The following is a 44,723-nucleotide window of genomic DNA, read 5'->3' on the forward strand; positions in this document are numbered from 1 at the left end:
CTTTCATTTATTCTATTTTACCCCAATCAGAATAGTGTTTCCAATTTTCATAAGGCAACATATGATGTAAATGATCCATCACTTTCGATTGAGAAGAATACGATTGAATGATTTCTAATTTCTCATCATAATCTTTCTTTGATAAACTCTTTTCATTCTTTAGATCCGCCTTGTTTTTCCTTGAAGTATACTTACCAAAATACATAAGCTGATCAGTCTTGTCTTCTTTTTCTAAAATCATAGTAACATACTTAGATACCTTTTTATGGTGAATATGCCCATATTCTCCATCTGGATTATGCGTAACAATTTTGTTCCAATCCTTAGAATCGATTTCTTTTTTGATTTCTCTTTGAATATCCTTTTTACAAGACTTCCAGTTATCACGCTTCCCCTTCGTCTTATCTGGAAACGATAAAATGATTCCTTTGGAATGTGTCTTTTCCATGACGTTCATAAACTCTTTTTTTCTTTTTTTATTGTTTCCATTGGTAATACATAAAACGGTATAATTCCCATTCATTAAATGCGAACCACCCCAAATCGTCTCATCATCCGGATGGGCAACAATCATTAAAGATTCAGGCTCTTCGGCATGAATGATGGATATATTTAGACAAAGCATCAAACTTAGGATGCATAATAATAACTTCTTCATTTTCATCACCAAAAAAATTCTATCAAACAATTCTTAACACTCTTCTTATACATTTCTTAAATCTTCTTAATATATTTAGGAAAGTTTAATATTTCCTTTTGTCGATACTTAAGATTTATTTTGTATAGTAAAACCATGAAAAAAAGAGATAAGTTTTATATTACAATACTATTATTATTACCCATCCTATTTGTACTTTGTGTATCCACATATTCCATGTATGGATCGAAGTTAGACTGGTTATCCCAACACGTATCTTTGGCAGATTATTTTAGACAGACAAAACAATTACTTCCAGACAGTTTTGAAAATCTTCAAGGACAAACCAATGCCTTTAGCTTTTCCTATTATGGATTATTAAGGCCAGACGTGTTGATATCATGTCTATTCCCGAATGTTCCAACAAGTTTCTTTATTATAAGTTATGCAACACTACTATGGTCATCTACAGGAGGACTTTGTTATTACTGGCTAAGAAATAAAGGATATAAAGACACAATATGTTTCTTTTCTAGCATTTGTTGTATATGTGCCAATTGCTTCTTTCAGTCTCACCAACAAATTATGTTTGTAGAAATTATTCCTTTTTTATTTCTTTCACTCATTCTAATTGATAAAAATAAAAGGCAATGGATCAGTCTATGCATATGTATGGCCCTTTTCCATAACTATTTCTATACACCAGGCATGATATTGATTCTTCTTTTATATGATTATGACCAACATAAGACAATAAAAAATATGATTGTTCCAATTGTTTTAGGCGTGGGATTCGGTGCTGTACTATGGCTACCAACTGGATATTTGATTATAAATAATCATAAATCTGTTGTACAAACCAACCTATTTAATTTGTTTGTTCCAAACTTAACTTTAAAAGGACTTGTCTATGATAGCTATGGATGTGGATTGACTGTGATTAGTTGGATGGCTCTATTTCAAGGCATCCAATTTGAAAAGACAAAGAAGCTATCGATTCTGTTGATTTTAATGTTTATTTTTCCAATCTTTTCTTATATATTGAACGGAACTTTATATGCACGCACAAAAATATTGGTGCTATGCTTACCGCTCGTGCTTATGATTCTTGCTCATTGGCTACAGGAAAGGAAATTGAATAAAGGTTTACTTGTTTTAGCTGGTTTATTTCTTTGCACAAAAACCATGTTTCTAGGTTTATTAGTTGCTCTTGTGTTTATTGGCTATTACTTTATGGATAAAAAAGAATGTTTAATGATGTATGCCCTTGTACCTATGATTGTTTTTACAGGATTAAACTACAATCAGTGCTTAGATTTAAAACTCTATAATTCAATGTATTCCAAGGATAAACAAACACTAATTCAAAGAAACGATTTGAATCAAAGAACAGCTGATTTAGATCAGGTAGGTTATAGTGTCAATCACATATATGATCTAAAAGAAGTGAAAGCGTCAAGTTATACATCAACAAGTAATTCTTTATATAACACGTTTGTGTATGACATTATAAAGAGTCCGATTCCACAATCCAATCGAACAATCATAACAGATAGTGAGAATTATTTATATTTGAGTATGATGTCTGTTCAAAATGTACTCAGTAAAGACTCTAATTTATATGGATATAAAGAAGTAGACATAAAGGGGAATTATAAATTATTAAAGAATAAAAATGTATTTCCTATGGTCTATGTGACAAATGATACGTTGAGTGAATCTAAGTTTGATAAACTCTTTTATCCATATAACTTAGATACTGTCTATAATCGTACGATTGTGAATGGTGAAACAAGTGATGATTATGTCTCAAAGATGAAACTTGTAAAGAATTTAGATCAATCGATTTTGATTCATAATAAAAAGAAAACAAAGAAGACAATACCTATTGATTTTGATGCAACCCAGAAAATGGTATGTATTGATTTTGATGTAAAGAATTATACGAATAAAAAAGTTTCGATTTCTATAAATGGAATGAAGAATACATTGTCAAAAAAATATTCTGTGTATCCAAATGGAAATAAACATTTTACGTATATACTTTCTAAAAAAGAATTAAAACAATTTGATGTTATTTTATCTAAAGGAAAATATAAGATATCCAATATTCGTGTGTATACATGTGATATGGATGCGTTTGATCGTAAAGTAACAAAGATTAAATCTTTGAAAACAGATTCTATATTTAAAGGGAAAGTGACAACATCTAAAGATGGCTATTTAGTAACATCCTATCCTTATGAAAAGGGATATGAAATTTATATCGATGGAAAGAAGCAGAATGTTGAAATTGTGAATAAGGCTTTTGTGGGATGCAAAATCAAAAAGGGAAGCCATATAATTACAATTCAATTTCATGCGCCATTTAAAAATATAGGACTATGTATAAGTATGCTTTCAATTATGATAGGAGGATTCTGGATATGGAAAAAGTCAAAGAATTTATAAGCTATGGAATCGTGGGAGTTATGACAACTCTTGTGAATTACATTGTGTATTTTATTTGTTTAAAAATAGGAATCAGTTGGCTAATCAGTAATAGTTTAGCTTGGTTAGTAGCTGTTATTTTTGCGTATTTTTCAAATCGTAAAGTTGTATTTCATTCAAGTAACGATGTGAAAAAAGAGTGTATCGAGTTCTTTGGACTTCGATTTATGACGCTGATTGTGGAAAATGTATTGCTCGCTGCCTGCATTGATGGCTTACATATTTCAAATTTATTATCCAAGATTTTAGTCAGTATTATTACTGTTTTCGCAAATTATTTTTTGTGTAAATCACATATATTTTCAAAGAAGGAGAAATTGTTGTATGAACAAAATTAGTGTTGTCGTTCCTTGTTTTAATGAAGAAGAAGTTCTTTCTATGTTTTATAAAAAGACAAGTGAAGTATTAAATGAAATAGAAGGCATTACCTATGAATTGTTGTTTGTGGATGATGGATCAAAGGATCACACAAAAGATATATTAAGAGCATTGAGTTTAAAGGACGATCGTTGTGAATTTATTTCTTTTTCAAGAAACTTTGGTAAAGAGGCAGCTATGTTTGCAGGATTAAAAAAATCAAGTGGTGATTATGTTGTGATCATGGATGCCGATTTGCAGCATCCTCCTGTACTGTTAAAAGAAATGTATAAAGCTGTTAGTGAAGAGGGCTATGATTGTTGTGCAGGAAAAAGAGTGGATCGACAAGGTGAAGGCAAAATTCGTAACTTTTTATCGCATGCTTTCTATAAGGTAATGCAGAAAATGTGCAAAATGGATATGAGTGATGGTTGTGGTGATTTTCGTATGATGTCAAGACAAATGGTGGATGCGATTTTGGAACTTAAAGAATATAATCGCTATATGAAAGGATTGTTTTCATTTGTGGGATTTGATACAAAATGGATTGAATTTCATAATGTACAACGAGCAGCAGGCAATTCTAAATGGAATTTTTCTAAACTATTCGCATATGCCATGGAAGGAATGTTTTCCTTTTCTACAGCGCCAATTGTATGGATTGGTAATATTGGATCCGTTATTATGCTTTCATCTATTCTAATGGCTTTGTTTGGCTTGTTGATGCATGTAACATCGATGTTTCATTTAGTCTGTTTGATTCTATTTTTGAGTGGCCTTCAAATGTTGTTTGTGGCCATATTGGGGCAATATACGACAAAAGACTATATGGAAAGTAAACAAAGACCAATATATATAGTAAAAGAGACCAGCAAAAACTTGAGCTAGTCTCTTAATGTGATTTCAACCACTGTGTCAATTGGATCTGGACACTGGTGTGAATTGGAATCAATATTGATAAATGTATAGTCTGGAAAACTTTCTGCATTCCAAGGCGTTTGAATTTTGATTTCTGAATGATCAGACAATCTTCTTATGCTTTGGATTTTTTCTTTTTTGATTTTAACAGGTATATCAAAAATGCTCTCATCTAAAATATGCGCATATATTTTATTTCCGTTTTGTGTATATCTTCCCCATTCTGGTTTTTCAAGATCACATTTTGTACAGCCATAAATAGAATCTTGATTCAGTTTCATCCATTCACTAATTTCATTCAATACATTGATAGATTCTTTAGGAAACTGACCTCTGGCATTTGGTCCCACATTTAAAATCATATTTCCACCCTTGGATACACATTCAACTAGAGTACGGATGATTAGTTTAGCCGATTTATAGTTGGTATCCTTTGCACAATATCCCCAATGTTCATTCATGGTGATACAAGCTTCCCAAGGAACAGGTAAACCTTGTGGTGGAATCATTTGTTCAGGCGAAGTGAAATCACCAGCTGTAAAACTAGGATGTGCATCCATAATAGTTCCTGGATGTACACCATCTCCTTCTAGACGATTGTCGATGATCATATCTGGTTGGTAAGTTCGTGCCATCGCTACGATTTTGTTGGCGTTCCAAACATCTTTTGTCATGTTGTCATAAGAAAAGTCAAACCACATGATATCCAACTTTCCATAGTTTGTAAGTAATTCTTTGATTTGAGTATGCATATAATTCAAATAGTTTGAAAAACAAATTGGTTTATCATATTCTTTATTATTTCTTTCAGGATGATGTCTATCTTTGTAGTGAGGATAGTCTGGATGATGCCAATCAAGTAGGGAATAGTAAAGCCCTACCTTTAATCCTTCTTCTCGAAAGGCGTCTAGAAATTCTCTTACATAATCTCTATTTGCCTTCCAATTCGTAGTTTGTGTATCAAACATACAATATCCATCATGGTGCTTGGCAGTCATTACGGCATATTTCATGCCGGCTGATTTGGCAAGTTTAGCCCATTGATGCGGATCAAATAAATCAGGATCAAATTCATTCGCAAAAGGAATATAATCCTCTTCTTTCATTTCTTCATTGCTTCTTACCCATTCGCCTCGTGCACAAATGGCATAGATTCCCCAATGAATGAAAAGTCCAAATCTAGATTGTTGAAACTGTGTAATATTCATACTATCTCCTTTAGAAAAGTGGTTCTTGTAGCTGCTTTCTTTGAAGTGCAATGCCTGGCTTCGACAAGATTTCCTTAGTTTTAGAAATATCCTTTAACCAAGGATCAATATCTTCTTTTTCAAGTATCACCGGCATTCTAGAATGCACAGGCTTTACATATGTATTCGCATTTGTAGTAATAATGACAAGATGTTCATCAATAAGAATACCCGCAAAATAGAGAATATGGTCGCAAAAAAATTCCACTTTATTTTTGCCAACGTCCCATTCATAGAAACTTCCTGCAGGCACAATACAATGCATGGAATTTTTGAACAAAGGCTTTTCTAAAAGTGTTTCTTGTCTGGCATTCAAAATTAAATTGTTGGTTTTATACCCAAATGGCACCATTTTCTTTTGGCTTCGTGTTAGTACAAGACATTTGTCACTTGGATGAATGTCTTTTTCTTCTAAACCAAAGGCTTTGGCTACTTTAGGTGTATATCGAAAGCTTGTACACATACTAGAAGTATAACATAAGAAATTAAGCATGGTGAAACAGATATAGGTTTGATAGCAAGATACCTATAATGTCATCAAGAATTGCGATTCAATGATATTAAAGTCATATCCCTAATATGCAACTTTTAATATGGGTCAGGTATTCTATGATACGGTGAATTGTTCTTTTTTTTGACAGTAAATCTAGATTTATGCTTTATATAAAGTGAATTAGAGAAATTCAATGTTGTATGTGTATATTTTTGAAGAAAATCATGTGATTTAGCTTCTTATTGTATGAATCAATAAACAAAATAAAAACTACCTACGCCAACTCTCACAAAGTTTGTAGGTAGTTTTTACTACAAAATTCCCCAGAACTTACATATTTGTATGTTCCTTTTTGTACCCTTATCTTACTATGAAAGAAAAGATTAAACAACTTTATAATCGCTATTGACGAAGTTTATTCTTGAGGAACAACTTGGGTTAGAGTATACTAACTGTATAGTTAGATGTAGCTAACGGGAGAACGATTATGAAGACATGTATTGAATTTAATGGGGTATCAAAAAAGTATGAAGTAGGAGAAAAGGCATTTTATGCACTAAATGATGTTTCTTTTTCAATTGATCAACATGAAATGGTTGTCATTTTAGGTCCGAGTGGTGCTGGTAAATCAACACTTTTAAATATCATGGGTGGTATGGATCATGTGACAGATGGAAGAGTATATATGGATGGTCTAGATATTAGTAATTATAGTGAAAAAGAACTAACGGATTATCGTGCTGAAAATATCGGTTTTATCTTTCAGTTCTACAATATCTTGCCGACGCTTACAGTGAAGGAAAATGTCGATTTGATTCGTGATGTAGTTAAAAACGCAAAGGATTCGACTGAAATATTGAATAAAGTAGGTTTAAATGGTCAGGAAAATAAGTTTCCAAATCAATTAAGTGGAGGGGAACAACAGCGTGTATCGATTGCGCGTGCGATTGCGAAAAATCCAAAGTTGTTACTTTGCGATGAGCCTACAGGGGCTTTGGATTCGAATACGGGAGTAGAGATTTTAAAGTTATTACGCGAATGTACAAGAGAAAATACGGTTGTGATCGTAACGCATAATGCGTTGATTGCGGATGTGGCAGATCGTGTGATTCGCTTAAAGAATGGAAAAATCATTGAAAATGTTGTGAATGCACAACCTAAAAATATAGATGAGGTGAATTGGTAATGTTGAGGAAGAAACTATTTCGGGATCTTTGGCATTATAAGGGTCAATTCTTTACCATCTTTTTAATGGTGTTTATTGGATTGTTGGCATTTAGTGGTATTCATGGCTATATGGATGGTATGGATGAAAGTGCTAGGGAGTATTATCAATCGTACAATTTACAGGATTTATGGATCACAAATACGAATGTTTCAGATTCAGATTTAGAAACATTAAAGTCTATGGATCATATAAGCGATGTAAATCGTGCATTGGTTTTGAATGCGAAATTAAAGGGATATAAAGATGTAACTTTAGAAACCAATGTCTTAGAAGAAAATACAATTTCTAAAATGTACGTTATCAAAGGGGAAAAATATGCATCGAATAAAAAAGGGGTGTGGTTCGATAGTTATTTGGCAGAGCATTTAAATATTCATGTGGGAGATACTTTAAAACTGGATATTTCTGGTCAAACTTTGAAATTAAAAGTAAAAGGTTTAGTGAATACACCGGATCATGTATATTTTGTGAAGGATTCAACAGAAATTTTTCCTACACATCAAAACTATGGCTTTATATATATGTCGGCTGATACTTTTCAAGATGCAATGCATGTGGATGTTACATATAATAAGGCTTATGTAGATGTAGATAATCAAAGTCATGTTTCATCAGTAAAAAAAGCGATTCAAAAGGATTTTAATTTTATTTCTGTAACAGATCGAGACACTTCATTTTCATATGCAGGTTACCAAGCGGAAGTAGAAGAAGGTCAAACTTATGCACCGGTATTTACGGGATTATTCTTGATGATTGCGATTTTAAGTGTAATGAGCACAATGAATCGTTTTGTTCGCCAACAAAGAGTGCAGATTGGTACTTTAAAAGCATTAGGATTTAAGAATCGAAAAATTTATATGCATTATATTGGTTTTGGCTTTATGACCAGCTTGATTGCGGCTGTTTTAGGTGTTGTGGTTGGATATCTAACAATTGGGCAATTCTTTATCGATATGGAAGCGAGTTATTTTGAAATGCCAAATATACATACGGCTTTGTTGCCAGTTGTGATTTTAACGGCAATTTTGGTTGTGCTTATGATTTCTTTAGTCACATATCTTTCTTCTAGAAAGATTCTTAAGGAAACGGCAAGTGAGGCTTTGCGTCTAGAAGTGCCAAGGGTAAAGAAGAATAGTTTGGATTGGTCCGTAAAATTTAATAAATGTAAATTATCGACGAGATGGAATCTTCGCGATATAGCTCGAAATAAAGGAAGAAGTATTGCAGCATGTGTTGGAATTATTGGATGTACAATGTTATTAGTATGTTCTTTTGGATTGTGGGATACGATTGAATCTTATATGGATTGGGAATATAAAGTAATCAACACATATAAGTATAAGATTTCTTTAAATAATGAATATACAGATGAGCAATATAATCATTTAACGGATTTGTATGGAGATGCCACAAGTAAAAGTGTTGCGATTGAATTTAAAAACCAAGGTAAAACAGAAACAAGATCGATGCTAGTGTTGGATGGAAAAGATAAATTAAATATCACAGATCATAATGAGAAGGTTATGTCTGTTCAATCAAATGGAATCTATTTAACAGAAAAACTAGCAGAGAAGTATGAGGTTCAAGTGGGAGATACAATTAAATGGCATTTGACTGGAGACTCTTCTTGGCATACAAGTAGGGTAGTAGGATTGAATCGGGATCCACAAACGCAGCAATTCACAATGTCAAAGAAATATTTTGAAAAGTTAGGATATACATATCGTCCAGATTCTATTTATACAAATGAAAAGGCAAAAAAAATAGATGGTGTTTCTAAAATCAGTAGTATTGAATCGATTCAAGAAGGTGTAGAAAGTATGCTTGAAGCGATGAAATCGATGATGGTCTTATTGATTGTATTTGCGGTTTTATTAGGTTGTGTCATCTTATATAATTTGGGTGTGTTATCTTTTACTGAAAAACAATACCAATTTGCGACATTAAAAGTACTAGGCTTTAAGGATAAACAAATCAAGGAAATCTTTATCAAACAAAACACATGGATCATGTTGGTAGGAATGATTATTGGTTTGCCACTCGGTTATCAGATGTTGTCGTACATTTATACGAATGCCTTAAATGATACATATGATTTTCCAGCTGTAGTAGAATGGATTTCTTATGTATACGCAATCATAGGAACTGTTCTAGTTTCGTATGTGATGAATAAGTTGTTGGCAAGAAAAATCAAAACAATTGATATGGTTTCAAGTTTAAAGGCGAATGAATAATTCGACAGTTATTTATGATTATACCTTTAAATAAAGCATAAATCGAAAATAAAATGTTGTATGTAAAAAGAGGTTTCAAGCTAGAAATCTCTTTTTTTGATTGAATTTTTAATCTAAATATTATCTGTAATTTATAGTTGAGGTTGGAAAAAGTGTTGACTTTGACTAGTTTTAGGTCGGAAAAAATGTATGATTTTACTAAATTGAGACCAGAAAAAATGTAAAAGATCTTTATATAAAGTAAAAAAGCCTATATCTTCATAAAAGGTATAAGCTTTTTCTAGTAGTTACTATTAATTAATGTGTTTATCTTTAAATTGTAGACGAGCTAAGGCTCTTGCCATGCTGGCTTGTGACATATAATATTCACGAATGGATTGTTTTTGACGCATTCTTTCTTTGGCACGTTCTAATGATTCTTTGGCTCTTCTTGCATCTAATTCTTCTTGTGTTTCACATGTATCGACTAAGACTTCAGCTTGGTTGTTTGAAAAGATCATGGATCCTAATCCACTAACAACTTCAATTTCAGAATGATCTTCTTTTCGGATTTTTAAAAGTCCAGGCGTAATCGCATAGATAGTTTTAGCATGGTGCGCAAGAAATTGTTTACTTCCATTGGGCGTATGTATCGTTAATACTTGTGCTTTACCGTTATAAAATACGTGATCACTGGCCATGATTTTTAGATCAAAAAGTTCCATAATTATACTTCTTTCGCTTTTTCTTTGACTTCTTCAATAGTTCCTACATTGAAGAATGCACTTTCAGGATATGCATCCATTTCTCCATCTAAGATTGCCTTAAATCCTTTAATTGTGTCTTGTAGAGGAACATACTTTCCTGGAATCGAAGTGAATTGCTCAGCTACATGGAATGGTTGAGCCATAAAGTTACGTAAACGACGGGCTCTAGCTACAACGGTTTTATCTTCATCGCTTAGTTCATCCATTCCTAGAATGGCAATAATATCTTGTAGTTCTTTGTATTTTTGAAGATATTGTAAAACACGTTGAGCTGTTTCATAGTGTTCTTCTCCTACAATATCGGGTTGAAGAATTCTTGAACTTGATTCAAGTGGATCTACAGCAGGATAAATACCTTGTTCAACAACTTTACGTGATAAGACGGTTGTCGCATCCAAATGTTCAAATGTTGTTGCGGGAGCAGGGTCAGTCAAATCATCCGCAGGAACGTATACAGCTTGTACACTTGTAACAGATCCATTTTTTGTGGAAGAAATTCGTTCTTGAAGTTGTCCCATTTCATTAGCTAGTGTAGGTTGATATCCAACAGCGGATGGCATACGTCCAAGTAAAGAAGAAACTTCAGATCCGGCTTGCACAAAACGGAAGATGTTGTCGATAAATAATAATACATCTTTATGTTCAACATCACGGAAATATTCAGCCATTGTTAGTCCAGTTTCGGCAACGCGCATTCTGGCTCCGGGACTTTCGTTCATTTGTCCAAAAACTAGGGCTGTGTTCTTGATTACACCAGATTCACTCATTTCTGTATATAAATCGTTTCCTTCACGGCTTCTTTCTCCAACACCTGTAAAGATGGAATATCCACCATGTTCACTGGCAATATTTCGAATCAATTCTTGAATTAGTACGGTTTTTCCAACACCGGCACCACCAAATAATCCGATCTTTCCACCCTTGGCATAGGGAGCTAATAAGTCGATAACTTTAATTCCTGTTTCAAGGACTTCTGTAACAGGAGATTGATCTTCAAATTTTGGTGGTTTTCTATGAATAGGCCAATATGTATCGGTATCAATAGCTTCTTTTCCATCAATGGTATCTCCTAAAACATTAAATAAACGACCTAAATTTTGTGTTCCAACGGGAATTTCAATGCCCATTCCTGTAGATAAGACGGGCATATCTTTTTGTAGTCCTTCGCTAGGCGACAACATGATACAACGAACGGTATCGATTCCTATGTGTTGCATAACTTCCATTACAACTTTTTTGCCGTGATTATCAACCTGCAAAGCGGTCTGAATGTATGGAAGTGGCATTTCATCAAAATGTACGTCTACAACAGGGCCCATAACTTGTGTGATTTTTCCTATTTGCATGTAGATTGACTCCTTTTCTTTTTTTGTAGTTGTTGCCTTCTAGCTTTGGCACCAGCTGCAACTTCTGTTATTTCTTGTGTGATTTTTGCTTGTCTTTGACGATTGTATTGTAAAGATAAACTATTTAATAATTCTTCACCATTTTTATTGGCTGAATCCATTGCTTGCATACGCGCAAAGTTTTCGGATGCATAAGATTCAACAAGGGCACTATAAATAAATCCGGATAAATAATCAGGGATGACAATATTTAATAGTTCGGCTGGACTTGGTTCTAGCTGAATGGAATGAATGGTTTGTCCTCCAACTTCAACTTCATGATTCAAACGATACAAAGGAAGTAACTGCTCAACATCGACCGTAAATTGATTATGCTGATCCATACGTGTATAGATAATTAATACTTCATCAATCTTTTTTTCAGCATAAAGTTCAAGCATCTTACTCGAAATGGATCTTGCACGACTCAAAGTTGGATTTTGCGCTGTATATAGAAAACTTTCTTCAACCGGAATATGTCGTCTTAAAAAGTATTGTCTTCCAACCTCTCCAATCATATAGAGCTTGTAATTTGGATGTGCCTTAATGATTTGCTCAGTTAGTTTTAAGACATTCAAATTGTAGGCACCAGCTAACCCCTTATCTCCAGTAACACATATAATAGCCTTATTTTGATGATCTTCATCAATGTATTCACGATTATCTAAATAAGGATGTTCAAAGTGATCTGGAAGATTTTGAAGAATTGTCAAAATTTGCTTCCTTAATGAGTAGAAATAAGGATCGGTATTCGCTGCCTTTTGTTTGGCCGTATTCATTTTTGTGGAAGAAATCATATACATGGCTTTTGTGATCTTCATAGTCGATTGAATACCATTCATTCGATCTTTAATTTCTCGAATTTGTGACATTATTCTTGTCCTCTGTATTGTTTGGCTAATGTAATGATTCTTGTCTTTAAATTGTCATCCAGTTTTTTAGTTGTGTTGATTTCTCGGCTGATTTCACTATGATTTTCATTAAACCAATCGAGTAATTTTGTTTCTTCTTTTTTGACTTGTTTTGAATCCAAATCATCTAGAATTCCTGCATCTGCAACGACAAGTACAATAACCATGTCTGCATGTGACATAGGATGGTTTAATGGTTGCTTCAAAAGCTCCATAAGCACTTGTCCATGTTGAAGTTGTCGTTTTGTTGCATCGTCTAAATCTGAGGCAAATTGTGTAAACTCCTTCATTTCACGGTATTGTGCTAAGTTGATACGTAATGAACCAGACGCTTTTTTCATGGCTTTGGTTTGAGCGGCTCCACCAACACGGCTAACAGACAATCCAACATTAACGGCAGGTCTTTGCCCTTCAAAGAATAAATCACTTTCCAAGAAGATTTGACCATCTGTAATTGAAATGACATTGGTTGGAATATATGCACTTACATCTCCGTCTTGGGTTTCGATGATTGGAAGAGCTGTAATGGATCCTCCTGAATTTAATCTAGAAGAACGTTCTAGTAGTCTAGAATGTAAATAGAATACATCGCCTGGATAGGCTTCACGTCCTGGAGATCTTCCTAGTAGTAAAGAAATTGTACGGTAGGCGACGGCATGCTTGCTTAAATCATCATAGACAATCAGTACGTCCTTGCCTTGATGCATAAAATATTCAGCTAGAGAAGTCGCAGAATAAGGGGCGATATATTGTAGACTGGCAGAATCTGCAGCTGTAGAGTTTACAATTACTGTATAGTCCATCGCATCATTCTTCTTTAATGTATTAACTAGGTTGGCAACAGTACTTGCTTTTTGGGCAATAGACACATAAATACAAATGCAATCTTTTCCTTTTTGATTTAGTATAGTATCTAATGCGATTGAAGTTTTACCTGTTTGACGATCACCAATGATCAATTCACGCTGTCCTCTTCCAATTGGAAACATAGAGTCAATGGATAGAATGCCTGTTTCCATAGGGGTTGTGACAGGTTTACGGTCAATAATGCTTGGAGCTGGTTCTTCTACAGGACGCATTTCAGTGGCTTCAATAGGGCCAAGACCATCAATTGGGTTTCCAAGTGGGTCTACGACACGTCCTAAAAAATCTGCACTTACTGGCATACCAGCTTGTTTTTTTGTTCGAGATACTTTTGTACCTTGACCAATAGTACCTTCTGTATCAAATAAAATAACACCAATGTTTTCTGTTGTGATATCAAGGACCATTCCTTTTGTACCATTTTCAAATACAACAACTTCTCCATACATCGCATGATCCAGTCCAGAAATGGTTGCGATACCATCTCCAATTGTTTCGACATAGCCAACTTCATTTTCTTGGGAAGTGGCTTCAAATTGTTCGATTGCCTCTTTTAAGATGGACATAAGTGTTCCATCCTTTTTCATTTGAATGGCTTTATCCCTGGCAGCTTGAATTTGTTCTTGAAGCTGTTGTTGACGAGAACGCGTAGACCAATCGTATTCATCGTTGTTTGCACTTAGAATAAAGCCGCCACGTACACTTGGATCAATTGAGATATTTAGTGTTATGTTTTTGGCTTGGTATTTATTTTTAAGGAATGTCTTTATTTTTTCTTCTTGCGCTGCACTAGGTCTTGTTACACAGCGTAAGTTTGCATTTAAATTTTCGTTGTTCATTTATTTCATTTCCTTTAAAAAATCATCATATAGCTTTTCATCGCTCTTTGTGTTTGTGATTTTATCAGCCGCCTTATTGATTAAATCGGCAATTTCAGATTTAGCTTTTGCCTTTTCTTCATTTGCGGCTTCAATCGTTTTGATACGTGCTTGTTCAATCATTTCATCGGATTTTTTTGTTGCATTCGCAATAATTTGTTCGTATTCAAGACTTGCTTTTTCTTTCGCATCCGCTAGCATGCCATCACAAATTGTCTGCATATTTTCAAGTTGTTGATTAGCTTTGTTTTTGGATTCAAGAGCTTCTTGCTTCTGTTGATTTGCCAAGGCAAAATCCGATTCTATTTCTTGTTTTCTTTTTTCAAGAATGTCATGTACTGGCTGAAATAGAAAATGCTTCATCAGTGCATATAAAATAAGTAGATTGATGATTGTCCAAAGAATATTGGAATCAATTCTTAACATAGATTATCCCACCTATTTCACCATTAAGATGATTAAGATACCTAATACAAATCCGTAGATGGCTGTTGCTTCGGCTAGTGCGGCACCAATTAATAAGGTACTACGAATTTTTCCATCAGCTTCTGGTTGTTGGGCAATAGCTTTTACGGCACTGCTTGTCGCAAAACCAATACCTAATCCTCCACCAATAACGGCAAGTGCTGCCATTCCAACTCCGATTGCTGTTAAACTCATTTTTATTTCCTCCTAATTTATTCTGTTTCTGTCGCTTCTGCGATAAATAATGATGTTAAAAATACAAATACATAAGCTTGAATGAATCCATCAAAGAAATCAAAGTACAAGCTAAATACAGTAGGTATAAAGACGGGAACAATCATCTTGATCATTTCCATAATAACGAAGGCACCAATGACATTACCAAATAGACGCATGCATAAAGATAAAGGGCGTGTAAACACTTCAAGAATGTTGATTGGTGTAACCACGGCAACCGGTTGTGTAAAACTTTTTATCCAACCCCTCATTCCTTTTGCGCGTATTCCACTGACTTCAATTAATATAATGCTCATAAGTGCTAATGCGATTGTGACATTCATATCTTTAGTTGGTGGCTTCATACCGAATATACCAATAATATTCGCAAGTCCTATATATAATAGGATGGTTGAAATATATGTGCTGTATTCTTTGGCGTTTTCTCCAAGCATGGAAATTGTGAATTTGTCTAACCACAATACAATGCTTTCGGCTACAATTTGTTTTTTTCCTGGATCATGAACTTTTAATCCATGTGTAAGCCATGCAGAAAGTAAGACAAGTATAGCCATAACAACCCATGTAATGACAACCGATTCACTAATCGCAAAGGGACCAATAGTAAATGCCGTATTGACATTTAACTGATCGAGTAGTTCTTTCGTGAACTCTTCCATAGCTCCTCCTTTCAAACAACAAAAAAACGATTGGAAATAATTCATGAATTAAGACACAATTCGCTTTTTTATAAGAATGTATTTTAGTTCTCGAGTTTTCAGATTTCAAGTGTTTTTATCAATGTAAACGTTATCTGTTTTGTATGACAATATTTTTATATGTTGTGTACATATGGTACATATGTCTGAATTACATAAGGTATTCAAATTTGTAAGAAAAGAAGTGGTATGGATAACTTTTTGGATATTTGATTTCATTGAACAAAATGGTCCAAACCGGAAAAAATATGCAATGAAAAAAAGGAAGAGTCGAATCTTCCTTTTAATGTTCTTTCGTATGATCAAAGGCCATGCCTAGAATGGTTTCAATATGTTCGTCATCTAATGAATAGTAAACTGTCTTTCCTTCTTTTCTAGATTTTATCAATTTAGAAAGGCGTAAAGCCTTTAATTGATGGGATACGGCAGATTTAGTCATATCGAGTACATTGGCTAAATCGGATACGCACATTTCACTTTGTTGAAGGGATAATAAGAGTTGAAGACGTGTACTATCTCCCATCACTTTAAAGAAATCAGATAGGTTCATAATCTCATCAAAGGCAGGCATGTTTTCTTTTACTTCTTGTACTAATTCTGTATTTTTAGGCTTACAGTCACAATGTGTACCAATCATATGTTCTCCTTTTTTCTTTATTATAGTTGAATGATTGAACAATTGTCAAAAATGTTATTGACATCATATATGAATCCTATATAATGAAAGTGTAAAAAGTTGAATATATGTTCAACTATTCAAACGTGGAGGACATTAAAATGAAAAAGAGTTATAAGATTGATGTAGATTGCGCAAACTGTGCAAACAAAATGGAAGTAGCTGCTAATAATACGGAAGGTGTAAAGAGTGCAGTTGTTAACTTCATGATGTTAAAGATGAATGTTGAATTCGAAGAAGGCGTTCAACCTAAAGAAGTTATGGCTCGTGTTTTAGAGAACTGCAAAAAAGTTGAAGATGATTGCGAAATTTTCTTTTAATGAAAAGTAAGATGCGAAAGCATCTCTATTTTTCGATTGTTATAGTTGAATGATTGAACAATTAATATTTTGGAAAGGGTGAAGTAGGTATGAATAAGAAACAGAAGAAGATGTTAAAGCGAATTATTATTGCGAGTATCTTGTTTATTGTTATTAAAGTTGTAAAACTCCCTGAATATATTGAGATTCCTTTGTTTCTAGTGGCCTATTTAGAAATTGGGTATGATATTCTTCTTAAGGCTTTTAAAGGAATCAAAAATCGTCAGGTGTTTGATGAAAATTTCTTGATGGCAGTCGCAACTGTGGGAGCTATTGGCTTGAAATCTTTTGATGAAGCAACAGCCGTTATGTTGTTCTATCAGATTGGGGAATGGTTCCAAAGTTATGCGGTAGGTAAGAGTCGTAAAAATATTACGGAATTAATGGATATTCGTCCGGATTATGCCAATATTGAAGATGAAGATGGAAATTTAGAACAAGTAGATCCTGATGAAGTAGAGATTGGTACGATCATTGTGGTTAAGCCTGGTGAAAAAGTAGCTATTGATGGAATTGTTGTTGAAGGAAGTTCTACTCTAAATACAGCGGCATTAACTGGAGAAAGTTTGCCTAGAGAAGTAAGTGAAAATGATGAAGTGATTAGTGGCTGCATCAATATGACTGGCTTATTAAAAATTAAGACGACAAAAGAATTTGGGGAGTCTACTGTATCAAAAATCTTGGATCTAGTAGAAAATGCTTCTAGTAAGAAGTCTCGTTCCGAAGCGTTTATTTCGCGCTTTGCGAGAATTTATACGCCAGCCGTATGTTACAGTGCTTTGGCCTTGTTCTTGCTTCCACCTGTATTTAATTTGGTTATGGGAAATCCAGCTGATTTTGGTACATGGCTATATCGTGCCTTAACATTCTTAGTTATTTCTTGTCCATGTGCATTGGTAATAAGTATTCCTTTGAGTTTCTTTGCCGGAATTGGTGGCGCCAGCAACCAGGGTGTCTTAGTTAAAGGCTCTAACTATTTAGAAGCTTTGGCTTCATGTAAATATGTTGTATTTGATAAAACAGGTACAATGACACAAGGTGTGTTTGAGGTAGCTGGAATTCATCATGCGAATATTCCAGAAGAGAAATTATTAGAATATGCAGCTATGGCCGAAAGCTATTCTACGCATCCTATTTCTAAGAGTTTGTTAAAGGCGTATGGAAATACAATTGATAAATCTCGTATTGAAAATATTGAAGAAATCAGTGGTCATGGTGTGAAAGCTATAATTGATGGGGTCCAAGTGCTTGCGGGTAATGATAAATTAATGAAGATGTATAATATTTCTTATCAAGAATGCCATTCTGTAGGTACCATTGTACATATGGCTATTGATGGCAAATATGCAGGTCACATTGTGATTTCAGATATGTTGAAGCCTCATGCCAAAGGGGCAATTAATGCATTAAAGAAGGCTGGCATCAAACAAACAGTCATGTTGACTGGGGATGTAAAAAGTGTTGCCGATAAGGTGGCTTCTGAATTAAATATTGATAAAGTGTATTCTGAACTATTGCCTCAAGATAAGGTAAATAAGGTAGAAGAGTTATTATCTTTAAAACAATCGAAAGAAAATCTTGCCTTTGTCGGAGATGGAATTAACGATGCTCCTGTACTCTCAAGAGCTGATATTGGTATTGCGATGGGGGCTTTAGGAAGTGATGCGGCTATTGAAGCAGCCGATATTGTATTAATGGATGATGATCCATTGAAGATTTCTAAAGCTATTAAGATTGCGAAGAAGTGTGTTCGTATTGTATATGAGAATATTTATTTTGCGATTGGCATTAAACTAATCTGTTTAGTCTTAGGTGCTATTGGTATTGCGAATATGTGGGTTGCGATTTTTGCGGATGTTGGAGTTATGATTATTGCCGTATTAAATGCGATTCGAGCATTGAATGTTAAAAATTTGTAAGGAAATCTTAGGATTTCCTTATTTTCATATTGTGTTAAATTTGTTTTAGTTGTATCTTTGTCTTGTACGCAGAAAAGGAGATTCGAGATGCAGGAATTAAAACCAATTAAAGAAGGAAAAGTACGTGAGATTTACGACAATAAAGACAACCTTATTATGGTTGCGACAGATCGTATCAGTTGTTTTGATGTAATTCTAAACAATGAGGTTACAAAAAAAGGAACTGTTTTAACACAGATGTCAAAATTCTGGTTTGACTACACAAGTGATATTTTACCTAACCATATGATTAGTGTAGATACAAAGGATATGCCAGAATATTTCCAACAAGAAAAATTTGAAGGAAAATCAATGTTATGTCGTAAATTGAACATGCTTCCAATCGAATGTATTGTTCGTGGTTACATCACAGGTAGTGGATGGGCTAGCTACAAAGAAACAGGAAAGGTTTGTGGTATTGAACTTCCAGAAGGATTACAAGAATCACAACAACTTCCAGAACCAATTTATACACCTAGTACAAAGGCTGAAATTGGTGATCACGATGAAAATATTTCTTTTGAACAAAGTATTGCACACTTAGAAAAATACTTCCCAGGACATGGTGAAGAATATGCGACTAAGATCAAAGACTGTACAATCGCTTTATATAAAAAATGTGCTGAGTATGCTTTAAGCAAAGGAATTATTATTGCGGATACAAAATTTGAATTTGGTTTAGACGAAAATGGTAATATCGTTATTGGCGATGAAATGTTAACTCCTGATAGTTCTCGTTTCTGGCCTGCAGATGGATATGAAGCTGGTCATTCACAACCATCATTTGACAAACAATTTGCGCGTGACTGGCTAAAGGCAAATCCAGGTAATGACTGGACACTTCCTCAAGAGATTGTGGATAAGACAATTGAAAAATATCTTCAAGCTTACACAATGTTGACAGGAAAAACATTATAATTGAAAGATACCCATAAGTTAAATGCTTATGGGTATTTTTTTGAAAACTGTAATTTTTGGAACTTAAATATATTTGAAAACCGTAAAATATGATGCCAAAATTTACTTGAAAACCGTAGAAAGACATATTTAAAAGAATAAATGAAATTTCTTCGGAAAACTTTTATTCCTAGTAAAAGTCATGTATGATTCATTTAGTGAGGATACATATATGAATGATTTAGAAGATAATAGATTAGATGTACTTTTTGAAATGTTGGCGGAAAGCTTAAAACAAGAACAGAATGAAAAATCATATGATGTGATGCTTCCAAAAGTATTTAAAAAGTATTTTGATATTCACAATGATGAAATAAATTATGATTATTATTATAATTTGATGACGTCAATCATTGATGAAATAAGAAGTCGAAGAAAAAATGGGAAAATTAGTTTTAGAGATTACGCTAAATGTTTATTGATTAGCGATATTATGTGGTTAGCCAAAAGAGATGGGCAGCCAGTTGATTATTTAGAATCGATATTTGCGTTAGATTTTATGTATATCTTGTCTTATGGATTATATCATGATGACAAATATGAAGATAAAATTATACAGGGCTTTAAAGAAATATTAGATACAAGTAAAATTTGTCAAGAAAGCTATTTATCTTTTTGTCACCAACAAACACAAGATTTCTTTCCCAAGTCATTTACATCCGACTCCTACTATAATATTCCTATTGTTATGTCTGTAGTAGACCATTTAGATGATACGATCATTTCAAAACGAGTAAAGAAACTATTATTAGATAATACAGATATAAATTATTCGGATTTACCAAGCATTAATAAGAAACAAATTGAATGGTATATAGATGATGTGTATTCAGACTCCTATGTATTTTCGAATATACATGAATTTGCGGTAGTCTTTATATTAGATTATATTAAGGATAAAGAGTTTATTGCACCATTCTCAGGATTTGTACAAGTGTTTAGTTGCTGGACGAATGATTTATTTCTGATAAACAATAATGAACTTAGAACAGAAATGGATACACTGCGTTTTCTAGATATGTCTAAGGAAGAAAAACAAGAGATCATACGCAAAAACAATGAATGTATAGATGAAGCTATGGATATTGACAATCATGGCGATTATATTCCAGGAAGTCGTTACTTTTTGTTTGAACAGGCAAAAATTTTTGATGCTCTTTACTTTGGATTTAAAGAAACGGAAGAATTAATTAAAAAACATAGAGATAAGATTTCGATATATATAAACTCAATAACGAATGAAAAGATTCAATTTTATGAATATCCAATTGATTTAAGAAGAGCAATTGTTTACAGTGCTGCCTGGATTTATGAAATGGTGGATAAAGAAAGAAATATGGTAAATCATGTTTATCATATTGAATATAATGATAAGGAAAATGAAATAAAGAATTTAAAGTGTGAGATTGAAAGCTTAAAAGAAAAAAATGAGACGCTACGTATTGAAAATAAAGAACTAGAGAATAGAATTCAAATTGTTGAATCAAAGAGTAAAGAGATATTGAATAAAGAGTTGTATAAGAATACGAAAGCCTATAAACAGGAGATTTCAAAAATCAACAAAGAATTAGAGAAACAAAAAGAACATATTATTTCTTTGCAGAATGAAAAAGCTGAATTAAACAAATTGCGTGAACTATTATTTTCACTACAAGAAAATGAAGAAGAATGCATTGTTGAGGATACAGATGTTTCTTTAAATCAGCTAATTATGAATAAGACGATTTTATTTGTTGGGGGACATATAAATCTAGTAAATAAACTTAAAAAGAAGTTTCCTCAAATACGATATATTTCTACAGATGATTCTATTAAGGACAATAAAATCAAAGGTGCAGATTATGTTTTCTTTTATTTTGAATATTTGAATCATGGATTATACTACCAAGTCATGAATGCATGTATACGATATAATATTCCTTGGGATTATATAAAAGGAACAAATATCGATTATTTGGAAAACTTCATGATTTCTAAATTAAAATAGGTTCTCTTCGGAGAACTTTTTTCTAGTGTTTCATTGAAAAGTGAAGCCTGCTATGTTTAAATGAGGAATAGATATTAGAAAAGTAATAATTATTAAATATATATGGTGAGGAAAATATGAAACAAGGTGTATTTATAACGTTTGAAGGAAATGATGGATCTGGAAAGACAACCGTGTGTAAAGCGGTACAAGAAGAATTAATCAAAATGGGATATGATTGTATCTATACAAGAGAACCTGGAGGAAGCAAGATTGCTGAATCTATTCGTAATATATTATTAGATGTAAATAATACGGAGATGGATGATCGTACAGAAGCCTTATTATATGCGGCAAGTCGTAGACAACATTTAAAAGAAGTTGTTCTTCCGGCATTGGAAAATAAGAAAATCGTATTGTGTGATCGTTTCATTGATTCAAGCTTAGCTTATCAAGGAATAGCTCGAGGTATTGGGTTAAAAGAAGTATGGGATATCAATCAGTTTGCGATTGATGGATGTATGCCTGAAAAGACTCTATTTTTATCTGTTAGTGTAGAAACGGGCAAAAAACGTATGAATCTTCGTGGCGATTTAAATCGTTTGGATCAAGAAGAAAGTTCATTCCATAAAGCTGTACGTCAAGGCTATGAAACATTGGTATCTATGTATCCAGAACGTATTGAAGTCATTGATGCCGAACCTTGCAAGGAAGAAGTATTAAAGAGTGCTATGGAATGTGTTTTAAAGGTAATCAAAGAACATGAATAAAGAGTATTTAAAAAAGGCACAGCCAATCGTTTATCAGACATTGTCAAATGCTTTAAAGAATCAAAGAGTGGCGAACGCCTATTTATTTCATGGACCTAAAGGTTCGAGTAAATTAGAGACTGCCGTCTTATTTGCCCAAAGCATTGTATGCGAACATACAGATGTGGATGGATTTGCGTGCCAAGAATGTGAAAGCTGTAAGCGAATTGAGAATGAAGACTCTTTAGACTATATGATTGTTTCAAATGATCGTATTAAAAAGAAAGATATTGTAGATTTACAGGCATTCTTTGAATCGACAAGTGCTGGAAAACAGAATGCCAGAATTTATATTCTAGATCATTATGATAAGGCAACACCAGATGCTTCAAATAGTTTGTTGAAGTTTTTAGAGGAGCCAAGTGAAGGGATTTATGGTATATTAATTGCGGATGAAAAATCCAATGTATTACCTACTATTCAATCTAGGTGTCAGGCCATTCATTTTAAGCCCGAAAGTTGTGAGCATGCATTGCTTGAAAATACAAGTGAAGAAAATGCGAAGATGTTGGCAGAATCTGGATATACATATGATAAGGCCATTGAATTATTGGCTTTACCTGATTTTGAAGAATTGAAACAAATTGCATTTGATTATATTGAACATGCATCTTCTTTTGCACAAATTGAAAAGATGCAGACAAATGTGTTTGTGAATAAATCAGATCGTATGAATAAGGATTGGATACAGTTGTGGATTCAGTGGGTTTTATTCTATGTAAAAAATGACAGGGTAAATGTACCTTTAGAAAAAAAAGTAAAATTATATTCGATTTTGGTTGAGAGTATGGATATGTTATATCGACCAGTCGATTTAGGTTTATTTATGGATAAGCTTTATTATGATATTAGGAAGGCTGTGATTTAGTGAATACAGAAGGAAAAGCAACATATAAATATATTGTTTATATTCAGTTTGAAGAATCAAAAAAAGCCTACACTTTCGGTTCAAATGTAAAATACTATACAAATGATATCGTTGTTGTAGAAACAGTACGTGGACAAGAATTAGGAAAGGTTTGTGTTCCTACCGTTGATTTTGATGCTTCCAAAGTAAAAGGAGATATTAAGCCGGTATTGCGTAAGGCAACACCAGAAGATATTAAGTGTAAAGAAGAAAATGTAGAAAGAGCTAAAGAAGCTATGAAGATTTGTCACGAGTGTGTCGCAAATTTGAAGTTGGATATGCATTTAATTAGTTCTGAATATACATTGGATCGTACGAAAGTCATCTTTACATATGTGTCGGATGATCGTGTGGATTTTAGACAACTATTGAAAGATTTAGCACAACACTTGCATTGTCGTATCGAGTTAAGACAAGTGGGTCCAAGAAACAAGGCTAAAATTGTCGGTGGAATTGGAAACTGTGGTATGGAGTGCTGCTGCTCAAGATTTATGTCAGATTTTGATACCGTATCTATCAATATGGCAAAAAACCAATTGTTGGCATTGAATATTCAAAAGTTGAGTGGACAATGTGGAAAACTAATGTGTTGTTTGCGTTTTGAAAATGAAGAATATACACGAATGCGTAAGGATTTGCCAAAAATCAATTCAACTGTGACATATAAAGATAAAAAGTATCGTATTTCAAGTATGAATGTTCTTCAAAAACAGGCTAAGTTAGAGAACAAAGAAGAAGTCTTATTTGTGGATTTCAAAGAATTGTGGCCAGACAAGGAATTAAATAATGATTAGACAGAAGAGTTTTGAATCGAATACTTCCACCTTGTATTTGGTTCCTACACCTATTGGAAACTTACAGGAAATGACACCAAGAGCTTTGGACATTCTAAAAGAAGTGAGTGTCATTGCAGCTGAGGATACGCGTAACACAAAAAAACTTTTAATGGCTTACGGCATTGATACGATGTTGATGTCTCATCATGAGCATAACCAACAAACAAGTATTCCTAAAATTATTGAACGTTTAGAGAATGGAGAAGATGTTGCGGTAGTATCGGATGCAGGTTATCCTTTGGTTTCGGATCCAGGACAGAAACTAGTTCAAGAAACAATTTCACATGGATTTAATGTAGTTTCAGTTTCAGGTGCGAATGCAGCTATGAATGCATTGGTTGCGAGTGGATTGAGTTGTTATCACTATTTGTTTTATGGCTTTTTAGACAATAAGAGTTCGAAAAGAAAGAAACAGCTAGAAGAAATCAAAACAATTCCTTATACAACGATTTTCTATGAAGCGCCACATCGTATTGAAGATACTTTACAAGATATGTTAGAGGTATTAGGAAATCGTCAAATGTGCTTGGCTAGAGAACTAACAAAAGTACATGAAGAATATATTCGTGGAACCATTGAGGAAGTGTTGGAAGTAGCGGCTACTTGTAAAGGTGAAATGGTTATTGTCATGGATGGCTTTAAACAAGATGAAGTTGTGTTTGATATGTATACAGCCATTACGAAAGTGGATGAATATATAGAATCTGGAATGCGCACAAAAGAGGCTATTGGTTTGGTTGCCAAAGAAATGGCTTGTAAAAAGAATGAATTATATGAAGCTTATCATAAAAGATAGGCTTTTTTCTTTATAATGCAATCTAAGAACACTCGTGACTTTAGTCATGAGATGAATTAGATATACAGATGTTAAATAAATAATTTAAAAATAAATGATAAATATAATGATTTAATCATATACATATGTTATAATGTAGATGAGGAAAAAACATATGGAAGTTGTTAAAGGAAGAGGCTATGTCTATTCTATACAGTATCATATCGTATGGTGCGTAAAGTATCGTCATGATGTTTTGAATGGACAGGTTGGAACAAGATTAAAAGAGCTGCTGACTCAGATTTCAAAGGATAATGGTTTTCAAATTCTGGAAATGAATATAGAGGAAGATCATATTTATATGCTGATCAATTGTACGCCGCAGCATTACATTCCAAATATTATAAAAGCTATGAAGGGTGTATCGGCTAGACTCTTAATGAAAGAGTTTGGAGATGATCTAAGATCCAAATTATGGGGTGGACATCTATGGAATCCTTCTTATTTTGTAGCTACAGTTTCTGAAAATACAGAAGAACAGATTATAGATTATATAAGAAGTCAAAAAAGAAAATAGCGAATCAATAAGAGGAGAAATCATCATGGAAAAGGCATTCAAGTATCGTATCTATCCAAATAGGGAACAAAGAATATTACTAGCCAAGACTTTTGGCTGTACTCGTTTTGTATATAATCATTATCTGGCAAAGCGTAGGGATGCCTATGAAAAAGATGGGATTACTCTAAGCTATTCGGCATGTGCTAAGGATCTAGTTTCTTTAAAGAAAGAATATGAATGGCTTAAGGAAGTGGATTCGGTTGCTCTACAGTCCAGTGTAAAGAATCTGGATACGGCTTATATAAATTTCTTCAGGAAAAAGGCTGAATATCCTAGATTCAAATCAAAGAAGACGCATCGTTATTCATATACCACAAAATATACAAATGGAAATATTGAATTATTCGACAATAAGGTCAAGCTTCCTAAGATTGGTCTAGTAAAGATAAAGAAAACACGAGAACCAAAAGGAAGATTACTTAGTGCAACAGTATCACAAGTACCAAGTGGAAAGTATTATGTTTCATTATGTTATACGGATGTAGAAAAAGTTTTGTATCCACTGACATATAATGAGACAGGTATAGATCTAGGTATCAAGGATTTTATCATATTGAGTAATGGAGAAAAGGTAGAAAATCCAAAATATCTGAAGAAGTCGATTGAGAAACTGAAAAAGCTCCAGAAACAGCAGTCACGAAAAACAAAGGGCGGCCGTAACTGGATCAAAAACAGAATCAAGATTGCAAGACTTCATGAAAAGATAGCGAATCAAAGAATGGATTTTATCAACAAACTATCTACTAGAATTATTAGAGAATATGACATTATCTGTATCGAAGATTTGAAAGTAGAGAACATGCTTAAAAACCACAATCTAGCCCAGTCTATATCGGATGTATCCTGGTCAAAGTTCACCACACAGCTAGAATATAAAGCCCAGTGGTATGGAAAGGTGATCAAGAAAGTGGATACGTTCTATGCGAGCAGTCAAATCTGTCATTGTTGCGGATATAAGAATGAAGAAACAAAAGATTTAAAAGTAAGAGAATGGACCTGTCCAAAATGCCATTCAAATCATGACAGAGATGTAAATGCGTCCATCAATATATTGATGCAAGGCATATTAGCTAATTAACTAAATATAAAAAGAACCGCAGGAACTGCGGGGATAGCTTGGTAAGAAAGGTTTCGATAGAAGTCTGTTCCCAAGAATCTCGTCACTTCAGTGATGAGAGGTTCAATTGGTCACAATCAATGGCAACAGCATATATTGATGATTAATAATAAAAAGGATTTCGCTTGAAATCCTTTTTTTAAACAGTTATAACTTGAATGTTTTGGCTATTGAGTTCTTCGATATAGGAGGCATCAATAGAATTATCTGTTATGACGGTTTTTACTTTATCTTTTAAATTCAATGGTACGACACCACGCTTAGAAAATTTATCGCTTTCCGTTAGTATGATGATTTGTTCGGCCTGGCGAGACATATCTCGTACGGCTTGTGCTCGCATTTGATCACGATTTGAAAAGCCGATTCTAGAATCATATCCATCGGTGCCGATGAAAAAATAATCGACAAAAAAGTTGGATACACATTCTTGAACCATAGGGCCTACCATAACTTGTGAGTCTTGTTGATAAATTCCACCTAGAAGAATGACTTGAAAATTAGATTTTCCACGAATATATTCTGCAATAAAAGCGCTATTCGTGATAATTGTCAAATCTTTATGAAGTTGTGTTAACGTTTCAGCAAGAAGAGCGCAACAACTACCACTTTCAATCATGATGGTATCACCTTCCTGAACGAGTTCGGCAGCTTTAGAAGCAATTTTCTTCTTTTCTTCATAATGATATGCGATTCTGCCATTGATATCATCTGTACTGCATAAAACAGCAAAACCATGTTCACGCTTGATGATTCCTTTAGCTTCTAATGTATCTAAATCTTTACGTACAGTAACTTGTGAAACACCTAGATATTCAGCGAGTTGAGAAACTTCAACCTTTTTTTCAGATGTCAATAATTCTAATATTTGATTTGTTCTATTTTTCATTTGTTTCGATTCCTATCATTTTGTTTATATAATAAGGTTTTTTTGTTTCAAATGAAAGCGTTAATGTTATTTTCTATAAATACATCTAAATAGTCTTTTAAATCTTCTGGATGATAAGAAGGAACATTCTCATAATCGTATTTTACATTTAAAAGATGATACTTGTTCTCTCCGAATTGATGGAATGGTAGAAGCTGACACTTGTTTATTCCCATGTTATGAAGTGTTTTCGCAAATTCTTTTGCGTCTTCTAAAGAATCATTAAATTCTGGAATGACAGGGATTCGCGGAAGAACTGTTTTTCCATTTTCAATAGCATGTTTCATGTTGAGCAAAGGCAATTCGTTTGATACGCCTGTACCTTCTATGTGTTTATCTGCGTTCCAGTGTTTCATATCAAATAAAATGGTATCAACATACTCCATGACATAATTAAATGTTTCTTCTTTCGCAAACCCAGTTGTTTCACAACAAGTGTGAATTCCTTCTTCTTTAGCAGCTAAAAGAAGTTCTCTTGAAAAATCAGGTTGAAGTAAGAGTTCTCCTCCAGAAAGAGTAAGTCCGCCTCCACTTTCTTCATAGAATACTTGGTCTTGTAAAACAACCTTAAGCACTTCTTCTACTGATTTTTGTTCGCCCTGTGCATCTAATGCGTTGTTTATACATTCATTTACACATTTTTTGCATCCATTACATTGATTATGGTTGATTTTGATGAATGTGCCACTTACACCTATGGCATTTTGTGGACATGTTTCAATACAATGATGGCAGTTTATACATTTTTTTTGATCCCAAAGAATTTGTGTTTGTACAAGTTGGCTCTCAGGATTTGCACACCACTTGCAACGAAGGGGACATCCCTTTAGAAAAACGGTAGTGCGAATTCCTGGACCGTCATTTACGCTAAATTTTTGAATATTAAAAATAGTTCCAGTTTGATTACGATTTGCTTTTTCCATTGTGTTGATCTCCTTAAATGCATTATAACATATTACGGTTACGAACGAAAGTTATAAAAATTATGAATGAAATATATTGACATGATATAAGTTGGGTGATACTTTAAAAGCAGATATTAGTTACGAATGAAATAAATAGGAGAGTATATATGGAAAATGCAGAACATTTTGGGACATTGACTAAACGAATGAAGGAATTTCGTGAAGAAGTATTGGATGAGAAACCTTATATTGATGCAGAACGTGCAATTTTAGCTACAGAAGCTTATAAAGAAAATTTAAATCAACCACGCGTGATGGTTCGAGCTAAAATGCTAGAAAAAATATTGGATCATATGAGTATATATATTGAGGATAAATCTCTTTTGGCAGGAAACCAAGCGACTAAGAATCGTAATGCTCCAATTTTTCCTGAATATACTATGGAATTTGTGATCAATGAATTAGATCAGTTTGAAAAAAGAGATGGGGACGTCTTCTATATCACAGAGAAGACGAAGGAACAACTTAGAGAAATTGCACCATTCTGGGAAAACAATAATTTACGTGCAAGAGGAGAAGCACTTCTTCCTGAAGAAGTTCGTGTTTTTATGGAAACCGGTGTATTTGGAATGGAAGGTAAGTTAAATGCTGGAGATGCGCATTTGGCGGTGAACTATGAGCGCATCTTGAAGGATGGATTAAAAGGATACGAAAAGCGTGTAAAAGAATGTAAAGCATCTCTTGATTTGACGGATCCTGATAGTATTGACAAGTATTGTTTCTATAATGCAGTTCTTATTGTGTTAGATGCAGTACGTACTTTTGCGAATCGTTATAGTGTTCTTGCGAAGAAATTAGCAGAAAAAGAATTGAATCAAGAACGTAAACTAGAACTATTAGAGATGAGTAGAATTTGTGCAAAAGTTCCGTATGAACCAGCGGAAACTTTTCAAGAAGCTGTACAATCCGTATGGTTTATTCAATTGATTCTACAAATTGAATCCAATGGACATTCTTTGAGCTATGGAAGATTCGATCAATATATGTATCCATATTATGATCGAGATATTAAAAACGGAAATATTACAGAAACAGAGGCTTTGGAACTATTGACTTGTTTGTGGATCAAAACACTAACAATCAATAAAGTACGTTCTCAAGCACATACATTAAGTTCAGCAGGTTCTCCTATGTATCAAAATGTAACGATTGCAGGTCAGACAACAGATAAAAAGGATGCGGTCAATGATTTGAGTTTCTTAGTTTTAAAATCAGTTGCACAGACTCGTTTGACACAACCAAATTTAACTGTTCGTTATCACAAGAATATCAATAAACAATTCTTTGATGAATGTGTAGAAGTTATGCGTTTAGGATTTGGTATGCCTGCATTGAACAATGATGAAATTATAATTCCTTCATTTATGGATTGGGGCGTTAAAGAAGAAGATGCCTATAATTACAGTGCCATAGGCTGTGTAGAAACAGCGGTTCCAGGTAAATGGGGATATCGTTGCACAGGCATGTCTTATATCAATTTTCCAAGAATGCTTTTGTGTACGATGAATAATGGTGTGGATCTTACAAGTAATAAACGTTTCACAAAGGGTTATGGCTATTTTACCGAAATGGAAAGCTATGAAGAGCTATTAAAAGCATGGGATAAGACGGTAAGGGAAATCACTCGTTATAGTGTGATTGTTGAAAATGTGATTGATAAAGCGTCTGAAAGAGATGTACCTGATGTTCTTTGTTCAGCTTTAACAGATGATTGCATTGCCAGAGGTAAAACAATCAAAGAAGGTGGAGCTGTATATGATTTTATTTCAGGTCTACAAGTTGGAATCGCAAATATGGCAGATTGCTTGGCCGCAATAAAGAAGTTGGTATATGAAGAAAAGAAAATCACAAGACAAGAACTTTGGGATGCAATCTTAGATGATTTTTCATCACCAAAAAATAAGAAGATTCAGGAAATGTTGATTCGTGAAGCTCCAAAATATGGAAATGATGATGACTACGTAGATCAATTGATTGTGGAAGCGTATGATTCTTATATTGATGAAATCAAAAAATATCCAAATACGCGATATAATAGAGGACCAATTGGTGGTATTCGTTATGCGGGAACTTCATCAATTAGTGCAAATGTTGGACAAGGTATGTCTACGATGGCTACACCTGATGGTCGAAATGCGTTCGAACCTTTGGCAGAAGGCTGCAGTCCGGCTCATAATAGTGATAAGAATGGTCCAACGGCTGTATTTAAAAGTGTATCTAAGCTTCGTACAAATAAAATTACAGGTGGAGTTTTACTAAATCAGAAAATGACGCCGCAAATGTTGTCAACAGAGGAAAACCGTCAAAAACTAGAATTGTTGATTCAAACGTTCTTCAATCGTTTACATGGATATCATGTGCAATATAACATTGTTTCTAAGGAAACTTTGATTGATGCGCAGAAGCATCCTGAAAAACATAAAGATTTAATTGTTCGTGTAGCTGGATATAGTGCTTTCTTTAATGTACTTTCTAAAAAGACGCAAGATGATATTATTGGTCGAACAGAACAGTCTTTGATGTAAGAAAATGAAATAAATTGAAAAAAAACAGTTGAAAACAAATTGTGTTAGGTGTATCCTATAGGCAACTGATGCGAAAGAGATCAAACTAAGAACCGGATACAAAGAGATTCTAGTGGTGGTGGAAGCTAGATTATTACGACTTGGCAAATGGACTTTCAAGGGCAAGGTGAAAAGAAATTCTGAGTAGCTGCGACGTGTTCCGTGCGTTAAATGGATCGAATGTGATGGCATTCTAGAGGTGGGTATAACTATACCAATTCAGGTGGTACCGCAGATTATTTTGATATTCTGTCCTGTGTCAAATTTTTAATTTGATGCAGGATTTTTTTTATATAAGGAGAGTGATGAAAAGTGTTAGCTGACTGGTGGTGGTACAAAGAATAAATGATTAGGAGGAAAAAGAATATGTACAAGAAATTATTGGCATGTGGATTAGCTTTATTAATGTGTGGATGTAGCGCAAAAGCTGCAGGTAATGATCAAGTGTTGACCGTTGGGTTGAGTTCTGAAATGAATGGAACCTTTTCACCTATGTATTACCAAACGACAAATGATTCTTATGTTGTGGATTTGGTGTATCAAGGATTATTGAAATACAACAAAAAAGGAGAGTTGGTTGCCGATTTGGCTAAGTCTTTACCAGAAATTAGCGAAGATGGAAAATCAATGACTTTTAAATTAAAGAAAGGTATCAAATTTAGTGATGGTTCAAAGTTTACTTCAAAAGATGTAAAAACAACATTTAGTGTTATGGCAGATCCAAGTTATACAGGTCGTTTTGCGAATAATGTTGATTTCTTGGAAGGTTATAGTGAATATCATGATGCAGATGCATCTAGCTTTAGTGGCATTGAAACGCCAGATAACTATACAGTTGTTTTCCATTTGGATAAACCAAGAATCGATGCTGTTTCTACCCTTGGAACACAGAAGATCTGTAGTGCTGAATATTTAAATTATAAAAAAGGAAAAACAGAAAGTATTGAAAAAAAGAATAGTAAGCCAATTGGAACGGGGGCTTATGTATTGAAGAAGTTTGAAAAGACAAGTGGAGCTAGTTTAGTTTCAAATTCAGAGTTTAAGGCTAAAAAAGGACAATATCAAATTTCAAAGATCATGATCAAAAAGACAGATACTTCAACAGAAGTTAAAGAATTGGAAAATGGAACAGTGGACTATATTCCGGATGTGATTGAGGCAAATAAAATTAAATCTGTTCAAAAGAATAAGAGTTTATCCGTAGATTCTTATCCAAGTGATCGTGAAAGCTTCATTATCTTTAATTCATATGCGGGAGCTTGCAGTGATGTTGCGGTAAGAAAAGCCATCGGATATGGATTTAATGCACAAGAATATATTGATAATTACTATCAAATTGAAGGCATGGCTTATAAGCCTGGTACTTTTGGAAATCCTGTTTCTTTAAATAACGGACCAATGATTCGTAATGAAGAAAAGGTCGATGGCGTTACTTATTATGATTATGATGTAGAAAAGGCCAACCAAATCTTAGAGGATGCAGGATATAAATTGGCAGATGATGGATATCGTTATAAAGATGGTGAAAAATTAATAGTTCGTTTCTTGGCAAATAAGGATAAGGATTCTTTGGATTCTTTGATTCCCGTTTTACAAAAGTGTTTAAATGCGATCGGAATTGATTTTAAAGCCAATACAGTTGAATTTAATACGGTCATTAATACAGTGCAGGATGATGCACAAACAGGTAGCTGGGATGCAACATATCTAGGATTCTCTTATGGATCTCCAGATGATACAGGCATTAACTTTATTTTAAGAACAGGTGCTACAAATAATTTTGGTCGTTTAAGTGATGAACAACTAGATACTTATCTAGATGCAGGCATGTATACTTCAGATAATGAAGTGTCTAAAGAGAATTATCATAATGCGTTAGTTCGTCAAAGTGAACTATGTGGTTATTTGCCTGTAGATTCAACTAAAACATATTGCTTAAGAAATAAGAATATTAAAGGAATGCATACAACATCTATTTATAATTGGGCTCAATCCATTGCGACAGCGTATATTGTAAATAACTAATACATGATGTATCCTAATGGATATTAGGGCAAAGCAAAGTCCTGTACTAACTTATGTTGGTGCAGGCTTTTCTTGTATGGGGAGGAATTTTATGGCGAAGCAGAGTTCGATTCAGTTAATGACAAAAGGAAGTATTGCTAAACAAATCATTGGCTATGCGATACCTATATTTATCGGGTATCTTTTTCAACAACTCTACAATACTGTAGATGCACTGATTGTAGGGAATTTTCTAGGGCAGAATGCGTTGGCTGCCGTTACAAGTGTTGGCTCTTTGATTTTTTTATTTGTTGGTTTCTTTAATGGTTTTGCGACAGGAGCTAGTGTCATTATTGCCAATGCGATAGGGGCACAAGATGAAGAAAGAACAAAAAAAGCCGTATATACAACGGCTACATTTGGTATCTTGTTAGGTCTTATTATGACTGGAGTTGGTTATTTACTAACTGATCAAATGTTGATGTGGATGGGATCTCCTCAAGAAGTGTTTGGCCTATCTTCTACATATTTAAAAATTTATTTTCTAGGTGGTTTTTCTTTAGTCTTATATAACATGCTTGTGGGTATCATTCGTGCTGGAGGCGATGCCAAACATCCACTATATTATTTGATTGTAAGTTCGATATTGAATGTCATTTTAGATGTGGTATTTATCACTGTATTTAAGATGGGGGTTGCCGGAGCTGCCTGGGCTACGATTCTTTCTGAATTTGCGAGTATGTTTTTGTGTGCTGTGCAACTCGCAAGAGAAGAAAGTATTTTGCATATTTCTTGGACGCATTTATCTTTGGATTTTGAAAATTTGAAACAAATCTGCATTTATGGATTGCCAACAGGACTACAAGGTTGTGTCATTGATTTTGCGAACGTGATGATTCAGTCGTATATTAATTCGTTTGGTGCAGCTGCCATTGCGGGTATTGGTGCGTATTCAAAGGTAGAGGGATTTATTTTCCTTCCTGAAATTTCATTCTCGATGGCACTTACAACGTTTGTCTCCCAAAATGAAGGAGCTGGACAAAAGGAGCGTTCACGAAAAGGAATCTTGTTTGGGCTTGCAGCTGCATTATTAATGATTGAATGTTTGGGTATTTTGATCTACTTATTTGCGCCAACCTTTATTTCATTCTTTAATCAAAATCCAGAAGTAATTGCGATTGGAGTGGATCGTGCGCGAATTTGTGCTTTCTTTTATGTTCTTTTAGGTTTTTCACATGTGGTTTCAAGTATTTTAAGAGGTCTAGGACGTCCTGTAATGCCGATGGTAGTTATGCTTGTGTGTTGGTGTGCCGTTCGTGTTGTTGTATTAATGACAATAGGACAAAGTATACATAGTCTGTATTTAACACACTGGTTGTATCCAATTACCTGGGGATTGAGTTCGATAGTCTATGTATTTGATTTAAGAAAATATAAATTATTTACTCCAAGAGAACAACTTTCATGAAATATGGGTTGTCATTTGAGTTGATTTTGGGTATTATAATCTTGCAGAAGTGTTTTTCTGATTTTGGAGGTCTTACTTATGGTCTTAAGAAGATTTACCACAATTGATGGAGAAGAATTGCTTTTTTAAGTGTGCCTACTATAGGTGCGCTTTTTTTTGTTTTGAAAGGAAGGTCATTTATGGAAACAAAGCGTGTTTTAATTGTGATGGGTTCTCGTTCAGACTTGCCAAGTATGGAAGGTTGTATGAAACAATTAGACGATTTTCAAGTCGGATATGAAGTTCGTGTATTAAGTGCTCACCGTACTCCAGAAGCTGTTTTGGAATTATCAAAGACAGCGTGTGAACGTGGAATTCAGGTTATTATTGCGGCAGCCGGAGGAGCAGCACATTTAGCTGGAGTTTTAGCTAGCTCTACACCGTTGCCCGTTATTGGAATCCCTATTCAAACATCTGCTTTAGGTGGATTGGATTCATTATTATCGACAGTACAAATGCCTCAAGGTGTTCCTGTTGCGACTGTAGCGATTGGAAAATCAGGGGCAAGAAATGCAGCTATCTTAGCTTGTCAGATGATTGGACTTAATGATAAGTCATTACAGGATAAGATTGTTGAATTTAAAAAAGAACAAGCACAAAAAGTATTAGAACAGTCAATTGTTGAATAAGGAGAAGGAAATGGATACTCGTATTTTTGTTCATAAAAAAGAACAGTTTCAGGTTGAAAGTGAATCATTAGCGGCTGAATTAAGACAATCTCTATCTTTAAAAGAAGATTTTGGTCTTACAAAATACAATCTATATGATATTTTTGATGCCGACGAAAATGATATTGAATTATTAAAGAAAAATGTTTGTAGCGAAGTCGTTACAGATGATGTATATGATTCTGTAGATTTAACAGGTAAATCATATTTGGCATATGAATTTTTGCCAGGTCAATACGATCAAAGAGCAGACAGTGCAATGCAATGTTTAATGCTTTTGAACAACAAACAAACAGTACGTATTCATTCAGGTACTTTATTAGTGTTCGCAAACCCAGTAGATGAAGAAACACTTAATAAAATCACACATTATATTGTTAACCCTGTTGAAGCGCGCGTTAAAGACCTTTCTGTATTAGTAGATGATCAGGACGTTGAAGTAAAAGATGTTCCTGTATTAGAAGGATTTACAAAAATGAGTAAAGAAGAATTAGATTCTTTACGTCAGACTTTAGGGTTGGCCATGTCTCAAGCGGACATTGAGCATGTTCAACGTTATTTTGAAAAGGAAGAAAAAAGAGATTGCACAATGACTGAACTACGTGTGCTGGACACATATTGGTCAGATCACTGCCGTCATACTACTTTTGAAACTGTATTGGATGATGTATGTTTCCATTTGGATACATTATCCGATGAATTACAGGCTTCTTATGATAAATATTTAAAATTACGTCAGGAAGTTCATGGAAATCGTAAAGAAAAAACATTGATGGATATGGCTACTATTGCCGGTAAATATCTTCGTAAACAAGGTAAGCTTGATGATATGGAGATTACCGATGAAATCAATGCGTGCAGTGTGGAAATCACAGTGGATGTAGATGGAAAAGACGAACAATGGCTATTGATGTTTAAAAATGAAACACATAACCACCCAACAGAAATTGAACCATTTGGTGGAGCAAGTACATGTATTGGTGGAGCCATTCGTGACCCATTATCAGGACGTAGCTATGTATATCAAGCAATGCGTATTACAGGTGCTGGAGACATCACAAAACCAATTAGTGAAACATTAGAGCACAAATTACCTCAATCAAAGATTTCTAAAACAGCAGCTCATGGATATTCAAGTTATGGTAACCAAATTGGTTTGGCAACTACATTTGTAGACGAAATCTATGATGATGGCTATGTTGCGAAACGTATGGAAGTGGGTGCTGTTGTTGGTGCTGCTCCTAAATCACATGTAAAACGTGAACAACCACAAGCTGGCGATATTATCGTTATGATTGGTGGAGCTACTGGTCGTGATGGAATCGGTGGAGCTACTGGTTCAAGTAAAGAACATAATGAAACAAGTTTGGAAAAATGTTCAAGTGAAGTTCAAAAAGGTAATGCCTTGATCGAACGTAAATTGCAGCGTTTATTTAGAAATCCTGCTTGTACAAAATTAATTAAAAAGGCTAATGACTTTGGAGCAGGTGGAGTTAGTGTTGCCGTAGGTGAACTTGCAGACGGATTGGATATCAACTTGGATGCAGTTCCAGTTAAATATCAAGGTTTAGACGGTACAGAATTAGCTATTAGTGAATCACAAGAACGTATGGCTGTATGTATTGAAGCCAAAGATTTTGAAAAATTCAAAGAAGAAGCATATAAGGAAAACTTAGAAGCTATCAAAGTTGCAGATGTTACAGATACAAATCGTTTAGTCATGAAATGGCGTGGTGAAACAATTGTTGATATGTCTCGTGCTTTCTTGGATACTAACGGTGTTCGTCAGCATCAGGTTGTTGATGTTTGCGAAAATGAATATGATGAACATCCATTTGATGCAGTTAAATCCGATTTAAATACAGTATTACAAGATGCGAATGTCGCAAGTCAGATTGGTTTGGCAGAAATGTTTGATGCGTCAATCGGTAAGAGTACAGTATTGATGCCGTTTGGAGGTAAATATCAATTAACGCCTGAGGAAGGTTCTGTACAAAAATTGCCTGTACACGGAATGACAAATACATGTTCGGTTATGACATATGGATATGATCCAAAAGTATCTAAATATTCTCCATATTTAGGTGCAAGTTATTCAGTTGTTGAAGCATTAGCTCGTGTTACGGCATTGGGTGCGGACTATAAGAAGTGTCGTTTATCAAATCAGGAATATTTTGAGCACTTAGGTGCAGATGCACAAAAATGGGGACAACCATTTGAAGCGTTATTAGGTTTGATTGATGCACAATTAGCGTTTGAAACACCAAGTATTGGTGGTAAAGACTCTATGAGTGGAACGTATAAAGATATTCATGTACCACCAACAGTGATCACATTTGCGGTAACAACAGCTAAAACGGATGATATTGTTTCGGCTTCATTTAAAAATCCTGGAGACTATGTATATTTGGTAAAACATACGCCAGTTAAGAATAATGTTCCAAACTATGAACGATTAAAAGAAAATTTTGAAACAGTTCATAAATTAATGCAGGAAAAGAAAATTGTTGCGGCAAGTACAATTAAATTTGGTGGTTTAGGTGCAACTATTGCGAAGATGGCATTTGGATCTAAAGTCGGTGCTGCAATCAACACAGAAGAAGATGTATATGGATTCAATTTGGGTTCAATGATTGTTGAAGCTACAGAAAGCATTCAAGATGAACATTTAGAATTGATTGGTATTTTAAATGATGATTCTAAGATTGTATTAAATGATGAAACAGTTGAAATTGAAGATGCATTAAAGGCTTGGACAAAACGTTATAGTGAAATTTATCCAATGATCGTGGATGAAGGAAAAGATACTTTAGAAACTCCTTTAAATGATGCAGAAGTACCAATGTCTAAGGTTGTTGTGGAAAAACCAAAAGTAATCATTCCTATCTTCCCTGGACAAAACTGCGAATTTGATACAACAGCTAAGTTTGAACGTGCGGGTGCTGAAGTTAAACAAATCGTATTTAATAACTTAACTGTAGAAAACATTCAAAAGAGTATTGAAACTTTAGCAGATGAAATCAGTACAGCTCAAATTTTGATGATTGTTGGTGGATTTAGTAGTGGAGATGAGCCAGATGGTTCAGGTAAATTTATTGCGAATGTATTGAGAAATCCAAAGATTGCTCAAGCAATCGATACAATGCGTGCAAATGATGGTTTGATCTTAGGTATCTGTAATGGATTCCAGGCATTGATCAAATCGGGATTATTACCTTATGGTGATATTGAAAAATTGGATGCAGAAAATCCAACATTATTTAGAAATAATATCAACCGTCACGTTTCTCATATTGCACGTACACGTATTACAAGTAATGCTTCTCCTTGGCTTGCAGGTATGAAAGCTGGAAATGTATATTCAGTTGCTGTTAGTCATGGCGAAGGTAAATTTGTTGCGAGTGAAGAAGTGTTGAATAAGTTGATTGAAAATGGCCAGGTTGCAACACAATATGTAAATGAAAAGGGTGTTCCAACAATGGACGGAAAAGACAACTTAAACGGTTCAAGTATGGCTATCGAAGGTATCTTCTCTGAAGATGGAAAAATCTTTGGTAAGATGGGTCACAGTGAGCGTTATGAAAAAGGCTTGTTCCAGAATATTGCTGGAAATAAAGACCAGGATATTTTCGCAAATGGTGTTCGTTATTTTACACACAAGCAGGTGAAGTAGAATGACGTTGAAAAAAGTAGTTCAAGATTCTTCTGGGATCGTTGGCTTGTTCAATGTAGAACAAGCCGCCCAGAACATCTATTTAGCAATGCATGCTATTCAGCATCGAGGACAAGATGGTGTTGGATTAGCTGTTAGTGATGGGGAAAATGTTGTTTGTAAAAAGGGATTAGGCTTATTATCAGAGAATTTAAAACAAGATACATTAAATTCTTTAGAAGGTGATATTGCGATTGGTCAGCTTCGCATGGCAACAAAAAATGATTCTCAATTGGAAAATGTTCAGCCAATCATGGTGCGTAGTCATCAAAGATATTTTGCGGTTGTATCAAGTGGCATGATTACGAATGCGATTTCTTTAAGAACAAAATTAGAAAATGAAGGTTTGATTTTCCAAGGTACAAGCGATTCAGAATTATTAGCACATTTGATTCAATTGAATCCAGGTTCTTTTGAAGAAAAAATTGCGAAGGCATGTCGTATGATGAGTGGTGCTTATACATTTATGGTCATCACAAAAGATAATTTGTACGTAGTAAGAGATCCACACGGCATTCGCTCTTTATATATTGCCAAGGTAGATGAAGGGTATTGCATCAGTAGTGAAACTTGTTCATTCCCAATCCTTGGTGGAGAATTCGTTCGTGAAGTAAATCCGGGGGAATTAATTTGTTTCAGCCGTGAAGGCATGAAGTCGAGTCAAATTGTTGAAGAAACAGAAACTAAAGCGTGTGCTTTAGAGTATGTATATTATTCTAGACCGGATAGTGTTCATAATGGTTTAACGGTTCATGAAGTAAGAAAACAATGTGGTTACTATTTAGCTAAAGAAGAGAATGTTGAAGCGGATATCGTTGTTGGTGTTCCTGATTCAGCTTTAAGTGCAGCGGCAAGTTTTGCCAGAACATTGAATGTACCATATGAAACGGGATTAATTAAAAACCGTTATATTGGTTCTACATTTATTCGTCCGACAGAACAACAAAGAATGCAAGGTATGCGTGTTCGATTAAATGCGATCAGTTCGGTTGTTAAAGATAAAAGAGTTTATTTAGTAGATGATAGTGTTGTGAAAGGTTTTACATCACGTCGAATTTGTCAATTATTAAAAGAGGCAGGCGCAAAAGAAGTGCATTTACGTATAGCTTCGCCAATGTTGAAATATCCTTGTTTATATGGGGCGGATTCAACGGCACAAAAAGATTTGGCGGCTTTTAACTATACAGTAGATGAAATGGAACAATTGTTCCAGGTGGATTCGTTGCGTTTCTTAAGTGTTGAAGACTTTAAAAAGTGTGTGCCTGAAACAAGCTGTTTAGCTTGTTGTACAGGTGAATATCCAGAAGATTTACAAGATTATAAAGATGAGGTAAAGGAGTAGAGTATGGCAGAACATTATGCAGCAGCAGGCGTTAGTTTAGAGGCAGGATATAAATCTGTTGAATTGATTAAGGAGCATGTTAAGAAAACAATGCGTCCAGAAGTATTAGGAGGACTTGGTGGTTTCTCTGGTGCTTTCTCATTATCTAAAATTAAAGATATGGAAGAGCCTGTATTACTTTCTGGTACAGATGGTTGTGGTACAAAAGTTAAACTTGCGATGGTTATGAATAAGCATGACACAATTGGAATTGATGCCGTTGCGATGTGCGTGAATGATATCGCATGTGCAGGTGGAGAACCACTATTCTTCTTAGATTACATCGCATGTGGAAAGAATGTTCCAGAAAAAATTGCAGACATTGTGAAGGGTGTATCTGAGGGTTGTTTACAATCTGAAGCTGCTTTGATTGGTGGAGAAACTGCAGAACATCCAGGTTTAATGCCAGAAGATGATTATGATTTAGCTGGTTTTGCGGTTGGTGTATGCGATAAAAAAGACATGATTACTGGTAAAGATCTAAATGTAGGAGATGTGTTAATTGGGCTTCCTTCAACAGGTGTTCACAGTAATGGTTTCTCATTGGTTCGTAATGTATTCGATATTACAGAAGAATCTTTGAATACTTATTATGATGAATTAGGTAAAACTTTAGGAGAGGCATTACTTGCGCCTACAAAAATTTATGTAAAAGCATTAAAGCATATTAAAGCATCAGGCATTACTTTAAAAGCTTGCAGTCACATCACAGGTGGTGGATTCTATGAAAACGTACCTCGTATGTTAAAAGAGGGTATGGGTGTTGAAATTGATACAAAGGCGTTCCCAAAACCTCCAATCTTTGATTTGATTCAAAAAAATGGAGATATTTCTACGAAAGAAATGTACAACGTATTTAATATGGGACTTGGTTTTGTGATGGCTGTAGATCCAGCGGATGTTGAAAAGGTTCAAGCTGTATTAAATGAAATCAATGAACCTAGCTATGTAGTTGGTAAAGTAACTGAAACAGGACAGGTAGATGTCCAATGGTAAATATTGCGGTATTTGCGAGTGGTTCGGGCACTAACTTTGAAACAATCTTATCTCATATTGAAGATGGTTCTTTGCATGTGAATTGTGCATGTTTGATTGCGGATAAAGAAAATGCATATGCTAGAGTTCGTGCGCGTAATCACGGAGTAGAAGAGTTTTACTTTAATCCAAAGGGATACGATGGTAAAGCAGGTTATGAAGCAGCTATCTTAGAAGTTTTAAAAGAAAAAAAGGTAGATTTGATTGTATTAAGTGGATATATGCGTTTTATTGGACACACTTTATTAAGTGCTTATCCAAATCGTATCATCAATTTGCATCCAGCTTATTTACCTGAATTTCCAGGAGCTCATAGTATTGCGGATGCGTATGAGGCAAAAGTAGCGCAAACTGGAGTCACTGTTCATTTTGTGGATGAAGGTGTGGATACAGGTCCTATTATTCGTCAGGAAAGAGTTGCGATCGATCCGTCTTGGGATTTAGAAACATTAGAATCGCATGTACATGCGATGGAATATGATTTGTTTTGGCAAGTCATTGAACAAGTCGCAAAAAGTATTGAGGAGGAAAAAGAATGAAGCGAGCATTAGTAAGTGTATCTGATAAAACAGGTTTAGTTGAATTTGTACAAGGATTAGTAGATTGTGGATATGAAATCATTTCAACTGGAGGAACAAAAAAAGCCCTTGAGGCAGCTGGAATTCATCCAATCGGAATCAGTGAAGTAACTGGTTTTCCTGAAATTATGGATGGTCGTGTGAAAACTTTACATCCAAAAGTTCATGGTGCATTACTTTGTGTTCGTTCAAATCCAGATCATGTACGCCAACTACAAGAATTAGGAATTGAATATATTGATTTGGTTTGTGTGAATCTATATCCTTTTAAAGAAACTGTATTAAAACCAGGGGTAACACACGAAGAAATTATTGAGAACATTGATATTGGTGGTCCAAGTATGCTTCGTAGTGCTTCTAAAAACTATCAAAGTATTCCAGTTCTTTGTGATCCAAAAGATTATGATAAAGTTCTTGAAGAAATTAGAGAAAACCAAGAAACTACTTTGGAAACGCGTGAGCGTTTAGCTGCAAAAGTATTCCGTCATACAGCTCGTTATGATGCGATGATCGCAGATTATTTAACTAAGAGAACACATGAAGAATTCCCAGAAAGTATGACTATTACTTTTGATAAGGTTCAAGACTTGCGTTATGGTGAAAATCCTCATCAAAAGGCTGCTTTCTATAAAGGAATGAATCCTCAATATTCTTTGGCAAATGCGACTCAGCTTCATGGTAAAGAATTGTCTTATAATAATATCCAGGATGGAAATGCGGCTATTGAAATCTTAAAAGATTTTGAAGGTCAATATGCAGCTGTAGGTGTTAAGCACATGAATCCATGTGGAGTTGGTATTGGTGAAAATATTGAAGCGGCTTGGGATAAAGCTTATGAAGCGGATTCAATTTCAATTTTTGGTGGTATCGTAGCGTTGAACGCAAAGGTTGAAAAGGGTTTGGCAGAAAAATTATCTAAGATCTTCTTGGAAATCATTATTGCGCCAGACTTCTCTGATGAAGCGTTGGAAATCTTAACTCGTAAGAAAAATATTCGATTAATGAAATTAGATACTAGCTTATCTGTTTCAAGTGCGTTAAAATATACAAATGTTAATGATGGTCTATTGGTTCAAGAGATGGATCAGCATACAATTAACGAAGAAGATTTAAAATGTGTGACAAATCGTAAACCTACGGAAGAAGAAATCAAGCAATTGTTGTTTGGTTGGAAAGTTGTTAAGCATGTAAAATCAAATGCGATTGTCTTGGCAAAAGATGATATGACAGTTGGTGTTGGTGCTGGACAAATGAACCGTGTTGGAGCAGCTAAGATTGCGATTGAACAGGCTGGTGAAAAGGCGAAAGGTTCTGTATTGGCAAGTGATGCTTTCTTCCCAATGCCAGATACAGTTCAAGAAGCTATCAAAGCGGGTGTAACTGCAATTATTCAGCCGGGTGGATCTATTAAAGATCAACTTTCAATTGATGAATGTAATGAACACGGCATCGCAATGGTATTTACAGGAGTACGTCATTTTAAACATTAATATATAAAAGAGTCTGTATAGACTCTTTTTCATAGTTTGAAAGGGTCTATTATGGATAAGAAAAACAAAATTATTATTATTTCTTTATTATCTGCATTGTTGATTGTACTTTGTGTATTTGCGGTTGAAATGAAGAACACTGAGAAAAAGGCATATCAGGGGATGTCTGAAATCGGAGAAGATCAAAATACGGAAGTTGAAAATAAAGATAATAGTCAATATATTGATATGGATTTGGCAAAAGATATAGAAACATATTTTCAAGAGAATGGTATTGATCATGAGAAAGTAGCATACTGTATCACGGATTTAGAACATAACATTAAATATAGTATGAACGAGAAGGATGAGTTTATTGCGGCAAGCATTTATAAATTACCTTTGGCAATGTTGTATTATGATAAAGTAAATGATGGTGAGTATACATTAGATTCAACATTTACATATAGTGGATATATGCATGAAGATGCAGGGGTTGTTAGTTCAAATTATGGTATTGGTAGTCAGATTCCTTTAAGTGATCTTTTGGATGATTTGATTGAATATTCAGATAATGATGCGGGTCATATTTTATATGAAAATCTTGGCGGCTGGAAAGAATATAAGGAAGCTATGACAAAATATACGGATTCTATCAGTGAAAACTATTATACAGAAGATAATGTTTCAACGGCTAATACAATGAATGATGTGGTGACTTATTTATATGAACATAAAGAAGATTATAAAGATTTGATTGAGAATATGGAAAAGGCAGAACCGGGGGAATATTTAGATAGAGATACACAATTAAGTATGCCTCAAAAATATGGTATGTATGATTCTGCTTTGAATAGTGTAGGTTTTGTAGAATGTAATACACCATATAGTATAGTTGTTTTAACTGATTTAGGGAATAAGGGTGCTGATGTTATGGCGAATATAAATCGTATTGCTTATGAGCATTTTAAATAGAGTTGAAGAACTCTATTTTTTTATTCAAAGCGATGTAAGCGTATACAGTAAAAAAGATGAAAAAAGTTTAAAAAAACATTTGACGAAAGAGGAAGTATTTGGTAATATAGATGAGCACTGCTGAGGTGCACATGATCTTTGAAAACTGAACAGGAAATAAAAATACAAACTAA

At 34.3% G+C, this 44,723-nt stretch carries 38 protein-coding genes; 25 read left to right on the forward strand and 13 right to left on the reverse strand.

All coding sequences use genetic code 11. The features are described from left to right. Positions 1-7: 7 nt before the first annotated feature. On the reverse strand, positions 8-658 hold the full coding sequence (locus Q0F04_RS03510) for a PIG-L family deacetylase (protein WP_295750222.1): 651 nt from the start codon (positions 656-658) through the stop codon (positions 8-10). 135 nt (positions 659-793) lie between these two features. On the opposite strand from Q0F04_RS03510, the gene Q0F04_RS03515 reads away from it, so the two are divergent. Genes Q0F04_RS03515 through Q0F04_RS03525 form a run of 3 tightly spaced genes read left to right on the forward strand, consistent with a single transcriptional unit; the run spans position 794 to position 4,372 of the window. Then, on the forward strand, positions 794-3,088 hold the full coding sequence (locus tag Q0F04_RS03515) for a YfhO family protein (protein WP_295750225.1): 2,295 nt from the start codon (positions 794-796) through the stop codon (positions 3,086-3,088). After that, entirely contained in the window at positions 3,064-3,465 is a 402-nt protein-coding gene (locus Q0F04_RS03520; protein WP_295750228.1) for a GtrA family protein, read from the forward strand. The genes Q0F04_RS03515 and Q0F04_RS03520 overlap by 25 nt, the downstream gene beginning before the upstream one ends. Next, a complete protein-coding gene (locus Q0F04_RS03525) occupies positions 3,452-4,372 on the forward strand; it encodes a glycosyltransferase family 2 protein (RefSeq protein ID WP_295750231.1) in 921 nt (306 codons plus the stop codon). The genes Q0F04_RS03520 and Q0F04_RS03525 overlap by 14 nt, the downstream gene beginning before the upstream one ends. On the opposite strand, the gene Q0F04_RS03530 is transcribed toward Q0F04_RS03525, so the two are convergent. After that, positions 4,369-5,610, reverse strand: a complete 1,242-nt coding sequence (locus Q0F04_RS03530) for an alpha-L-fucosidase (RefSeq protein WP_295750233.1) — start codon at positions 5,608-5,610, stop codon at positions 4,369-4,371. The two genes, Q0F04_RS03525 and Q0F04_RS03530, sit on opposite strands and share 4 nt — an antisense overlap. Positions 5,611-5,620: 10 nt before the next feature. Continuing rightward, positions 5,621-6,112, reverse strand: coding sequence for an SOS response-associated peptidase family protein (locus Q0F04_RS03535; protein WP_295750236.1), 492 nt, complete (start codon positions 6,110-6,112; stop codon positions 5,621-5,623). Between the two features lie 517 nt (positions 6,113-6,629). On the opposite strand from Q0F04_RS03535, the gene Q0F04_RS03540 reads away from it, so the two are divergent. Next, on the forward strand, positions 6,630-7,328 hold the full coding sequence (locus tag Q0F04_RS03540) for an ABC transporter ATP-binding protein (protein WP_295750239.1): 699 nt from the start codon (positions 6,630-6,632) through the stop codon (positions 7,326-7,328). Then, positions 7,328-9,604 (forward strand): ABC transporter permease, encoded by a 2,277-nt coding sequence (locus tag Q0F04_RS03545; RefSeq protein WP_295750242.1) that lies wholly within the window; start codon positions 7,328-7,330, stop codon positions 9,602-9,604. Before Q0F04_RS03540 ends, Q0F04_RS03545 begins: the two co-directional genes overlap by 1 nt. A 293-nt stretch (positions 9,605-9,897) precedes the next feature. Here Q0F04_RS03545 and Q0F04_RS03550 read toward each other — a convergent pair whose 3' ends face one another. The 8 genes from Q0F04_RS03550 to Q0F04_RS03585 form a co-directional block, all read right to left on the reverse strand. Next, a complete protein-coding gene (locus Q0F04_RS03550) occupies positions 9,898-10,308 on the reverse strand; it encodes a F0F1 ATP synthase subunit epsilon (protein ID WP_295750246.1) in 411 nt (136 codons plus the stop codon). Between the two features lie 2 nt (positions 10,309-10,310). Beyond that, positions 10,311-11,696, reverse strand: coding sequence for a F0F1 ATP synthase subunit beta (gene atpD, locus Q0F04_RS03555; RefSeq protein ID WP_295750247.1), 1,386 nt, complete (start codon positions 11,694-11,696; stop codon positions 10,311-10,313). Beyond that, a complete protein-coding gene (gene atpG, locus Q0F04_RS03560) occupies positions 11,687-12,607 on the reverse strand; it encodes an ATP synthase F1 subunit gamma (protein ID WP_117571035.1) in 921 nt (306 codons plus the stop codon). The genes atpD and atpG overlap by 10 nt, the downstream gene beginning before the upstream one ends. Further along, positions 12,607-14,349 (reverse strand): F0F1 ATP synthase subunit alpha, encoded by a 1,743-nt coding sequence (gene atpA / locus Q0F04_RS03565; RefSeq protein ID WP_295750250.1) that lies wholly within the window; start codon positions 14,347-14,349, stop codon positions 12,607-12,609. The genes atpG and atpA overlap by 1 nt, the downstream gene beginning before the upstream one ends. After that, positions 14,350-14,814, reverse strand: coding sequence for an ATP synthase F0 subunit B (locus Q0F04_RS03570; RefSeq protein WP_295750252.1), 465 nt, complete (start codon positions 14,812-14,814; stop codon positions 14,350-14,352). A 12-nt stretch (positions 14,815-14,826) separates the two neighbouring features. Then, the gene (gene atpE, locus Q0F04_RS03575; RefSeq protein ID WP_288518525.1) at positions 14,827-15,048 is read right to left on the reverse strand and encodes an ATP synthase F0 subunit C; all 222 of its coding nucleotides are present in this window, start codon (positions 15,046-15,048) and stop codon (positions 14,827-14,829) included. A gap of 17 nt (positions 15,049-15,065) precedes the next feature. After that, the gene (locus Q0F04_RS03580; RefSeq protein WP_295750257.1) at positions 15,066-15,749 is read right to left on the reverse strand and encodes a F0F1 ATP synthase subunit A; all 684 of its coding nucleotides are present in this window, start codon (positions 15,747-15,749) and stop codon (positions 15,066-15,068) included. Between the two features lie 322 nt (positions 15,750-16,071). Then, a complete protein-coding gene (locus Q0F04_RS03585) occupies positions 16,072-16,425 on the reverse strand; it encodes a metalloregulator ArsR/SmtB family transcription factor (protein ID WP_040466407.1) in 354 nt (117 codons plus the stop codon). A gap of 140 nt (positions 16,426-16,565) precedes the next feature. On the opposite strand from Q0F04_RS03585, the gene Q0F04_RS03590 reads away from it, so the two are divergent. The 10 genes from Q0F04_RS03590 (at position 16,566) to tnpB (ending at position 26,728) form a co-directional block, all read left to right on the forward strand. After that, entirely contained in the window at positions 16,566-16,784 is a 219-nt protein-coding gene (locus tag Q0F04_RS03590) for a heavy metal-associated domain-containing protein (RefSeq protein ID WP_117571041.1), read from the forward strand. An 89-nt stretch (positions 16,785-16,873) separates the two neighbouring features. After that, the gene (locus tag Q0F04_RS03595) at positions 16,874-18,742 is read left to right on the forward strand and encodes a heavy metal translocating P-type ATPase (protein WP_295750260.1); all 1,869 of its coding nucleotides are present in this window, start codon (positions 16,874-16,876) and stop codon (positions 18,740-18,742) included. Positions 18,743-18,829: 87 nt separating this feature from the next. Next, positions 18,830-19,699 carry a phosphoribosylaminoimidazolesuccinocarboxamide synthase gene (locus Q0F04_RS03600; protein ID WP_295750262.1) on the forward strand — a complete coding sequence of 290 codons (870 nt, stop codon included), beginning with the start codon at positions 18,830-18,832 and terminating at the stop codon, positions 19,697-19,699. 211 nt (positions 19,700-19,910) lie between these two features. After that, positions 19,911-21,725 (forward strand): hypothetical protein, encoded by a 1,815-nt coding sequence (locus Q0F04_RS03605; protein WP_295750265.1) that lies wholly within the window; start codon positions 19,911-19,913, stop codon positions 21,723-21,725. Positions 21,726-21,841: 116 nt separating this feature from the next. Next, entirely contained in the window at positions 21,842-22,474 is a 633-nt protein-coding gene (tmk, locus tag Q0F04_RS03610; protein WP_040466405.1) for a dTMP kinase, read from the forward strand. Beyond that, a complete protein-coding gene (locus tag Q0F04_RS03615) occupies positions 22,467-23,381 on the forward strand; it encodes a DNA polymerase III subunit (RefSeq protein ID WP_295750268.1) in 915 nt (304 codons plus the stop codon). Before tmk ends, Q0F04_RS03615 begins: the two co-directional genes overlap by 8 nt. Next, positions 23,381-24,214 (forward strand): regulatory iron-sulfur-containing complex subunit RicT, encoded by an 834-nt coding sequence (gene ricT / locus Q0F04_RS03620; protein WP_117571047.1) that lies wholly within the window; start codon positions 23,381-23,383, stop codon positions 24,212-24,214. The genes Q0F04_RS03615 and ricT overlap by 1 nt, the downstream gene beginning before the upstream one ends. Further along, a complete protein-coding gene (rsmI, locus tag Q0F04_RS03625) occupies positions 24,207-25,052 on the forward strand; it encodes a 16S rRNA (cytidine(1402)-2'-O)-methyltransferase (RefSeq protein ID WP_295750271.1) in 846 nt (281 codons plus the stop codon). The genes ricT and rsmI overlap by 8 nt, the downstream gene beginning before the upstream one ends. Positions 25,053-25,206: 154 nt before the next feature. Continuing rightward, positions 25,207-25,608, forward strand: coding sequence for an IS200/IS605 family transposase (gene tnpA, locus Q0F04_RS03630; protein ID WP_295750274.1), 402 nt, complete (start codon positions 25,207-25,209; stop codon positions 25,606-25,608). 25 nt (positions 25,609-25,633) lie between these two features. After that, positions 25,634-26,728: an IS200/IS605 family element RNA-guided endonuclease TnpB gene (tnpB, locus tag Q0F04_RS03635; protein WP_295750276.1), complete on the forward strand. Its 1,095-nt coding sequence runs from the start codon at positions 25,634-25,636 to the stop codon at positions 26,726-26,728. Positions 26,729-26,906: 178 nt separating this feature from the next. On the opposite strand, the gene Q0F04_RS03640 is transcribed toward tnpB, so the two are convergent. Then, positions 26,907-27,653, reverse strand: coding sequence for a DeoR/GlpR family DNA-binding transcription regulator (locus tag Q0F04_RS03640; RefSeq protein ID WP_295750278.1), 747 nt, complete (start codon positions 27,651-27,653; stop codon positions 26,907-26,909). Between the two features lie 47 nt (positions 27,654-27,700). Next, positions 27,701-28,615 (reverse strand): glycyl-radical enzyme activating protein, encoded by a 915-nt coding sequence (locus Q0F04_RS03645; protein ID WP_295750280.1) that lies wholly within the window; start codon positions 28,613-28,615, stop codon positions 27,701-27,703. Between the two features lie 149 nt (positions 28,616-28,764). On the opposite strand from Q0F04_RS03645, the gene Q0F04_RS03650 reads away from it, so the two are divergent. From Q0F04_RS03650 to Q0F04_RS03695, 10 genes are all read left to right on the forward strand, one after another. Then, positions 28,765-31,182, forward strand: a complete 2,418-nt coding sequence (locus Q0F04_RS03650; protein WP_295750283.1) for a glycyl radical protein — start codon at positions 28,765-28,767, stop codon at positions 31,180-31,182. 405 nt (positions 31,183-31,587) lie between these two features. Beyond that, positions 31,588-33,246 (forward strand): ABC transporter substrate-binding protein, encoded by a 1,659-nt coding sequence (locus Q0F04_RS03655; RefSeq protein WP_295750286.1) that lies wholly within the window; start codon positions 31,588-31,590, stop codon positions 33,244-33,246. 91 nt (positions 33,247-33,337) lie between these two features. Then, complete coding sequence (locus Q0F04_RS03660) at positions 33,338-34,693, forward strand: MATE family efflux transporter (protein ID WP_295750289.1); 1,356 nt, start codon at positions 33,338-33,340, stop codon at positions 34,691-34,693. Positions 34,694-34,872: 179 nt separating this feature from the next. Beyond that, complete coding sequence (purE, locus tag Q0F04_RS03665; protein ID WP_003865622.1) at positions 34,873-35,361, forward strand: 5-(carboxyamino)imidazole ribonucleotide mutase; 489 nt, start codon at positions 34,873-34,875, stop codon at positions 35,359-35,361. A gap of 10 nt (positions 35,362-35,371) precedes the next feature. Next, positions 35,372-39,073, forward strand: a complete 3,702-nt coding sequence (locus Q0F04_RS03670; protein WP_295750292.1) for a phosphoribosylformylglycinamidine synthase — start codon at positions 35,372-35,374, stop codon at positions 39,071-39,073. Between the two features lies 1 nt (position 39,074). Next, positions 39,075-40,454 (forward strand): amidophosphoribosyltransferase, encoded by a 1,380-nt coding sequence (gene purF, locus Q0F04_RS03675; RefSeq protein ID WP_295750295.1) that lies wholly within the window; start codon positions 39,075-39,077, stop codon positions 40,452-40,454. Between the two features lie 3 nt (positions 40,455-40,457). Continuing rightward, a complete protein-coding gene (gene purM, locus Q0F04_RS03680; protein WP_295563845.1) occupies positions 40,458-41,489 on the forward strand; it encodes a phosphoribosylformylglycinamidine cyclo-ligase in 1,032 nt (343 codons plus the stop codon). Next, positions 41,483-42,067, forward strand: a complete 585-nt coding sequence (gene purN / locus Q0F04_RS03685; protein ID WP_117571058.1) for a phosphoribosylglycinamide formyltransferase — start codon at positions 41,483-41,485, stop codon at positions 42,065-42,067. Before purM ends, purN begins: the two co-directional genes overlap by 7 nt. After that, entirely contained in the window at positions 42,064-43,596 is a 1,533-nt protein-coding gene (gene purH, locus Q0F04_RS03690; protein ID WP_117571059.1) for a bifunctional phosphoribosylaminoimidazolecarboxamide formyltransferase/IMP cyclohydrolase, read from the forward strand. The genes purN and purH overlap by 4 nt, the downstream gene beginning before the upstream one ends. Positions 43,597-43,647: 51 nt before the next feature. Next, positions 43,648-44,550 (forward strand): serine hydrolase, encoded by a 903-nt coding sequence (locus Q0F04_RS03695; RefSeq protein ID WP_295750298.1) that lies wholly within the window; start codon positions 43,648-43,650, stop codon positions 44,548-44,550. The last annotated feature ends 173 nt before the right edge of the window (positions 44,551-44,723 follow it).

The organism is uncultured Holdemanella sp., from assembly GCF_934772795.1.
Taxonomy (GTDB): Bacteria; Bacillota_I; Bacilli_A; order Erysipelotrichales; family Erysipelotrichaceae; genus Holdemanella.

Excerpts from the sequence above, each read along its gene's own strand:
- Q0F04_RS03530 (WP_295750233.1), bottom strand. The coding sequence starts at position 5,610 with ATGAATATTACACAGTTTCAACAATCTAGATTTGGACTTTTCATTCAT.
- Q0F04_RS03595 (WP_295750260.1), top strand. The coding sequence starts at position 16,874 with ATGAATAAGAAACAGAAGAAGATGTTAAAGCGAATTATTATTGCGAGT.
- atpA (WP_295750250.1), bottom strand. The coding sequence starts at position 14,349 with ATGAACAACGAAAATTTAAATGCAAACTTACGCTGTGTAACAAGACCT.
- Q0F04_RS03570 (WP_295750252.1), bottom strand. The coding sequence starts at position 14,814 with ATGTTAAGAATTGATTCCAATATTCTTTGGACAATCATCAATCTACTT.
- Q0F04_RS03645 (WP_295750280.1), bottom strand. The coding sequence starts at position 28,615 with ATGGAAAAAGCAAATCGTAATCAAACTGGAACTATTTTTAATATTCAA.
- Q0F04_RS03535 (WP_295750236.1), bottom strand. The coding sequence starts at position 6,112 with ATGTGTACAAGCTTTCGATATACACCTAAAGTAGCCAAAGCCTTTGGT.
- Q0F04_RS03670 (WP_295750292.1), top strand. The coding sequence starts at position 35,372 with ATGGATACTCGTATTTTTGTTCATAAAAAAGAACAGTTTCAGGTTGAA.
- tmk (WP_040466405.1), top strand. The coding sequence starts at position 21,842 with ATGAAACAAGGTGTATTTATAACGTTTGAAGGAAATGATGGATCTGGA.
- Q0F04_RS03660 (WP_295750289.1), top strand. The coding sequence starts at position 33,338 with ATGGCGAAGCAGAGTTCGATTCAGTTAATGACAAAAGGAAGTATTGCT.
- Q0F04_RS03510 (WP_295750222.1), bottom strand. The coding sequence starts at position 658 with ATGAAGAAGTTATTATTATGCATCCTAAGTTTGATGCTTTGTCTAAAT.
- tnpB (WP_295750276.1), top strand. The coding sequence starts at position 25,634 with ATGGAAAAGGCATTCAAGTATCGTATCTATCCAAATAGGGAACAAAGA.
- purM (WP_295563845.1), top strand. The coding sequence starts at position 40,458 with ATGGCAGAACATTATGCAGCAGCAGGCGTTAGTTTAGAGGCAGGATAT.
- Q0F04_RS03655 (WP_295750286.1), top strand. The coding sequence starts at position 31,588 with ATGTACAAGAAATTATTGGCATGTGGATTAGCTTTATTAATGTGTGGA.
- Q0F04_RS03695 (WP_295750298.1), top strand. The coding sequence starts at position 43,648 with ATGGATAAGAAAAACAAAATTATTATTATTTCTTTATTATCTGCATTG.
- Q0F04_RS03515 (WP_295750225.1), top strand. The coding sequence starts at position 794 with ATGAAAAAAAGAGATAAGTTTTATATTACAATACTATTATTATTACCC.
- Q0F04_RS03600 (WP_295750262.1), top strand. The coding sequence starts at position 18,830 with ATGCAGGAATTAAAACCAATTAAAGAAGGAAAAGTACGTGAGATTTAC.
- Q0F04_RS03640 (WP_295750278.1), bottom strand. The coding sequence starts at position 27,653 with ATGAAAAATAGAACAAATCAAATATTAGAATTATTGACATCTGAAAAA.
- atpG (WP_117571035.1), bottom strand. The coding sequence starts at position 12,607 with ATGTCACAAATTCGAGAAATTAAAGATCGAATGAATGGTATTCAATCG.
- Q0F04_RS03580 (WP_295750257.1), bottom strand. The coding sequence starts at position 15,749 with ATGGAAGAGTTCACGAAAGAACTACTCGATCAGTTAAATGTCAATACG.
- Q0F04_RS03605 (WP_295750265.1), top strand. The coding sequence starts at position 19,911 with ATGAATGATTTAGAAGATAATAGATTAGATGTACTTTTTGAAATGTTG.
- Q0F04_RS03650 (WP_295750283.1), top strand. The coding sequence starts at position 28,765 with ATGGAAAATGCAGAACATTTTGGGACATTGACTAAACGAATGAAGGAA.
- Q0F04_RS03550 (WP_295750246.1), bottom strand. The coding sequence starts at position 10,308 with ATGGAACTTTTTGATCTAAAAATCATGGCCAGTGATCACGTATTTTAT.
- rsmI (WP_295750271.1), top strand. The coding sequence starts at position 24,207 with ATGATTAGACAGAAGAGTTTTGAATCGAATACTTCCACCTTGTATTTG.
- purN (WP_117571058.1), top strand. The coding sequence starts at position 41,483 with ATGGTAAATATTGCGGTATTTGCGAGTGGTTCGGGCACTAACTTTGAA.
- Q0F04_RS03520 (WP_295750228.1), top strand. The coding sequence starts at position 3,064 with ATGGAAAAAGTCAAAGAATTTATAAGCTATGGAATCGTGGGAGTTATG.
- Q0F04_RS03615 (WP_295750268.1), top strand. The coding sequence starts at position 22,467 with ATGAATAAAGAGTATTTAAAAAAGGCACAGCCAATCGTTTATCAGACA.
- atpE (WP_288518525.1), bottom strand. The coding sequence starts at position 15,048 with ATGAGTTTAACAGCAATCGGAGTTGGAATGGCAGCACTTGCCGTTATT.
- atpD (WP_295750247.1), bottom strand. The coding sequence starts at position 11,696 with ATGCAAATAGGAAAAATCACACAAGTTATGGGCCCTGTTGTAGACGTA.
- Q0F04_RS03590 (WP_117571041.1), top strand. The coding sequence starts at position 16,566 with ATGAAAAAGAGTTATAAGATTGATGTAGATTGCGCAAACTGTGCAAAC.
- Q0F04_RS03545 (WP_295750242.1), top strand. The coding sequence starts at position 7,328 with ATGTTGAGGAAGAAACTATTTCGGGATCTTTGGCATTATAAGGGTCAA.
- Q0F04_RS03540 (WP_295750239.1), top strand. The coding sequence starts at position 6,630 with ATGAAGACATGTATTGAATTTAATGGGGTATCAAAAAAGTATGAAGTA.
- tnpA (WP_295750274.1), top strand. The coding sequence starts at position 25,207 with ATGGAAGTTGTTAAAGGAAGAGGCTATGTCTATTCTATACAGTATCAT.
- purH (WP_117571059.1), top strand. The coding sequence starts at position 42,064 with ATGAAGCGAGCATTAGTAAGTGTATCTGATAAAACAGGTTTAGTTGAA.
- Q0F04_RS03585 (WP_040466407.1), bottom strand. The coding sequence starts at position 16,425 with ATGATTGGTACACATTGTGACTGTAAGCCTAAAAATACAGAATTAGTA.
- purF (WP_295750295.1), top strand. The coding sequence starts at position 39,075 with ATGACGTTGAAAAAAGTAGTTCAAGATTCTTCTGGGATCGTTGGCTTG.
- purE (WP_003865622.1), top strand. The coding sequence starts at position 34,873 with ATGGAAACAAAGCGTGTTTTAATTGTGATGGGTTCTCGTTCAGACTTG.
- Q0F04_RS03525 (WP_295750231.1), top strand. The coding sequence starts at position 3,452 with ATGAACAAAATTAGTGTTGTCGTTCCTTGTTTTAATGAAGAAGAAGTT.